The organism is Agromyces salentinus (genome assembly GCF_009749395.1).
Taxonomy (GTDB): domain Bacteria; phylum Actinomycetota; class Actinomycetes; order Actinomycetales; family Microbacteriaceae; genus Agromyces; species Agromyces salentinus.
Genome location: NZ_WBIR01000025.1, coordinates 1 through 49,703, shown reverse-complemented (window position 1 = coordinate 49,703; position 49,703 = coordinate 1). Strand labels below are relative to the sequence as shown.

At 72.1% G+C, this 49,703-nt stretch carries 42 protein-coding genes; 21 read left to right on the top strand and 21 right to left on the bottom strand.

Annotated features, from left to right (window positions below; all coding sequences use genetic code 11):
• The first annotated feature begins 186 nt into the window (after positions 1-186).
• The 5 genes from GQQ95_RS18030 (at position 187) to GQQ95_RS18010 (ending at position 6,869) form a co-directional block, all read left to right on the top strand.
• A complete protein-coding gene (locus GQQ95_RS18030) occupies positions 187-708 on the top strand; it encodes a hypothetical protein (RefSeq protein WP_246205783.1) in 522 nt (173 codons plus the stop codon).
• Between the two features lie 188 nt (positions 709-896).
• Positions 897-2,234: an MFS transporter gene (locus tag GQQ95_RS18025; protein ID WP_157428993.1), complete on the top strand. Its 1,338-nt coding sequence runs from the start codon at positions 897-899 to the stop codon at positions 2,232-2,234.
• Between the two features lie 9 nt (positions 2,235-2,243).
• Positions 2,244-2,939, top strand: a complete 696-nt coding sequence (gene nucS / locus GQQ95_RS18020; RefSeq protein ID WP_157428992.1) for an endonuclease NucS — start codon at positions 2,244-2,246, stop codon at positions 2,937-2,939.
• A gap of 114 nt (positions 2,940-3,053) precedes the next feature.
• Positions 3,054-3,740 carry an HAD hydrolase-like protein gene (locus GQQ95_RS18015; RefSeq protein WP_246205781.1) on the top strand — a complete coding sequence of 229 codons (687 nt, stop codon included), beginning with the start codon at positions 3,054-3,056 and terminating at the stop codon, positions 3,738-3,740.
• Positions 3,741-4,055: 315 nt separating this feature from the next.
• Positions 4,056-6,869, top strand: coding sequence for an immune inhibitor A domain-containing protein (locus GQQ95_RS18010; protein WP_157428991.1), 2,814 nt, complete (start codon positions 4,056-4,058; stop codon positions 6,867-6,869).
• 91 nt (positions 6,870-6,960) lie between these two features.
• Here GQQ95_RS18010 and GQQ95_RS18005 read toward each other — a convergent pair whose 3' ends face one another.
• The 5 genes from GQQ95_RS18005 to GQQ95_RS17985 all read right to left on the bottom strand — a co-directional run bounded on the left by GQQ95_RS18005 (position 6,961) and on the right by GQQ95_RS17985 (position 11,299).
• The gene (locus tag GQQ95_RS18005) at positions 6,961-7,605 is read right to left on the bottom strand and encodes a TetR/AcrR family transcriptional regulator (RefSeq protein ID WP_157428990.1); all 645 of its coding nucleotides are present in this window, start codon (positions 7,603-7,605) and stop codon (positions 6,961-6,963) included.
• 152 nt (positions 7,606-7,757) lie between these two features.
• Positions 7,758-8,120, bottom strand: a complete 363-nt coding sequence (locus GQQ95_RS18000) for a putative quinol monooxygenase (protein ID WP_157428989.1) — start codon at positions 8,118-8,120, stop codon at positions 7,758-7,760.
• A complete protein-coding gene (locus tag GQQ95_RS17995; RefSeq protein WP_157428988.1) occupies positions 8,117-9,007 on the bottom strand; it encodes an ATP-binding cassette domain-containing protein in 891 nt (296 codons plus the stop codon). Before GQQ95_RS17995 ends, GQQ95_RS18000 begins: the two co-directional genes overlap by 4 nt.
• On the bottom strand, positions 9,004-10,002 hold the full coding sequence (locus tag GQQ95_RS17990; protein WP_246205787.1) for an ABC transporter permease: 999 nt from the start codon (positions 10,000-10,002) through the stop codon (positions 9,004-9,006). Before GQQ95_RS17990 ends, GQQ95_RS17995 begins: the two co-directional genes overlap by 4 nt.
• A 196-nt stretch (positions 10,003-10,198) precedes the next feature.
• Positions 10,199-11,299, bottom strand: a complete 1,101-nt coding sequence (locus GQQ95_RS17985; RefSeq protein ID WP_157428986.1) for a substrate-binding domain-containing protein — start codon at positions 11,297-11,299, stop codon at positions 10,199-10,201.
• A gap of 219 nt (positions 11,300-11,518) precedes the next feature.
• Here GQQ95_RS17985 and GQQ95_RS17980 point away from each other — a divergent pair, with 219 nt between their 5' ends.
• The 4 genes from GQQ95_RS17980 to pepT all read left to right on the top strand — a co-directional run bounded on the left by GQQ95_RS17980 (position 11,519) and on the right by pepT (position 18,460).
• Positions 11,519-12,526, top strand: a complete 1,008-nt coding sequence (locus GQQ95_RS17980; RefSeq protein ID WP_157428996.1) for a LacI family DNA-binding transcriptional regulator — start codon at positions 11,519-11,521, stop codon at positions 12,524-12,526.
• The gene (locus GQQ95_RS17975; protein ID WP_157428985.1) at positions 12,523-13,506 is read left to right on the top strand and encodes a PfkB family carbohydrate kinase; all 984 of its coding nucleotides are present in this window, start codon (positions 12,523-12,525) and stop codon (positions 13,504-13,506) included. Before GQQ95_RS17980 ends, GQQ95_RS17975 begins: the two co-directional genes overlap by 4 nt.
• A gap of 236 nt (positions 13,507-13,742) precedes the next feature.
• Positions 13,743-16,994 (top strand): GH32 C-terminal domain-containing protein, encoded by a 3,252-nt coding sequence (locus tag GQQ95_RS17970; RefSeq protein WP_157428984.1) that lies wholly within the window; start codon positions 13,743-13,745, stop codon positions 16,992-16,994.
• Positions 16,995-17,155: 161 nt separating this feature from the next.
• Positions 17,156-18,460: a peptidase T gene (pepT, locus tag GQQ95_RS17965; protein WP_157428983.1), complete on the top strand. Its 1,305-nt coding sequence runs from the start codon at positions 17,156-17,158 to the stop codon at positions 18,458-18,460.
• 16 nt (positions 18,461-18,476) lie between these two features.
• On the opposite strand, the gene GQQ95_RS17960 is transcribed toward pepT, so the two are convergent.
• Together GQQ95_RS17960 and GQQ95_RS17955 are read right to left on the bottom strand one after the other, a co-directional pair.
• Positions 18,477-18,962, bottom strand: a complete 486-nt coding sequence (locus GQQ95_RS17960) for a glutathione peroxidase (RefSeq protein ID WP_157428982.1) — start codon at positions 18,960-18,962, stop codon at positions 18,477-18,479.
• Positions 18,963-19,132: 170 nt separating this feature from the next.
• On the bottom strand, positions 19,133-22,258 hold the full coding sequence (locus GQQ95_RS17955; protein ID WP_157428981.1) for a helix-turn-helix transcriptional regulator: 3,126 nt from the start codon (positions 22,256-22,258) through the stop codon (positions 19,133-19,135).
• Positions 22,259-22,529: 271 nt separating this feature from the next.
• Between GQQ95_RS17955 and GQQ95_RS17950 the strand changes: the two genes are divergently transcribed.
• On the top strand, positions 22,530-22,997 hold the full coding sequence (locus tag GQQ95_RS17950; RefSeq protein ID WP_157428980.1) for a LysM peptidoglycan-binding domain-containing protein: 468 nt from the start codon (positions 22,530-22,532) through the stop codon (positions 22,995-22,997).
• Between the two features lie 203 nt (positions 22,998-23,200).
• On the opposite strand, the gene GQQ95_RS17945 is transcribed toward GQQ95_RS17950, so the two are convergent.
• Positions 23,201-23,908, bottom strand: a complete 708-nt coding sequence (locus GQQ95_RS17945; RefSeq protein WP_157428979.1) for a pyridoxamine 5'-phosphate oxidase family protein — start codon at positions 23,906-23,908, stop codon at positions 23,201-23,203.
• An 84-nt stretch (positions 23,909-23,992) separates the two neighbouring features.
• Between GQQ95_RS17945 and GQQ95_RS17940 the strand changes: the two genes are divergently transcribed.
• The 3 genes from GQQ95_RS17940 to GQQ95_RS17930 all read left to right on the top strand — a co-directional run bounded on the left by GQQ95_RS17940 (position 23,993) and on the right by GQQ95_RS17930 (position 26,571).
• Complete coding sequence (locus tag GQQ95_RS17940) at positions 23,993-25,615, top strand: aminotransferase-like domain-containing protein (protein ID WP_157428978.1); 1,623 nt, start codon at positions 23,993-23,995, stop codon at positions 25,613-25,615.
• 125 nt (positions 25,616-25,740) lie between these two features.
• Positions 25,741-26,133 carry a hypothetical protein gene (locus tag GQQ95_RS17935; protein WP_157428977.1) on the top strand — a complete coding sequence of 131 codons (393 nt, stop codon included), beginning with the start codon at positions 25,741-25,743 and terminating at the stop codon, positions 26,131-26,133.
• Between the two features lie 33 nt (positions 26,134-26,166).
• Positions 26,167-26,571: a hypothetical protein gene (locus tag GQQ95_RS17930; protein WP_157428976.1), complete on the top strand. Its 405-nt coding sequence runs from the start codon at positions 26,167-26,169 to the stop codon at positions 26,569-26,571.
• Here GQQ95_RS17930 and efeB read toward each other — a convergent pair.
• From efeB to efeU, 3 genes are read right to left on the bottom strand one after another with little or no spacing between them, the layout of a single operon-like run.
• Positions 26,568-27,878: an iron uptake transporter deferrochelatase/peroxidase subunit gene (gene efeB, locus GQQ95_RS17925; RefSeq protein WP_157428975.1), complete on the bottom strand. Its 1,311-nt coding sequence runs from the start codon at positions 27,876-27,878 to the stop codon at positions 26,568-26,570. The genes GQQ95_RS17930 and efeB overlap by 4 nt on opposite strands.
• Positions 27,878-29,083: an iron uptake system protein EfeO gene (gene efeO / locus GQQ95_RS17920; protein WP_157428974.1), complete on the bottom strand. Its 1,206-nt coding sequence runs from the start codon at positions 29,081-29,083 to the stop codon at positions 27,878-27,880. The genes efeB and efeO overlap by 1 nt, the downstream gene beginning before the upstream one ends.
• Before the next feature lie 52 nt (positions 29,084-29,135).
• Complete coding sequence (efeU, locus tag GQQ95_RS17915) at positions 29,136-30,077, bottom strand: iron uptake transporter permease EfeU (RefSeq protein ID WP_157428973.1); 942 nt, start codon at positions 30,075-30,077, stop codon at positions 29,136-29,138.
• 178 nt (positions 30,078-30,255) lie between these two features.
• On the opposite strand from efeU, the gene GQQ95_RS17910 reads away from it, so the two are divergent.
• Both GQQ95_RS17910 and GQQ95_RS17905 read left to right on the top strand, forming a co-directional pair.
• On the top strand, positions 30,256-32,409 hold the full coding sequence (locus GQQ95_RS17910) for a S9 family peptidase (RefSeq protein ID WP_157428972.1): 2,154 nt from the start codon (positions 30,256-30,258) through the stop codon (positions 32,407-32,409).
• A 261-nt stretch (positions 32,410-32,670) separates the two neighbouring features.
• Positions 32,671-33,990, top strand: coding sequence for an FAD-binding oxidoreductase (locus GQQ95_RS17905; RefSeq protein WP_157428995.1), 1,320 nt, complete (start codon positions 32,671-32,673; stop codon positions 33,988-33,990).
• Positions 33,991-34,000: 10 nt separating this feature from the next.
• On the opposite strand, the gene GQQ95_RS17900 is transcribed toward GQQ95_RS17905, so the two are convergent.
• Entirely contained in the window at positions 34,001-34,627 is a 627-nt protein-coding gene (locus tag GQQ95_RS17900; protein WP_157428971.1) for a dihydrofolate reductase family protein, read from the bottom strand.
• Positions 34,628-34,719: 92 nt separating this feature from the next.
• The gene (locus tag GQQ95_RS17895) at positions 34,720-35,370 is read right to left on the bottom strand and encodes a hypothetical protein (RefSeq protein ID WP_157428970.1); all 651 of its coding nucleotides are present in this window, start codon (positions 35,368-35,370) and stop codon (positions 34,720-34,722) included.
• Between the two features lie 326 nt (positions 35,371-35,696).
• On the opposite strand from GQQ95_RS17895, the gene GQQ95_RS17890 reads away from it, so the two are divergent.
• Positions 35,697-36,323 carry a GIY-YIG nuclease family protein gene (locus GQQ95_RS17890; protein ID WP_170297119.1) on the top strand — a complete coding sequence of 209 codons (627 nt, stop codon included), beginning with the start codon at positions 35,697-35,699 and terminating at the stop codon, positions 36,321-36,323.
• 16 nt (positions 36,324-36,339) lie between these two features.
• Here GQQ95_RS17890 and GQQ95_RS17885 read toward each other — a convergent pair whose 3' ends face one another.
• Complete coding sequence (locus GQQ95_RS17885) at positions 36,340-37,269, bottom strand: EamA family transporter (RefSeq protein ID WP_246205780.1); 930 nt, start codon at positions 37,267-37,269, stop codon at positions 36,340-36,342.
• A 73-nt stretch (positions 37,270-37,342) separates the two neighbouring features.
• Here GQQ95_RS17885 and GQQ95_RS17880 point away from each other — a divergent pair, with 73 nt between their 5' ends.
• Complete coding sequence (locus tag GQQ95_RS17880) at positions 37,343-37,738, top strand: hypothetical protein (RefSeq protein WP_157428969.1); 396 nt, start codon at positions 37,343-37,345, stop codon at positions 37,736-37,738.
• Positions 37,739-37,750: 12 nt separating this feature from the next.
• Here GQQ95_RS17880 and GQQ95_RS17875 read toward each other — a convergent pair whose 3' ends face one another.
• Positions 37,751-38,617 (bottom strand): AraC family transcriptional regulator, encoded by an 867-nt coding sequence (locus tag GQQ95_RS17875; RefSeq protein ID WP_157428968.1) that lies wholly within the window; start codon positions 38,615-38,617, stop codon positions 37,751-37,753.
• A 106-nt stretch (positions 38,618-38,723) separates the two neighbouring features.
• Positions 38,724-40,319, bottom strand: coding sequence for an FAD-dependent monooxygenase (locus GQQ95_RS17870; RefSeq protein ID WP_157428967.1), 1,596 nt, complete (start codon positions 40,317-40,319; stop codon positions 38,724-38,726).
• 196 nt (positions 40,320-40,515) lie between these two features.
• Here GQQ95_RS17870 and GQQ95_RS17865 point away from each other — a divergent pair, with 196 nt between their 5' ends.
• On the top strand, positions 40,516-41,715 hold the full coding sequence (locus GQQ95_RS17865) for an AI-2E family transporter (RefSeq protein ID WP_157428966.1): 1,200 nt from the start codon (positions 40,516-40,518) through the stop codon (positions 41,713-41,715).
• 31 nt (positions 41,716-41,746) lie between these two features.
• Here GQQ95_RS17865 and GQQ95_RS17860 read toward each other — a convergent pair whose 3' ends face one another.
• On the bottom strand, positions 41,747-42,499 hold the full coding sequence (locus tag GQQ95_RS17860) for a GAP family protein (protein WP_246205778.1): 753 nt from the start codon (positions 42,497-42,499) through the stop codon (positions 41,747-41,749).
• Between the two features lie 122 nt (positions 42,500-42,621).
• Here GQQ95_RS17860 and GQQ95_RS17855 point away from each other — a divergent pair, with 122 nt between their 5' ends.
• Positions 42,622-43,587: a cation diffusion facilitator family transporter gene (locus GQQ95_RS17855; protein WP_157428964.1), complete on the top strand. Its 966-nt coding sequence runs from the start codon at positions 42,622-42,624 to the stop codon at positions 43,585-43,587.
• 544 nt (positions 43,588-44,131) lie between these two features.
• Here GQQ95_RS17855 and GQQ95_RS17850 read toward each other — a convergent pair.
• The 3 genes from GQQ95_RS17850 to GQQ95_RS17840 form a co-directional block, all read right to left on the bottom strand.
• The gene (locus GQQ95_RS17850; protein ID WP_157428963.1) at positions 44,132-44,950 is read right to left on the bottom strand and encodes a DNA/RNA non-specific endonuclease; all 819 of its coding nucleotides are present in this window, start codon (positions 44,948-44,950) and stop codon (positions 44,132-44,134) included.
• A gap of 101 nt (positions 44,951-45,051) precedes the next feature.
• A complete protein-coding gene (locus GQQ95_RS17845; RefSeq protein ID WP_157428962.1) occupies positions 45,052-46,158 on the bottom strand; it encodes a phospholipase D-like domain-containing protein in 1,107 nt (368 codons plus the stop codon).
• 144 nt (positions 46,159-46,302) lie between these two features.
• A complete protein-coding gene (locus GQQ95_RS17840) occupies positions 46,303-46,908 on the bottom strand; it encodes a DnaJ family domain-containing protein (protein WP_157428961.1) in 606 nt (201 codons plus the stop codon).
• A 225-nt stretch (positions 46,909-47,133) separates the two neighbouring features.
• On the opposite strand from GQQ95_RS17840, the gene GQQ95_RS17835 reads away from it, so the two are divergent.
• Together GQQ95_RS17835 and GQQ95_RS19720 are read left to right on the top strand one after the other, a co-directional pair.
• A complete protein-coding gene (locus GQQ95_RS17835) occupies positions 47,134-48,549 on the top strand; it encodes a pyridoxal phosphate-dependent decarboxylase family protein (RefSeq protein WP_157428960.1) in 1,416 nt (471 codons plus the stop codon).
• Between the two features lie 273 nt (positions 48,550-48,822).
• A complete protein-coding gene (locus GQQ95_RS19720) occupies positions 48,823-49,290 on the top strand; it encodes a DUF805 domain-containing protein (protein ID WP_157428959.1) in 468 nt (155 codons plus the stop codon).
• Positions 49,291-49,632: 342 nt separating this feature from the next.
• Here the strand turns inward: GQQ95_RS19720 and GQQ95_RS19840 are convergent, their stop codons facing one another.
• Positions 49,633-49,698, bottom strand: a complete 66-nt coding sequence (locus GQQ95_RS19840) for a BBE domain-containing protein (RefSeq protein WP_425482589.1) — start codon at positions 49,696-49,698, stop codon at positions 49,633-49,635.
• Between the last annotated feature and the right edge of the window lie 5 nt (positions 49,699-49,703).

The following is a 49,703-nucleotide window of genomic DNA, read 5'->3' as shown; positions in this document are numbered from 1 at the left end:
GTCAGCCGGGCATTAGCGTGAGACAAGAGAGACCTCCGTGCGTTCGAGCTGAAGAACTAGACAGCTCCAACTCGACCCCGGAGGTCTCTCCTACGTCAACAACGATCCGGGTCAGTACACCTAGCGCAGGGCCCGCGACCGGGCAAGCCCTCGCACGCGCGGCACCCTCGCCGCGAGAATGCCGGAATGGATGCCGACGACCCGATCGATGACCGCGATCGCCCGGATCGGGCCCGCGCCGACCCCGCCGAGCCCGCCCACCGTGACCGCCCGGCGATCCAGCACACCCGTCCGCCCGGCGTCGACGACGTCACCGTCGAGGCGCTCGGCAAGCTCTCCGAGGCGCTCGAGACGATCGAGGACGCTCGCGGATCGCTGTACCGATTCCACCGACTGACCGGCAAGGCGGACCTGGCCATCGGCGAGGCCGCGGAGCTCTTCCGCCGCGCGGGACACGACGACGTGGCCGACCGCCTCGACCGGGAGGTCATCGGTCGCAACGTGCTCGATGGCCGCTGGACGTTCCAGGTCGTCGAGGAGTACGACGACGGGTACTACGCCGAGGTGCGCGAGGCCGAGCGCGCGGTCAGGGACGAGCTGGTCGGCGGACGTCGGCATCTCTTCGAGGCCGAGATGAAGGAGGACCGCCGGACGCACGGCCGGCGCCATCACGAGGCGCAGCCGCCCCGGGCATCCGACGGCGCCTGACGCCGCGTACCCGCGTCTCGCCGGCCGCGCTCGTGTTGCGGCGACCGAGGGCGCCGGATAGGGTTTTCGAGGGCCGGTCGAATCGATTCGACCCGGTCGATCCGCAGGTCGGATCACGCTCCGCCCACGGCGCGCGCCCACCGTCACCAGTCGGACCGCCGCCCACCCCGACGATGAAGCCGAGAACCATGACCGCACCCATCACGCTCCGCCCTGGCCTCACGGCCTGGCGCAACGCCGTCTTCGCGATCTTCTTCCTGTCGGGGCTCAGCCTCGCGAGCTGGGTCGCCCGCCTTCCCGAGGTGCGCGACGAGACCGGCCTGAGCACGCAGGGCGTCGGGCTCGTCATCCTCTCCGGGTCCATCGCCTCCGTCCTCGGCCTCATCGCGGCACCGCCGCTGATGGCCCGCTTCGGCGCTCGCGCGGGCATGGCCGGCGCGCTCATCGCCGTCTCGATCGGGCTCGTGCTCATCGGCGTCGGCGGCTCCCTCCTGCCGTCGATCCCCCTCATCGCGATCGGTCTCGCCTTCGCCGGATTCGGCAACGGCGCCGTCGACGTCATGATGAACGTCGAGGGGGCCGAGGCCGAACGCGAGATCGGGCGAACGCTCATGCCCCTCATGCACGCCTTCTTCTCGTTCGGCACGGTCGCGGGCGCCGGCGTCGCCGCCGCGGCGGCCGCGCTGGACATCGCCGTGGTCCTGCACCTCGGCGTCGTGGCGGCGGCCATCGCGATCGGCGCCGTCATCGCGGTCCGGTTCGTGCCCAAGCGCGCCGAGCTCGGCGACCCGGCGAGCGCCGACGGTCGAGCGGATGCCGCATCCGCCCGTCCGTGGGCGGAGCGTTTCCGCGACGGCCTCCGGGTCTGGGGCGACGTGCGACTGCTGCTCATCGGCGTCATCATGCTCGGCATGTCGTTCGCCGAGGGATCCGCGAACGACTGGCTCACGCTCGCGGCCGTCGACGGCCACGGCTTCGACCCGGCCGTCGGCGCGGCGATCTTCACGGTCTTCGCCGTGTCGATGACGACCGCCCGGGTGCTCGGCGGGCCCCTCGTCGACCGGTTCGGCCGCGTGCTCACCCTCCGGGTCCTCGCCGCGACCGGCGTGGTCGGCCTGAGCCTGTTCATCTTCGGCTCCGAGGTGTGGATGATCGTCCTCGGCACGGTGCTCTGGGGCATCGGCGCGTCGATGGGCTTCCCGGTCGGCATGTCCGCCGCCGCCGACGTCCCCGACCGAACCCAGGCCGCCGCGAGGGTGAGCGCCGTGGCGATCATCGGGTACTGCGCGTTCCTCGTCGGCCCGCCGTTCATCGGCTTCCTCGGCGAGCAGTTCGGGCTGCTGAACGCACTGCTCGTCATCCTCCTGCTCATGATCATGGCCGGCCTCGCGGCTCCCGCCGCCCGCGAGCGCTCCCGCATGCCGGGGGCGACGGGCGGCGAGTCGTCCGGCGCACCGGGGGCTCCCGGCACCGGCTCCCCCGACGCCGCCCCCTCGGGGTCGGCCGCCCCGGCCGCCGACGCATAAACTCATCGGGTGCGTCTCGTCATCGCCCGCTGCTCCGTCGACTACGCGGGTCGGCTCTCGGCCCATCTCCCGCTCGCCCAGCGCCTGCTCATGGTGAAGGGCGACGGTTCCCTGCTCGTGCACTCCGACGGCGGCAGCTACAAGCCGCTCAACTGGATGAGCCCGCCCTGCGTGCTCGAGACCCTCTCGCCCGACGAGGACCAGGCGGCCGCCGGTGTCGTCGAGCTCTGGCGGGTCACCCACAAGAAGACGGCCGACCAGCTCATCGTCTCCATCCACGAGGTGCTGCACGACTCGACCCACGAGCTCGGGCTCGACCCCGGCCTGCAGAAGGACGGCGTCGAGGCGCACCTGCAGAAGCTGCTCGCCGAGCAGATCGAGATCCTCGGCGACGGCCACCGGCTCGTGCGCCGCGAGTACATGACCGCGATCGGCCCGGTCGACATCCTGGCGACGGATGCCGCGGGCGCATCGGTCGCCGTCGAACTGAAGCGCCGCGGCGACATCGACGGCGTCGAACAGCTCACGCGCTACCTCGAGCTCATGAACCGCGATCCGCGCCTCGCCCCCGTCACCGGGGTGTTCGCCGCGCAGGAGATCAAGCCGCAGGCGCGCACCCTCGCCGAGGATCGCGGCATCCGCTGCGTCGTGCTCGACTACGACGCCATGCGCGGCCTCGACGACAGCGACTCGCGGCTGTTCTGAGCACCGTCCCGGGGCGTTACTCCCGAGCGACGCAGCCGCCTCGCGGCCGGCGCGTGCCCGGTCCGTGAACGAAACCTGAGTGGCGCTCGCATTTTCGCGCCATAAGATGTCACGGTGATCTCCCCCAGCCACACCGAAACCCTTGCACCCACGAGGACGTGGGCCGCCGTACTCTTCGACCTCGACGGCACGATCGTCGACTCCGCAGCCGACATCACCGACTCGCTCGCGCACATGTTCGCCGAGCTCGGCCTCGAGGTGCCGACCCACGAGCAGCTGCTCGCCTACGTGGGTCCGCCCCTGCTCGACAGCCTCCGCATGCTCGCCGGGTTCGACGACGCCGGCGCCGAGCACGCCCTCTCGGTCTACCGCGCCGACTACGCCGTGCGCCTCACCCAGTCCCCCGTCTTCCCCGGCATGGCCGGAGTGCTCGAGCGCGTCCACGCCGCCGGCATCCCGCTCGCCCTTGCCACCTCGAAGCCCGAGTCGATGGCCACCACCGTCCTCGACCACGCCGGGCTCTCGCAGTACTTCACCGTCATCGCGGGCGCCAGCGAAGACGAGGTCCGCAGCACCAAGGCGGATGTCGTCGCCGAGGCGCTGCGCCGGCTGCAGGCCAAGGGCGTCGACACGACGCACGCGGTCATGGTCGGCGACCGCGGGTACGACACCCTCGGCGCGGCGGCGCACGACGTTCCGACGATCCTCGTGGAGTGGGGCTACGGCTCGCCCGCCGAGGCCGACGGCGCGATCGCGGTGGTCCACTCGACCGACCAGCTCCGCACGCTGCTGATCGGCTGAACCCGAGCACCCGCTCGAGCGCCGCTCGAACCCCGCGCCTTCACCTGCCGTGACGCCGCGCGCGTCGCGGCATCCGCACGCCTTCGAACGCGGCGCGCTTCTCGAGAACGCGCCCGCAGCGAGCGATGTGCATCCGGAGTCGATCCAACGCGCACGATCGACGCCACAGGGCTTTCAACGCAAATAATGTGCGAATACATAGGAACAGGGTTTACCCCCACTTCGGGGCACGGCTAGATTCCCCTGTACGTCCGTCCACCCGACGGGCGACGTCGCGACCCCGGCACCTCCCGCGGTCGCATCGAGGGGAGAAGAATGTCTGGAATCTCCAAGCGCGCCAGGCGGCGCGCGATGGCGGTCGTTCCGGTCGTCGCTCTCGTGGCCGCCACACTGGCGGCAACGGGCGCGGTCGGCGCGGCCACAGCGTCACCGAAGTACGAACCACCGGTGATCAGCGACTCCGAGTACTACATGAACTACGTCGAGCCTCGGGCCGAGGCGGCGTTCGGTACGGACCTGCAGGTCACCGAAGGCGCGGTCGACGCGCAGCAGCAGCAGGCGGCCCTCATCAAGGCGGATGCGCTCGAGCGGAAGTTCACGGCGGGCAACCCGATCGCCGCCGAGGGTCTCGCGAAGCTCGAATCGAAGTCGATTCAGTCCGGCAAGAGCCCGAAGTGGCTCAAGCACCTGTACAAGTCGGCCAAGGAGACCCAGACCGCCAAGCTGCTGACGATCCTCGTCGAGTTCAACACCAGCGCGAACGACGACTTCTCCGACGTCCAGGTCCCGACGGCGTACGGTGCGGCCGACTGCAAGCCCGGCGACGTCCAGAACGGCCCCCTGCACAACAACCTCCCCGACCCGGCGACGCTCACGCGACCCGACAACAACTCGATGTGGGTGCCCGACTTCTCGCCGAAGCACTACAACGACATGCTCTTCTCCAAGAAGGGCATCACGGAGCGCGTCCGCAAGGACCTCACCGGCCCCGACGGCAAGCCGGGCATCGACATCTCCGGCTACACCATGAAGGCCATGTACGAGGAGATGTCGCAGAACGCCTACACGGTCACCGGAACGGCGACCCCGTGGGTCACGGTGCCGCACTCCGAGGCCTACTACGGCGCGAGCGTCTGCCACCCGAACGATGACGGCGTCTACGAGGCCGGCGCCGTCCAGGACATGCAGGGCCACCCCGACAACCCGCTCGGTCCCGGCCAGCTGCCGGTCGATGCGGTCCAGGCCCTCGCCGACGCGCAGCCCGACTTCCCGTGGGCCGACTATGACATCGAGGACCAGGGCGACCGTGACGGCGACGGCAACTTCCTCGAGCCCGACGGCGTCATCGACCACGTCGTGCTCGTGCACGCCGGAGCCGACAAGTCCGGCGGCGGCGGCGACGAGGGCACGTACGCCCTCTGGGCGCACTCCTCGGCCGTCGCAGGCGGCGCGGACATCCCCGGCACCGACCTCAAGCTGTCGAACTACATCGTGCAGCCCGAGGACTCGGGCGTCGGCGTGTTCGCCCACGAGTACGGCCACGACCTCGGCCTGCCCGACCTCTACGACACCTCGGGCGTCGGCGACTCGGACGTCGACTTCTGGGACCTCATGTCCTCGGGCTCGCACGCCGGGCCGATCTTCCAGTCGATGCCGACGCACATGGGCCTCTGGGACAAGTGGGTGCTCGGCTGGGCCGACCCCGTCGAGTTCAACCCCGGTGACAAGGCGAAGTCGGTCCTGCTCGGACAGAACTCCCGTCCGCTGAAGGGCACCAAGGACGGCGTCAAGATCAACCTCCCCGACAAGGTCACGGTCCTGACCGAGCCGCACAGCGGCGCGAACGCCTGGTACACGGGCGCCGACCAGGACTGGGGCGACATCCGTCTCTCCCGCACGGTCGACGTGCCGGCAGGTGCTGCCGACGCGAAGTTCTGGATGTGGAACGACTACGTGATCGAGGAGGACTGGGACTTCGGCTTCGTCGAGGTCTCGACCGACGGCGGAACCACGTGGACCGACCAGAAGGTCTTCACCGAGGGCGGCGCTGAAGTCACGACTCCCGACGGCTACCCCGACCCGAACGGCAACCTCGCCACCTTCGGCGGCAAGAAGTACGGGCTCACGGGCACGTCCGACGGCTGGCGCCACGACTACATCGACGTCTCGGACTACGCGGGCCAGACCATCGGCGTGCGTCTCCGGCTCGCGACCGATGCGGCTTACCAGGACCGCGGCTGGTTCGCCGACGACTTCTCGCTGGTCGCCGACGGAACCACCACCTGGAGCGATGACGTCGAGTCCGGCGACAACGGCTGGACCACCGAGGTGGCCTCGTGGGCGAGCACGTCCGGTCCCGGATGGCGCATCGACTCGGGAACGTCGACGCAGGCGCAGTACTACCTGGTCGAGTGGCGCAACTTCGACGGCTTCGACGAGGGCCTGAAGTACGCGTACGACACCGTCTACCAGGACGAGGAGGGCGCGTGGAAGGTCGACAAGATCAAGTACAACGCTCCCGGCGCCCTGGTCTGGTACCGCGACACCACCTACGGTGACACGAACCACGTGCAGTCGAACCTGACGGCCCTGCCGAGCGGTGGCGCGAAGGGCGGCCTGCTCATCGTGGACAGCCACTTCGACCCGCTGCGACGCACCGGGGCAGCCGCCACGGTCGACCCGACGACGCTGAAGAACATGCCCTCGCGGGCGCAGTCCTCCAACGCGGCGTTCGGCGTGGTGAAGACGTACCCCTTCACGGAGTGCATCACCGACGCGGCCTACACGGAGTACTGCACCGACGTGCCGGCGCTGCCCGCGGTGAAGTCCTTCACCGACAAGCAGGGTTGGGTCCCCGGACTCGAACTGCGCAACGGCAGCCTGTTCTGGCGCTACGCCAACGGTTCGGTCGTCGTGCCCTCGGTGGCCGGCGCGCCGTACACGACGCGCGTCGTGAACCCCGACGGCACTCCCGCCACGGACGCCTACGGAACGGACCTCGGGTTCACGGTGCTCGGCACCGGCAACCCGGCCGACTCCGGAGTCGCCTACGGCACCGGCATGGACGTGCAGCTGCCGCTTCTCGGCAACCGCGCGGCACTCGTGAAGATCACTCCTCCCCAGGGCTGATCCGAGCGGATGCCACGACGAGGCGTCGGCCCTTCGGGGTCGGCGCCTCGTCGCGTGTCCGGGGGGCGGGTGTCCGCGCCGGGCGCGCTCGCTAGTTCGCCGCGGCCGCCGCGCCGAAGCCGTCGAGCAGCCGGTCGAGTCCCGATGCGAACGGGTCGCTCGATGCGTCGGCGGCGAGCAGCCGTGCGGCCTCGGTGAGCGGATGCTGCGTGGCCTCGGTCCAGAGCGCCGACGGCGCGTCGGCGGCATCCGTGTCCACCCCGGAGTCCGAGGCATCGAGCGTGATCGCCCCGAGCACGTAGGCGCGCACGGCGGCGGTCGCCCGCGCCGCGTCGGCGAGCGGCATCCCCTCGCTCGTGAAACCTGCCAATAGGGTTTCGCCGAAGGACATGGCCTGTCGCCCGTCGAGCGGCCCGCTCGCGACCAGCACGATCGCGCCGGGGTGCTCGGCGAAGCGCGACCGCAGGTCGGCCGCGAGGCGCTGCACGCGCGCACGCCACGGCAGCGAGGGGTCGCCCGCGGCGGCGAGGTCGACGCCGGAGAACACCTGCTCGACCATCGCGCGCTGCAGCGCGTTCTTGGAGGTGAAGTACGTGTACATCGCCGTGGGGGTGAGCCCGAGCCGCGCGGCCACGCCGCGGATCGACACCGCGTCGCCGCCCTTCTCCTCGAAGATCTCGAATGCGGCGTCGACGATGTCGGCCTGGCTGATGCTGCGCCTGGGTCCGGGCTTCATGCGGTGGGGCTCCTCGGGGTCCCGACTACGCTACCCGTCCGTCATCACGACAGCCGCCCGCGGGCGTCGCCGACGACGCACCGGCGCCGTCGCCGACGACGCACCGGCGCCGCCAGCGGCGCGTCGGCGTCGGCAGCGGTGCGTCGACGCCGTCAGCCCCGCGCGAGGAAGGTGAGGACGGATCCGTCCTCCACGATGAGCGGACCGAGCGCGCCGTTGAAGACGGCGCCGTACGGTGCCGCGAGGTGCGCGGTGAAGGCCTCGCGGTCGCGATACGCCTCGACCACGACGAACCGCGTGCCGACCGGCGCGGGGCCCGCGGCCACGTCGACCCCGGCCGGCGGGGCGACGACGCGATGCGGCTGGAACTCGAGGCAGCCCGGCTCCCGGCGCACCTCGTCGGCGAGCGCGAGGAGGAGGCGCTCGACCTCCTCCTCGCGACCCGTCAGCGCGGTGAACTCGGCCATGAGCCACACGACCGCGCCGGAGGCATCCGCCTCCCGAGGTCCGGTCATCCGGTCGCCGCACCCGTCATGATCGCGACCGCATCGGTCATCGAGTGCGTCTGGGGCGTGATGGTCGCCGCCCGCTTGCCGAGGCGCTGCACGTGGATGCGGTCGGCGACGTCGAAGACGTGCGGCATGTTGTGCGAGATGAGGATCACGGGGATCCCGCGCTCGCGGAGCTGCCGGATGAGTTCGAGCACCTGGTTGGACTCGCGCACGCCGAGGGCGGCCGTGGGCTCGTCGAGCACGACGACCCGCGAGCCGAAGGCCGCCGCGCGTGCCACCGCGACCGCCTGCCGCTGGCCGCCCGAGAGGTTCTCGACCGGAACGGTGACGTCCTGCAGGGTCGAGATCCCGAGCGCGCGGAGCTCGTCGCGAGCCCGCTGGCGCATGCCCTTCTGGTCGACGACGCGGAACACCGATCCGAGGATGCCCTTCTTGCGCAGCTCGCGGCCGAGGAAGAGGTTCGCGGCGACATCCAGCGCGGGCGAGATCGCGAGGTTCTGGTAGACGGTCTCGATGCCGGCGTCGCGGGCGTCCTGCGGCCGCTTGAAGTTCACCCGCTTGCCCTCGAGCCAGATCTCGCCCTCGTCGGGGACCTCGGCGCCGGTGAGGCACTTGATGAGCGTCGACTTGCCGGCGCCGTTGTCGCCGATGACGGCGAGCACCTCGCCCGGGTAGAGCTCGAGGCTCGCGCCGTCGAGGCCGACGACGCGGCCGAAGGTCTTCACGAGGCGGCGGGCCCGAAGGATCGGCTCGCGCTCGGCGACCGCGGTGGGTGCCGCCGATGCCGCGGCGTCGGGCGCCTGCTCGCCCGAGAAGGCGCCGATGGCGGATGCCTCGGGGGCTTCGCCTGCCCCGGCGGGGCGCTGCGCGCCCTGGTCGTCGATGGTCATTTCCGCACCTTCCTGATCCACTGGTCGACGGAGACCGCGACCACGATGAGCACGCCGACCGCGAAGGTCTGCCAGAGCACGTCGAGCCCGGCGAGCGAGAGGCCGTTCCGGAACACGCCGACGATGAGGGCGCCGAGCAGGGTGCCCCACACGGTGCCGCGTCCGCCGAAGAGGCTCGTGCCGCCGATCACCACGGCGGTGATCGAGTCCAGGTTGAGGTCGGCGCCGGCGTTCGGCGACGCCGCGTTCGTACGCCCGATCTGGATCCACGCGCCGATGGCGAGGATCGCGCCGGCGGCGAGGTAGACGCTCATCAGGACTCGGTTGACCCGGATGCCGGCGAGGCGCGCGGCCTCGGGGTCGTCGCCGACCGCGTACACGTGGCGGCCCCAGGCCGTCTTCTGCAGGATGAGCGCGAGCACGACGTAGAGCACGAGCATCATGAGGACGCCGACCGTGATGTTGACTCCGCCCAGGGCGATGACCGAGCCGGTCCACGTGAGAAGGGCGGGCATCTCGCCGCCCCGCACGGTGGCGCCGCTCGAGTAGAGCAGGGTCAGCGCGATGAAGATGTTCAGCGTGCCGAGCGTGACGATGAAGGGTGGCAGCTTCAGCCTCGTCACGAGGACGCCGTTCAGGGCGCCGGCGCCGAGTCCGACGAGGAGGCCGAGCAGCAGGCCGATGACGGCGGGGATGCCGAGGTGCACCGTGGTCTGCGCGGTGACCATCGAGCTCAGCACCATGACGGCGCCGACCGAGAGGTCGATGCCGGCGGTGAGGATGATGAGCGTCTGCGCGATGGCGAGCGTGCCGACCACGGCGACCTGCTGCGTGATGAGCGAGAGGTTCGCCGGGTTGAGGAACCGCTCGTTCAGCAGGCCGAACACGATGATCGAGAGCGCGAGCACGATGGCCGGGCTGATCGCCGGGTACCGGTGCAGCGTGTTCCGGATGCGGCTCAGCGGCGTGGTGCGGTCGAGGAACTCCTCGGCCAGGTCGAGCGCCGACGTCGGCGGCTCGCCCTCTGGGGTTCGATTCGCCGACGGGGTCGGCGAGGCGGTCGTGTGACTCACGTGGTGCTCCGATTTCGTTGGTGCGGGCGTTCGTGCGGTTCGATTCCCGGTGAGCGGATGTCCCTGGCGGGGCATCCGCTCACCGCGGCCTCATGGCGCGTCGGACGTGCGGCGCTGGTCAGCCCCAGCAGATGTCGGCGCCCTCGGCGGTGTCGATCGACTCGACGCCGTCCTGGGGGTCGTCGGTGACGAGGGCGACGCCGGTGTTGAAGAAGTCGAGGCCCTCGGAGACCTCGGGCGAGGTGCCGGTCTCCACGAGGTCGAAGATCGCCTGCACGCCGAGCTCGGCCATCTTGACCGGGTACTGCTGGCTCGTGGCGCCGATCATGCCCTGCTGCACGGCGTCGATGCCGGCGCAGCCGCCGTCGACCGAGACCACGATGAGCCCGTCCTCCTTGCCCGCGGCCTTGAACGCCTCGTAGGCGCCGTAGGCGGCGGGTTCGTTGATCGTGTAGACGACGTTGATGTCGGGGTTCTTCGAGAGCAGGGTCTCGGCCGCGGTGCGCCCGCCGTCCTCGGCGCCCTGGGATGCCTCGTTGCCGACGATCTCGTAGTCGCCGCCGCTGTAACTGCCGGTCGGCTCCTCGTCGCCGTTGGCGCCGTCATCGGCGAGGTCGATGCCCATGCCGTCGAGGAAGCCCTGGTCGCGCGCCACGTCGACGGAGACGATCTTGTCGTCGAAGAGGTCGATCATCGCGATCGTCGCCTTCTCGCCGCCGAGCTTGGCGGCCGTCCACGTGCCGATGTGCTGGCCCGCCTCGAAGTTGTCCGTGGCGAAGGTGATGTCCACGGCTTCCGGGTCGGCTGGCGGCGTGTCGAGGGCGATGACGTAGAGGCCCGCGTCGCGGGCCTTCACGAGCGCGTCCTCGACTCCGGGGCCGTTCGGCGTGATGAGGATGCCGGCGTCGCCCTTCGAGATCGCGTTCTCGACGGCCTGGATCTGGGTATCCTCGTCGCCGTCCTCCTTGCCGGCCGCGAGCGTGAGCTCGACGCCGAGGTCCTCGGCCGCGGCCTTCGCCCCGTCCTGCATGGCGACGAAGAACGGATTCGTCGTGGTCTTGACGATGAGCGAGACGCCGATCGTGTCGTCACCGCTCGCTCCGCCGGCGGCGTCGCCGCCCGACGAGGCGCATCCGGTGAACGCGAGTGCCGCGGCGGCCGTGAGCGAGCCGGCTGCGATGAGGCGGCGCCGGACGGCGCCGGGTGCTGCGTGATTCATCGGTGAATCTCCTCTGGTGTGTGGGAAACGTTGCCCCATTGACAACGATGTCAGCGTTAGGTCTAGCCCATGCCCGTGTGTATAGTCAAGCCGACACCGCACATTGGAGATCAAATCGTGACACCGTTGTCAGACGCGGAACCGACGCCGGTCGAGACCGCCGCCGGGCGCACCGACGAGTCCCTCCCGGTCGATGCCCGCTCCCGGGCCCGGCCGACGATGCGACATGTCGCCACCTTGGCGGGAGTCGGCGTGAAGACCGTCTCCCGGGTCATCAACGGCGAGCCCAACGTGTCGGCCGCGACCATCGAACGGGTGATGAGGGCGGCACGATCGCTCGACTACGAACCCGACCTGCACGCCGGCAACCTCCGGCGGGCCGACGGCCGCACCCGCACCCTCGGGCTGCTCGTGGGCAGCGTCGACAACCCGTTCGCGGGCGCCGTGCACCGGGCGGTCGAGGACGCCGCGCTCGCCCGCGGCGTCGCCGTCTTCGCCTCGAGCCTCGACGACGACCCCGAACGCGAGCAGGCGGCCGTCTCGGCGTTCCTTCGCCGCCGGGTCGACGGACTCATCCTCACCACCGCCTCCGAGGACCAGGCCTACCTCGCCCCCGAGCTGCGACGCGGCACGCCGGTGGTCTTCGTCGACCGGCAGCCCGCGGGCGTCACCTCCGACTCCGTCGTGAGCGACAACACGGCGGGCGCCGCGCTCGCGACGCGCCACCTCATCTCGCACGGGCACCGTCGCCTCGCGTACCTGGGCGACCGGCACGACATCCGCACCGCGCAGGAGCGTCGGCGCGGCTTCCTCGACGAGCTCGGTCGCGCGGGCATCGCGACGGGTGATGCGCCCGTCGTCGAGGGCCTCCACGACGAGGAGACCGCCAGGCTCGCGACGCTGGCGCTCTTCGACGCCGATGAGCCGCCCACCGCGATCTTCAGCGCCCAGAACCTCGTCACCATCGGGGTGATCCGCGCGCTGCGCGAGCTGGACCGCCACCTCGACGTCGCTCTCGTGGGCTTCGACGACGTTCCCCTCGGCGACCTGCTCGTCCCGGGCGTGACCGTCGTCGCGCAGGACCCGCACGCCATCGGCCGCCTTGCAGCGGAGCGCGTCTTCGCCCGCCTCGACGGCGACGAGTCCCCGGCGGAGCGCATCATCGTGCCCACCCGACTCGTCGAGCGCGGGAGCGGCGAACTGCCGCCCCGGGTGAGCGCCCGATGACGCGCGACACGGCGGCCGACACCACGCGCGACGCGGCAGCCGGCTCCGGAGTCGACGCGCGAAGGCCGCGCGTCGTGGTCATCGGCGACGCCCTCATCGACGAACTGCGCGGGCCGTCGGGTGCCCGCGAGTTCGTCGGCGGCGCCGCGCTCAACGTCGCGGTCGGGCTCGCACTCCTCGGCGAGGACGTGACCCTGCTCGCGATGCTCGGCGACGACGAGCCGGGCGATCGCATCCGCCGGTACCTCGCCGACCACCGGGTGCGACTGGTCGCGAGCCCGTCGCCCTTCGGCACGTCGCGGGCGGTCTCCGACCGCAGCGACGGCGGTGAGCCGAGGTACGAGTTCAACGATGCCGCGAAGGCCAGGCGCATCTCGTTCGGCGACGACGCCCGCGCGGCGCTGGACGCAGCCGACCTGGTCGTCGTGAGCTGCTTCCCCTTCGACGACGTCGACCAGGCGGCCGAGCTGCGCGCAGCCGTCGAGCGGCCCCACGACCGGCTGGTCATCGACGCGAATCCGCGCGCCGGCATGATGCACGACCGCGCCCGGTTCCTGGCCGGGTTCGAGCGGCTCGCGAGCGAGGCACTGCTCGTCAAGGTCGGCGACGAGGACGCGGAGCTCCTCCTCGAGGCCCCGCTCGACGCGTTCGTCGCGCGGCTCCGATCGGGCGACGACCCCGGAGCATCCGGGCCCGCCGTCCTGGCCACCGAGGGCCGGGAGGGCGCCCGCGTGCACCACGGCCACCTCGTGGTGCGCACGGGCATCGTCGACCTGCCGGGGCCGGTGATCGACACGATGGGTGCCGGCGACGCGACGCTCTCGGCCGTCGTGCACCGCATCGCCGTCGACGGGATGCCGCGGTCGGATGCCGCGTGGTCGGCCGCGCTCGGTGAAGCCATGGAGATCGCCGCGGCGACCGTCCGCCGGGAGGGTGCCCTGCTCCGCCGGCCGTCGGCGGGGCCCGCCTTCGCCAGCTGACCGCGGCGCGGCCAGCCCTCGTCAGCTGGCCGGCGATTGACGGATGACTGGCCGGCGACTGACCGGTGACTGGCCGGCGTCTGGCCGGCGTCCGGCCGCCATCCGACCGGGCGGCCGACCTTCTCCCGCCGAGGGGGCTTGCAATGTCCGACGGACACTGCGTAATGTCGCGCTCGTCTACCTGACAACGATGTCATGGCTCGCTTCAGAGCCAAGTGATGAAAGGCGATCGATCGATGACGACGATATCAACGCGGGGGCTGGCGGCGGCGATCGCCGCCATCGCCGCACTCAGCGCCTCCCTCCTCGGAGGCCCGGCCACGGCGGCATCCGCCGATGACCCCGCACCCGACCCGGCCACCGAGCAGTACCGTCCGGCGGTGCACTTCTCCCCCGAGCGCAACTGGATGAACGATCCCAACGGGCTCGTCTACGAGGACGGCACGTGGCACCTGTTCTTCCAGCACAACCCCTCCGGCACCCGTTGGGGCAACATGAGCTGGGGTCACGCCACGAGCGACGACCTCGCGCACTGGGAGGAGCAGCCGCTCGCCATCCCCCAGACGTTCGACGCCGACGGCGTCGCGATCGAGGACATCTTCTCGGGCTCGATCGTGGTCGACGAGGAGAACACGAGCGGGTTCGGCACGGCCGAGAACCCGCCCATGATCGCGATCTACACGAGCGCGTACACGGCGGCGCATCCCACGCTCGCCGGCCGCCAGGCGCAGTCGCTCGCGTACAGCACCGATCACGGGCAGACCTGGACCAAGTACGAGGGCAACCCCGTCTACGACCGGGGGTCGGCCAACTTCCGCGACCCCAAGGTGTTTCGGTACACGAACCCCGAGACGGGCGAGTCCTACTGGGTCATGGCGGCCGTCGAGGCGCTGCAGTACCAGGTGGTGCTCTCGCGCAGCGACGACCTGAAGACCTGGACCCACCTCAGCGACTTCGGGCCGGCCAACGCGACCGGCGGCATCTGGGAGTGCCCGGACCTCTTCCCGCTCGCGGTCGACGGCGACCCGGCGAACACGAAGTGGGTGCTCGTCGTGAACCTCAACCCGGGCAGCGTCGCCGGCGGTTCGGGCGGCCAGTACTTCGTGGGCGACTTCGACGGCACCACCTTCACGTCCGAGAGCACGGTCACGGATGACGCGCTGCCCGCCGGCGAGGTCTTCGCCGGGTTCGACGACGGCACCTACGACGGGTGGACCGTCGCGAACGAACCCGGCAACTGGAAGAACGGGCCCTTCGCGGATGCCCCGGCCGCGGGCACCCTGCCCGGCCAGAACATCGTCAGCGGCTACGTCGGCGCCGGGCTCGTCAACGGGTTCAACGACTTCGACTGGCCCGTCGGCACGGTCGAGTCCCCGGCCTTCACGATCGCGGATCCGTACGTGAACCTGCTCGTCGGCGGCGGAAATCACCCGCACGTCGACGGCACGCGACTCGACAACGACGCGCCCGCCGGGCGCCTGCTCTTCGACGGCTTCGAGTTCCCCGACGGCACCACCCTGGCCGACACCGGCTGGCAGGCCACCGGCGACTTCGCGACCGACCCGACTCGCAGCCCCTCCACGCAGGGCGGCGACTACTACCTCGGGCAGAAGCGGATCAACACCTTCGAATCCGGGCCGAAGGGCGACGACAACCTCGGCGACCTCACGTCGCCGGCCTTCGCCATCCAGCCCGGCGAGGATCACCTGTCCTTCCTCCTCGGCGGCGGCAAGCGACTCGACGGCACGCTCGAGGCCCGACTCCTCGTCGACGGCGAGGTCGTGCGCACCGCCACGGGCGCCGACGGCGGCGCCCTCAACTGGAAGGCCTGGGATGTCTCGGAGTTCGCCGGCCGCGACGCGCAGTTCCAGCTGCACGACGACACGAACGGCGGCTGGGGTCATCTCACCCTGGACCACCTCGTGCTCGGCGCCGAGGCGGCGCTGCCGCGATCCGAGGAGACCTCCGTCAACCTCGTCGTCGACGGCGAGGTCGTGCGCACGGCGACCGGACGCAACAGCGAGAGCCTCGACTGGGTGAGCTGGGACGTCGCGGAGTTCGCCGGCCGCGAGGCATCCGTTCGCATCGTGGACAACAACCGGTTCGGCTGGGGTCACGTGCTCGTCGACCAGGTGATGTTCTCGGATGCCGCGGCCGCACCGCGCATCGAGGGCTACGACTGGCTCGACTGGGGCAAGGACTACTACGCGACCGTCTCGTTCTCGAACGCGCCCGACGACCGGCGGGTCATGCTCGGCTGGATGAACAACTGGGACTACGCGAACGACATCCCCACGGGATCGTGGCGCAGCGCCATGGCGCTGCCGCGCGAGGTCGCCCTCGCGTCGACCGACCGCGGTCCGCGTCTCGTGCAGCGGGTCGTCCCCGAGTTCGAGGGCCTCGAGCGAACGCATGACGCGGTGACCCTCGGCGCGCGCGACATCGAGGAGGGCGCGGCGACGCTCGACGAGATCGCGGGCGACGTGCTGAAGGTCGACGCCGTGTTCGAGCCGGGCGACGCCGACTCGTTCGGCTTCAGCGTGCTCGGCGACGGCGAGGCGTCGACCCGTATCGGCTACGACGCCGACGACGGCCGACTCTTCGTCGACCGCCGCGACTCGGGCAACACGGACTTCCACCCCGCGTTCGCCTCGCTCGACGACGCACCCGTCGCGCTCGAGGACGGCCGGCTCTCCGTCACGGTGTACGTCGACCGGTCCTCGGTCGAGGTCTTCTCGGCCGACGGCCGCACGACGATCACCGACCAGGTGTTCCCGAACGCGGGCGCCGACGACCTCGGGCTGTGGGCCGAGGGCGGCACGGCCGAGCTCGTCTCCCTCACGGTGACGCCGCTGGCCACGGCCATGTTCCCCACCGAGCCGGAGGTGCCGACCGACGACGGCGCCACCGCCGCACCGGGCGCCGGGGTGCTCTCCTCGAACAACGGGTGGGACACCGGCCTGCACGACGGCGACTTCGACGTCACGATGAACCTCTGGTGGGGCGAGAACGCGAGCCTGTTCAAGCTCTACCGGGACGGTGAACTCGTGCACACCGCGTCGCTGCAACCGCACACGCCGCAGGCCCAGCGCGTGGTCGTGCCGGTGGAGGGGCTCGGGAACGGCGACTACACCTTCGTCGGGGAGCTCCTGAACTCGAAGGGCACGACCGCGACGAAGCCGCTCACGGTCAAGGTGCGGGACGCGAACCCCGCGAAGGCCGTGCTGAGCCACGACAACCGCGACCGCGACGGCCGCTACACCGTCACGGCGAACCTCTGGTGGGGCCAGAACGCGACCTCGTACGCCTTCCTCGAGGACGGCGTCGTGATCGAGGAGGGCGAGCTGGCGGCATCCACCCCGAGCGCGCAGCGCGCGACGCTCGCGGTCGCCGGCAAGCCGAAGGGCGCCTACGAGTACACGGTCGAGTTCCGCAACGCGGCCGGCGTCACGGCGAGCGCGCCGATCACGGTGACGGTCGCGAAGTGACACGCGAGCCGCGCGTCGACCGCCCCTGACGCGCGACCCGCCGGCGACGCACCTCGCCCACCGGATGCCCCGGGCCACACGGTCCGGGGCATCCGGCGTCCCGGCGTGACGTGCGTCCGCGCGACCTCCGCCGCCGACTCCCGCTGTGGCAGGCTGGAACGATGGCCGTCCCCTCCCGCGCTCCGTACACCTCCCCCCTCGCCGAATCGCTCGCCGACGAGCTACTCACCCGCTTCGACCGCTACGTGCGGGTCGGCACGCAGTCCGACCGCGACAGCGGCACCCAGCCGAGTTCGGCCCGCCAGCTCGACCTCTCGCGGGTGCTCGTCGACGACCTGCGCGCACTCGGCCTCGACGACGCCGCGCTCGACGAGCACGGCTACGTCTACGCCACGGTGCCCGCCACGATCGACCCGTCCGAGGGGCCCGTGCCCGTCATCGGCCTCATCGCGCACATCGACACGAGCCCCGATGCGCCGGGCGACGACGTCGAGCCGATCCTGCACCGCGATTACGACGGCGGCGTCATCGAACTCCCGCTCGGCGGCACGGTCCTCGACCCCGAGCACATGCCCGACCTGGCCGAGCACGTCGGCCACGACCTCATCACGAGCTCCGGCGACACGCTGCTCGGCGCCGACGACAAGTCGGGCGTCGCCGCGATCCTGACGGCGGTCGGGCACCTGCTCGCCCACCCCGAGCTGCCCAGGCCGACCCTGCGGGTCGCGTTCACGCCCGACGAGGAGATCGGACGCGGCGCGCACCGGTTCGACGTCGAGGCCTTCGGCGCGCTCTGCGCATACACCGTCGACGGATCCGAGATCGGCGAGCTGCAGGACGAGACGTTCTCGGGCGCCGAGGGCATCGTCACGATCGAGGGCCACGAGGTGCACCCCGGCTTCGCGACCGGAAAGCTCGTGAACGCCGCCCGGCTCGCCGCCGAGGTCGTCGCCGCGCTGCCGGCCGACCTCACGCCCGAGCGCACGTCCGACCGCGAGGGCTTCATCCACGTGTACGAGGTGCAGGGCGGCGCGGCGCACGCCGTCGTGCGCACGATCCTCCGCGACTTCGACGACGAGCTCCTCGCCGCACATGGCGAGGTGCTCCGGCGCACGGTCGACGAGGTCATGGCCCGCGAGCCTCGCGCGCGCGCCACCGTCGTGATCACCCCGCAGTACCCCAACATGCGCAGCTACGTCGACGAGTTCCCGCAGGTGACGGATGCCGCGGAGCGGGCGATCCGCGCGGAGGGCCTCGAGCCGCTCCGCTCCGCCGTGCGGGGTGGCACCGACGGGTCGCAGCTGAGCGCCATGGGACTGCCGACGCCGAACCTCTTCACGGGCGGGCACGAGTTCCACTCGGTGCGCGAGTGGGCGTCGCTCCAGGAGATGGCCGCGGCGGCGGCCACGGTCGTGCGACTGGCCGAGGTCTGGACGACGCCGGAGTTCCGGGGCGCCACGCGCTGAGTCGGCGGCTCGAGCGTCAGGCGGGCAGCGACGCCTCGATCGCGGCGATGACCTCCGGCGCGTCGGGCTCGGTGTTCGGCCGGAACCGGTGCACCGTGCGGTCGGCGCCGACGAGGAACTTCTCGAAGTTCCAGGTGACCCGGCCGGCCTTGCCGGAGGCATCCGGCGTCTGCTTCAGCTCGGTGTAGAGCGGGTGCGCGTTGCGGCCGTTCACGCGCACGCGGTCGACGATCGGGAACGAGACGCCCCAGGTCGTCGAGCAGTACTCCTTGATCGCGTCGTTCGAGGACAGCTCCTGGAGGAACTGGTTGCTCGGGAACCCGATGACGGTGAACCCGCGATCGCCGTACTGTTTCTGCAGCGCCTCGAGCTTCTCGTACTGGGGCGCGAGCCCGCACCGCGACGCGACGTTGACGATCATCACCGCCTGCCCGGCGTAGTCGGCGAGCGATGCCGTGGCACCGTCCATGGTCTCGAAGGGGATCTCGTCGATCGTGGTCATGCTGCCTCCCGGGCGGGCGTGGGGAACGGGCGCTACGTCGAGGTTCACGCTACGCCTGCGGCCACCGTGGACGGGCGCGTCCGCAGCGAGTTCACAGCACCATCGCGGGTCGGACGCCGCGCGCCGTCCGCTCCCGTGCCGGAGCCGGCACGGCGACCGGGCCGCAGCCGTCAGCGCAGTGCGCCGGCCCGGTACACCGCCTCCGTGCGCGTGGCCGCACCGAGCTTGCGCAGGATCGCGGAGACGTGCACGCTCGCCGTCTTGCCGCTGATGTAGAGGCGCTCGCCGATCTGGCGGTTGCTGAGCCCCTCGGCGATGAGCTCGAGCACCTGCCGCTCGCGCGCGGTGAGCTCGTCGACGGCCGCGGCGACCTCGACCGCCTCCGCGGTGGGCGAATCCGCGATGCCGGTCGGTGCATCGGCCTCGCGAGCACTCGCGGCGATGCGGACGGCGTTGCCGCCGCCGACGCCGTCGATCGGGACGCCCGCGGCGGACGCGACCTGCAGGACGCGCTCGACCACCGCCGTCACGCCGCCGGCGACGGCGTGCCCGTGCGCCTCGTTCAGCGTCACCCGGGCGGCCGCGCGGTCGCCGACGGCGAGCTCGGCCTCGCCCTTTCGGAGCCTCGCGTAGGAACCCACGTACCGCGGGGCGTTGGGCAGTTCCGCGAGCCCGACGGCCTCGGCCCAGGCCGCGACATCCGTGCCGGGCACCCCCTCGGAGGCGGGGGTCGCCGTGGCCTCGCCGGCCGTGGCGAGCTCGGCGTCGAAGAACGCCCGCCAGAGGGGCCCGGTCGGCCAGAACGAGAGCCGGTCGAGCAGGTCGAGCATGCCGGGGAGCGCCGCCTCCACGTCGCCGCGGAGTTCATCGCCCGCGGTGACGGCCGGTCCGCGCACGGCGGCGACGACCCGCGCGCCCACCCAGAGGAAGGGAAGCGCGTAGCCGGGAGGGAGGGCTCGGTCGTCGTCGAGCATCTGGCGTACCTCGTGCCACGCCCCCGGCAGGTCGCCGAGTGCGAGCGCGAGCTCTGCACCGACCCGGCCGACCCCGAGCTTGGTCTGCATCTCGGCGGCCATGACCCGCGCGACGCCAGGGCGCACCGCCCGGTAGAGCTCCGCAGCCCGCTGGACGTCGCCGCGCCAGAGCATCGCCCAGATGCGCGCCCGGTTCAGGTAGACCGTGAACGGCAGCGGGGGGTCGAGGGCGAGCGCGCGCTCGGTCAGCGCCTCGGCCCGCTGCCACTCGCCGAGGGCGAGGAGCGGGTCGACCGCGTTCGAGGCGAGGATCACGCCCGAGCTGCGCTCGACACCGCGCAGTCGGGCCTCGCCGAGTCCCTGCTCGGCGAGGCGCACGGCCTCGTCGAAGTTGCCCACGAGGTACTGCATGTCGGACGCGTTGACCAGGTACCGCAGTTGCGACGCGGGGTCGTCGGCCGCGAGCTCCCCGGCACGCGCGAGCAGGGCCAGGCCGGCTTCGACATCGCCGTTGTTCGCCACGCTGATGCCCTGGATGTTGGTCGCCGTCGAGGCGAACCGGGTGCTGCCGAGCCGTTCGGCCGCGGCGAGCGCCTCTCGGGCGACCGCGGTCGCCTCGTCGAGCCTGGACTCGATCATGAGGCGCCCGGCGAGGGCGATGAGCACGGTGGCCCGCAGCTCCTCCGACCCATCGTCGCCGAGCGCTGCGAGCGCCTGCTCGAGGAAGGGGATGGACCCCTCGCGCCCGACGTTCGCGAGGTAGATGCCCGTGTCCCGCAGGAGCCGGGGGTACTGCGGGTCGTCAGGGGGGCACTCGTCGAGGGCGGCCCTGATGAGCGCGAGTCCGCGTTCGCCCTCTCCGGCGTTGCGGAGGTGGGACGCGGTGCGGCCCATGAGCTCGAGCTTGCTCATGCCGGCGGTCGCCTCGGCGTCGGGCACGACCTGCCAGAGCCCGATCGCCCGCTCGCCCAGCTGGGCGGCGGACGCGTAGGCCGCGGCGGCCCGGGCCTCGGCCATCGCCCTGATCGTCGCGGGGAACGCCCGCGCGGCGTCGTTCGCCCCGAGCCAGTGATAGGAGATCTCGGCGGCAAGGCGCCTCGACCCGCCCGCGGCGGCCTCGTACGCGACGGCGTACCGTGCGTGGAACCTGGCCCGCTCACCAGGCAGCAGGTCGGCCTGGATCGCCTCGCGCACGAGCGCGTGCCGGAAGGCGTAGTCGTCGCCCTCGACGGTGAGCACGCCGCCGAGCACCGCCTCGCGCGCCGCCTCGTCGATGTCGAACCCGGCACCCTCGTGCACCGCCTGGAGCATCGTGTGGGAGACCCGGACGCCGCCGATGGAGAGCAGGCGGAGCAGCCGTTGGGTGGGCTCGCTCAGGCGTTCGTACCTGGCGAGCAGGAGGTCGCGGAGCGTCTCGGGCACCTCCGAGTCGTCACTGCAGCCGTCGATGCCGATGAGCTCCTCGATCAGGAAGGGCACGCCGTCACTGCGCCGCACGACCGCGTCGACGCCGTGCTGGGCGTCGGCCGCCTCCGGCCGGAGCGAGGCGATCATGGCCATCGCGTCAGCGTGGCTCAGCCTGCCGAGCTCATGGCGCTCGACCCAGCGGTCTCGATCGGCCTCGGCGAGGAACGCCCGGACCGGATGGCCGCGAGTCACGTCTTCGCTGCGATAGGTGAGCACGGTGAGCACGCGGCTGGAACCGAGCGCGCGCATGAGGAACCGCAGCAGCGCCAGGCTCGCCGCGTCGATCCAGTGCAGGTCTTCGATCACGAAGACGATGGGCCGTTCGCGCGAGAGCGTCTCGAGCAGCACGGCGATGGCCTCGTGCAACTGGCTGCTCGCCGCGTCGCCGCGCGGGGGCGTGCCGTTGGCGTGGGCTCGGCCCGAGCCGCCGTCGACCTCGGATGCCGCGAGCTCTGGCAGCAGCGCGAGCAGCGCCGCCTGCCCGGGGCCAACCGCCTCGAGCACGCGCTCGGCGCCCTCCTCGGCCACGAGCGCGCGGAGCGCCGCCTTGACGGGTGCGTACGGGGCGGCGACCGTGCCGAGGTCGACGCACTGGCCGACCAGCACCCGCGCCTCACCGCCGATGCGCCGCGCGAACTCGCGCACGAGACGGGTCTTGCCGATGCCGGCCTCGCCCCCGATGATCACGGAGAAGGGCGCGCCGGAGCGCACCTCGTCGAGTCTGGTGATGAGTCCGGCGAGGTCGGCGTCCCGGCCGATCATGGCCGGCGCAGACGTGGTCACAGGTTCATGCTCCCACGTGCCTGCGACATCCGTGACGGCCACGGGACGCCCGCCGAGCGCCGTGTACTGCATGCTGCCTCCGAGGGTGCGTCGAACCGGTCACCGCCGACGGCGAGGCCGGTCGGATGCCCCGAGCCTGCGCCCTGAGGCGGGCACCGGCCATCGGGCGATCGCCGTATTCCGGCCCTCCGGGCAGCAGACCCTTGCGCGGGATGGCGGTTTCCGTGAGGCTGAGTCGAACGGCGGCCTGACGACGGACCGCCGTTCGGCACGTCGACTGGAGGCACGGGTGGGGTCAGGCAGGACAACCGGGCGGCGGCGGCATCCGGCGCTGGATGCGACCGTGATCGCGGTCGCCGGCGGCATCGTCGTGATCGGCACCGGGCTCGCCCTCAGCGGCTGCGTGCCCGCCCCGGCACCGGCGCCCGCCACGGTCACGGTCGCGGTGACCGAGACGTTCACGCCGACGCCCACCCCGACGCCCACGCCCACCCCGGTCGCCGAGCCTCCGGCACCCGAGCCCGAGCCCGAGGCCCCGGCACCGGTGCCGAACGACCCTGCGCCCGTCATCGAGCCCGGGCCGGCCGTCGACCTCGGCGCACGCGACGGCGCCAACGGGACTCCGGTGCTCGACGGGGCCGGGATGCCGATCAACTACGTCGTCGTCTCGGGCGACAGCTTTTTCGACATCGCGCAGCGATTCGACCTGCCCCAGCAGCAGCTGCTGCGCATGAACCCGCAGATCCACGACTTCGGCGAGGCGGTCTACATCGGCGACGAGATCAACCTCGACTGGACGAAGACGGGCTGAGCCGGGCTGGCCCGCGCCGAGCCGCGCGCGGCCGCGCGGTCACCGCAGGAGGGTGGGCACCCGGCGGTAGCCGTCGCTGCGCACGTCGGCGAACGTCGTGACGACCGCGGCGATCGCGGCGACCGCGAGCACGGCCAGGAACACGATGGCGAACATGGCGCACCTCCTCTCCGGGTGTTTGCCGGCGGCACGGGCCGCCGGGCTCATGGCAGTCTGGGCGGCCGATCGGTCGCCGTCCTCAGTGCCGCCACCGAGTCGGGAAGCGGCGCACCCTGAGGTGTGAGTGCCGACGCCTGGGGCTCTCCCCAGGCCCGGCCGAGCGGGACGACCCCCGCCCAGACCGCGTGGTCCTCCCCGTCGTCGGGCTCCTCCGAGGCGCCCGCCGCGCGAGCCTTCATCACGACGTCGTCCAGGCGGAGGCGCAGCACGCGGGTCGCGGCGATCTCCTTGCGTGTCATCGGGCGCACCTCGGCGGGGCGCCCGGGCATGAGCCGTTCCGAGAGCGCGAGCAGCGCGGCATCCGCCTCGGCCGGGTCGACCTCTTCGAGCACGCCGTAGACGACGGCGCTGCGGTAGTTCATCGAGCTGTCGAAGAGCGAACGGGCGAAGACGAGCCCGTCGAGGGCGGTCACGGCGAACGCGACCGTGGCGCCGGCGGCGGCGGCGCGCAGCGCGAACCCGCCCCCGGTCGATCCGTGCACGAGCACGTGGTCGCCGACGCGGGCGTAGCCCATCGGCACGACGATCGGCGCGCCGTCGACGACCGCCGCGAGGTGCCCGACCAGTTCGCCGTCGAGCAGCGCGTCGAGCGCATCGCGATCGACGACCTCTCGCTCGGACAGGCGGCGGATGCGGCGGGCGGGGGCCGAAGCGGCGGAGGTCGGCACGGCGGGTGCCTGGGAGATCGTCATGTGGCGAGTCTCGACCAGTACTGGACTCGCGGGTAGTCCAGTACGTGCAACACTGGGCAGACCAGTTCATCGAATGGGGTTTCCATGGACGGACCGCTGCTGGTCATCGACCGCCTCGACGAGCGACCCGTCGTCGCGCAGATCGTCGACGCCATGCGCGACGCGATCCTCGCGGGAACGCTGCAGCCCGGCGACCGGGTGGCCTCCACGCGCGTGCTCGCCGCGGAGCTCGGCACGGCGCGCAGCTCGGTCGTCAGCGCGTACGAGCAGCTCGCCGGCGAGGGCTACGTCGAACTGCGCCAGGGCGCGCCGACGCTCGTCGCCCAGCTCGGGAGCAGCAGCGCCCGAACCGACGGGCGATCGGATGCCGCGGCCGGGCGCCGGTCCGCGACATCCGCCGTCGGGGGCGAGTCGGTCGATGTCCCCTCCGCCCGACCGGACCACCGCACCGCAACCCCCGATCCCGCACGCGCTGCGCGCTCCGCAGCGGCCGTGGCGTCCGGATCAGCTGGCGCCGCGACGACGACCTCGGCCCCGGCGGCCCCGCGGATCGACCTGCTGCCCGGCCGGCCGTCGACCACCCGGATCGACGAGCGCGCGTGGCGATCGGCCTGGCGGCGGGCGGCGGCGGCCGAGATCCCCAGCGACGACCCCCCGCGCTTCGGTGAGCCGGCGCTGCGGGCCGCGATCGCCGACCACGTGCGGCACGCGCGCGGATTCTCGTGCGAGGCGGAGGACGTCATGGTCACGGCCGGGACGAGCGAGGCGACCGGGCTCATCGGCACGGCGCTCGGCGACGTGCTCGGCACCCCGCCGCTCGTCGCCGTCGAGGATCCCGGCTACCCCAACGCCCGCCGCATGCTCGCCCGCGCGGGCGCCGAGCTCGTGCCGGTCGAGGTCGGCGCGGACGGCCTCCGCGTCGACCTGCTGCGACGGATGCCGCGGCCCGCCGACGCGATCCTCGTCACGCCGAGCCACCAGTATCCGCTCGGCGGCCGGCTGCCGGTGGCGGCCAGGCTCGAACTGCTCGAGCACGCGCGCCGCACGGGCGCCCTCGTCATCGAGGACGACTACGACAGCGAGTTCCGCCACGTCGGCCCGCCGATGCCCACCCTCGCCTCTCTCGACGGCCCCTCGGTCGGAACGGATGCCGCGGGCCGGCCGCCCGCCGCCCGGGCCGGTACGACGCGCGAGAACCGCCGCGTCGTGCTCGTCGGCAGCTTCTCGAAGATCCTGACGCCGTGGCTGCGCCTGGGCTACGCGGTGCTGCCGCGCGACGAGGCGCTCCGGACGGCACTCGCGCGCGTACGGCTCGAGAGCCCCTCGCCGGTGGCCGGGATCGTGCAGCTCGCCGTGGCGCACCTCCTCACCACGGGTGCGCTCCGACGTCACATCGCGGCCACGCGGCGCGACTACGCGCACCGCCGGCAGCTCGTGCTCGATGCGCTCGGCGACCTGCCCGGCACGCAACTGGTCGGCCTCGACGGCGGGCTCCATGCGGTGCTGCGGCTGCCCGGCCACGACCGGGTCGATGCGGTGATCGCCCGGTTGGATGCCGCGGGCATCGCGGTCGCGAGCCTCTCCGACTACTCGGCGATCATGGGCGACGGGCGGCCCGGCATCGTGCTCGGCTATGCGGGGGCAGGCGACCGGCAGCTCGCCGATGCGCTCGGCCGGATCAGGGCCGAGGTGCTCGCCTCCGCCTGACCGCCCGCCCGGTGCGCCCGACGGGTCTCGGATCGCGAGGCAGAGTCGGGACCGACCGGGGCGGGCGTGAGGCGGGTGAAGCGGACGGGCACCTCAGACGCCTCGCCAGCCGATAGCCTCGCCCAATGGATCCCGCAACGGTCACGCTCGAACCATGGAGCCCGTGGCCGCTCATCTTCCCCCTGCTCGTCATGGCCGGAGGGGCGGTGCTCACGTTCCTCGGCCAGCTGCGCTCGCGGCTCTGGATGCGGGACATCGGCACGGTCCTGCTCGTGGGCGGCGGACTCACGACCGTGCTCCTGTTCGCGTTCCTCTCGGGCACGTGGGATCAGACGCAGCGCGCCGACGCGCTCGTGGAACTCGGCTACACGGACCCGACCTTCGGAGGCGGTACCGGCATCGTCGGCGGCCAGCCGGGCGACATCGAGTTCAACGCCGTACTCGACGGCGAGCCGGTCTCGGGAACGCTGCAATGGCAGGGCGGGGACCAGTGGAAGGTCGTCGAGAGCGGCAGCTAGGCCTCGACACGATCGCCCGGCTAGCCTGACCACGTGGACGACGTCGTGATCGAGCTGGCGCCGTGGAACCCCTGGCCGCTCGTGTTCCCGGCGATCGTGCTCGTGGCGGCGGTCGCGGCATCCGTCATCGGAACCCGGCGCCGATCGAAGCCGCTGCGCGAGAGCGGCTACGTGGGAGTCGTCATCGCGCTGCTCGCCGCCGGCATGATGGCCTGGTCGATGTCGGGCATCTGGGACTCGAAGCAGCGCGACGTGGCGTTCGCCGAACTCGGGTTCGACTGGGCGACCTTCAACGCCTCGATGAGCCTCTCGGGCGGCGACGTGCCGCCGATCGCGTTCCAGGGCGAGCGCGACGGCGAGTCTGTCTCCGGTGTCCTCGAGCACCAGGGCGACGACCGCTGGCTCGTCGTCGTCGCGGAGGACCCCGAGGAGGACTAGGCGAAGAGCGCCTGACCCACGTGCTCGCCCGGCCGGATGCCGCCCGGGACCGCGAAGATCGCCGACCCGACGTGCTTGAGGTACTCGTTGAGCCCGTCGGCCGCGAGGCTGCGCTGCACGGTGATGAACTGCTCGGGCGAGCGCTGGAACGAAAGGAAGAACAGGCCGGCGTCGAGGCGCCCGAGTTCGTCGTTGCCGTCGACGAAGTTGTAGCCCCGGCGCAGCATCCGTGCGCCGCCGTTGCCCGTCGGATGCGCGAGCCGCACATGCGAGGCCGGGTCGATGAGCGGCGTGCCAGTCGGGCCCTCGGCCTCGAAGTCGGGCTCCGTGAACTCGGTGCCGCCCGACAGCGGTGCACCGGATCCCTTCGAGCGGCCGACGAGCATCTCCTGCTCCCCCAGCTGCACGCGGTCCCAGTTCTCGATGATCATGCGGATGCGGCGAGCCACGAGGTACGAGCCGCCGGCGAGCCAGGCGGGCTCGTCGGAGGCCGCGACCCACACGTGCTCGGCGACATCCTTCGTCTCCTCGGCCTTGACGTTGGCCGTGCCGTCCTTGAAGCCGAAGAGGTTTCGCGGCGTCTGCTGACTGGTCGAGGTCGACGAGGTACGGCCGAAGCCGAGCTGCGACCAGCGCAGGCTCGCGCGGCCGAACGCGATTCGGCTGAGGTTGCGGATCGCATGCACCGCGACCTGCGGGTCGTCGGCGCAGGCCTGGATGCAGAGGTCGCCGCCACCGCGCTCGGGCTGCAGTGCGTCGCCCTGGAAGCGGGGCAACGCCGTGAGCTCCGCCGGACGACGGGCGGCGATGCCGAAGCGGTCGATGCCGCCGGCCTCGAACAGGGTCGGGCCGAAGCCGAAGGTGATCGTGAGCCCGCTCGCGGGCAGGCCGAGGGCCTCGCCCGTGTCCGCCGGCGGTGCGTAGTCGGAGCCGCCGACCGCGCCGTCCTCGGACACCTCGAGCCCCTGCGCGAGTCGCGCCGCGGCATCCGTCCAGTCCTGGAGCAGGCCGACGAGGCCGTCGCGATCGAGCGTGGTCGAGACGTCGAACGTGGCGAAGTGCAGGCGATCCTGCGCCGGCGTCACGATTCCCGCCTGGTGCGCGCCGTGGAACGGGTAGGCGGCTGCCGCAGCACCGGTCCCGGCGTCCGCCCCAGTCGCCGCGACCGCGACGCCGGCGCCCGCCGCAGCACCCACCGCCGCGCCCGCGGCGCCCGCGCCGAACAGGCCGAGCAGCTGCCGGCGACTCACCCTGTTCGGCGAGGCGTCGTGCGGCCCGGGCTGCCCGGGTGCGGCGGGTTCGGTCATCAGACGCCGAGGATCGTGCTCGTCAGCTGCGAGAGGGGCTCGGCGAGGGCGTTGACCTGGTCGCTCAGCGCCTTCTTGTCGGCGTCGGTGAGCTCGGCGTAGTCCACGAAGCCCTCGTCGAGCGACCCGTAGGCGGCGAGCGCCTCGTTCAGCGACGTGAACTGCGCGTCGATCTCGGCCGCGAGCTCGGTGCCCTCGTCGCCCTTGGACTCGGCCAGCGCGCGCACCGCGCCGAACGCGACGTACGCGCCCTGCACGTTGGCCTGGAAGTCGAAGAGGTCGGTGCCCGACCACCAGTCCTCCTCACCGGTGATCTTGCCGGCGGCGACCTCGTCGAGCAGCGCGATGGCGCCGTTCGAGATGTCGGAGAGGCTGACCGAGAAGTCGTCGGCGGTGACGAGCTCGTGCAGCTGGGTGACGTCCTCGACGAGGCCGTCGGCGTAGGCCCGACGCTCCTCGGGGGTCGACGGCGCCCAGTCGAGGAACGCGTCCTGGCCGTCGGAGTTCAGGTCGCCCTGCGCCGGCGGCCAGAGGTCCTTCTCGATGCGGTGGAAGCCGGTCCAGTCGATGCCGTCGGCCACGGCGTCGACCTCGCGGAAGTCGATCTTGGGGTCGAGGTCGCCGAACGCCTCGGCGGTGGGCTCGATGCGCTCGTAGGGCACCCGGGTCGTCGCGAAGAGCTCGCGGGCGGCGGCGTCGTCCCCGACCGCGTAGGCGGCGGCGAGCTGCTCGACGAGCGGCAGCAGCTCGGAGGCCTGCGAGCGCACGTAGGCGAGGTACTCGGTCACGGCTTGGTCGCTCAGCCGCTGCTCGTCGGCCGAGACCTCCGAGGCCTCTCCGGTGACGGTGAACGCCGCGAGCCCGACGGGCGCGCCCACCTGCTGGAACTTGCACGCCGTGTAGTAGTCGCCCGGCTCGAGCTGGGCGACGAAGTCGACCTTCTGGCCGGGCGTGACGTTCTCCTTCTCGCCCACGATGCGCAGCTGGTCGTCGGCGAGGATCTCGAACTCGTTGACGTCGGTGCCGGTGTTCTCGAGGGCGAACGTCACGGCGCCCGCATTCGCGGTGTCGACGGCCACGGCGCATCCGTCATCGGTGATGGCGACCGAGATGGCGTCGGCCAGGTCGGCCTTCGCGACGCAGCCCGAGAGGGCGAGTGCGAAGACGGTCGCGGCGGCCGATGCCGCGAGGACACGTCGGTTCATTGGTGCTCCTGATCAGGGTGGGGACGAGGGGTGATGCGGATGCCGCGACCGGTCAGGTCGCGTCGACTGCGGCGGGTTCGGTGCGGGCCGTTCCGGGCCCCGGGGCGACGGGCACGGCGGCGGCCGGCGCCCCGGCCGCGGGTGCGGGTGCGACGGCGGCCGCGGGTGGGACGGCGGCCGCGCGCGCCAGGCTGCGCCTCCGGAGCATCAGCAGGTAGAGCGGCACGGTGATCGCGACGTACGCGACCCACGCGAACACCTGCGCCCAGGTGGGCTCGGGCGTGAAGTTGAAGATGCCGGCGAGCACGGTGCCGTACCAGCTGCCCGGCGGCACGATCGCGACGAGGCTGTAGGCCGAGGTGCCCCAGCCCGGGATCACCGAGGCCTCCTGCAGGTCGCCGACGCCGTACGCGAGCACCCCCGCCGCGACGAAGATCAGGAACAGGCCCGTCCACGTGAAGAAGCGGCCGAGGTTGAAGCGCACGAGTCCGCGCGAGATGCCCCACGAGATGACGACCGCCGTGAGGATGCCGAGCACGGCGCCGAGCGTCGCGAACAGCGGGTCGCTGCCGCCCGCCGCGTTCGCCCAGACGAAGAGCGCCGTCTCGATGCCCTCGCGGCCGACCGCGACGGCCCCGAGCACGACGAGGGCGAACCACGAGCGGTCGATCGCGGCGTCCACGCTGCTGCGGAGCTCCTTCGACAGGGCCGCACCGTGGGTGCCCATCCAGAACGTCATCCAGGTGACCATCGCGACCGCGATGATCGAGAGCACGCCGCCGAGGATCTCCTGCGCCTGGAAGGTCATCGCGTACGGTCCCCAGGTGAGCAGGGCGCCGATGCCCAGCGCCACGGCGATCGCGAGGCCGATGCCGATCCACAGGCGGCCGAGCAGGTCGCGGCGACCCAGCTTCGCGAGGTACGCCACCAGGATGCCGACGACCAGGCCCGCCTCGAGGCCTTCGCGAAGCCCGATCAGGTAGGTGGCGAGCACGGATGTCTCCAAAGAAAAGCGGGTGGGATGAGCTAAGGCTAGCCTTACTCCGCGCGAACGCAAGTTCGGAATCCTGACCGTGGTCGTGCCGCTGGCCACGCGCGGGCATGCCACGCGCGGGTGCGCCGACCACCGGCATCCGCTGGGCACGCCCTCGGGATGCGCGTAGCGTGGAGCCGTGCTGACTCCTCCGAACACACCGAAGCGGCCCACCGAACGCACGCACCACGGCGACACCGTCATCGACGACTACGAGTGGCTCCGCGCGAAGGACGACCCAGAGGTCATCGCCCACCTCCATGAGGAGAACGCGTACACGAACGCGCGCACCGAGCACCTCGCCCTCCTCCAGGAGCAGCTCTTCGAGGAGATCAAGGCCCGCACGAAGGAGACCGACCTCTCGGTGCCCACGCGCGAGGGCGACTGGTGGTACTACTCGCGCACCGTCGAGGGCCAGGAGTACGCGGTGCACTGCCGCGCCCCCATCGCCGGGCCCGACGACTGGGAGCCCCCCGTGCTCGAGGCCGACGGCGACGTGGATGCCGCGGGCTCGGCGCTCCCGGGCGAGCAGGTGCTGCTCGACGACAACGTCGAGGCCGAGGGGCACGAGTTCTACTCCCTCGGCAGCTTCGACGTGACCTCCGACGGCACGACGCTCCTCTACGGCACCGACGTCGAGGGCGACGAGCGCTACACGCTGCGCTTCCGGGCGCTCGACGGCTCCGGCCGCGTCATCGACGACGTCATCGAGGGCACGAGCGGCGGCGCGATCTTCGACCCCTCGGGCCGGTACGTCTTCTACGCGACGGTCGACGAGTCCTGGCGCCCCGACACCGTCTGGCGGCACGAGGTCGGCACCGCGGCATCCGCCGACGTGAAGGTCCTCCACGAACCCGACGAGCGCTTCTGGCTCGGCGTCGACCTGACCCGCAGCCGCCGCTACATCCTCATCGAGGCCGGCTCGAACGTCACGAGCGAGACCCGCCTGCTCGACGGCGACGACCCGACCGGCGAGCCGCGCATCGTCTGGCCGCGCAAGGACGGCGTCGAGTACGACGTCGAGCACGTCGTCGCGGGCGGCAAGGATCGCCTCCTCATCGTCCACAACGACGGGGCCGTGAACTTCGAGCTCGTGAGCGTCGCGGCATCCGACCCCCAGGGGCCGCGACGGATGCTGCTGCCGCACAGCGAGCAGGTGCGCATCGAGGGCGTCGACGCGTTCCGCGACTTCGTCGCCCTCGAGTACCGCCGCGAGGGCCTGTCGAGGGTCGCGATCGCGAAGCTCCCGCCGGCCGGCATCCCCGCGGATGCCACGCCCGACGACACCCTCCACGAGCTCGCGTTCGACGAGGAGCTCTTCACCGTGGGCGTGCGCGGCAACCCGTCCTGGGAGCAGCCGATGCTGCGGCTCGGCGTCACGAGCTTCGTGACGCCGTCGACGGTATTCGACCTGGTGGTCGCCACCGGCGAGCGCCGCCTGCGCAAGCGCCAGGCCGTGCTCGGCGACTACGACGCGACGAGGTACGCGCAGCGGCGCGAGTGGGCGACGGCGAAGGACGGCACCCGCATCCCGATCTCGCTCGTCTACCGGCACGACCTCGTCGACCTCGGCGAGCCCGCGCCCACCCTGCTCTACGGGTACGGCTCCTACGAGGCGTCCATGGATCCCGGCTTCGGCATCCCCCGCCTGTCGCTCCTCGACCGCGGCATGGTCTTCGCGATCGCGCACGTGCGCGGCGGCGGCGAGATGGGACGGCTCTGGTACGAGCACGGCAAGAAGCTCGAGAAGCGCAACACCTTCACCGACTTCGTGGCCGCCGCGCGGCACCTCGTCGACCGCGAGATCACCGCTCCCGACCGGCTCGTCGCACAGGGCGGCAGCGCCGGCGGCCTGCTCGTCGGGGCCGTGGCGAACCTCGCGCCGAAGTACTTCTCGGGGATCCTCGCCGAGGTGCCGTTCGTCGACCCGCTCACCTCGATCCTCGACCCGTCGCTGCCCCTCACCGTCATCGAGTGGGACGAGTGGGGCAACCCGCTCGAGGACGAGGAGGTCTACCACTACATGAAGTCGTACTCGCCGCTCGAGAACGTGCACGAGACGCACTACCCGCCGATCCTCGCCGTGACCTCGCTGAACGACACCCGCGTGCTCTACGTCGAGCCGGCGAAGTGGGTCGCGCGCCTCCGCGAGGTCGGCGCCGACCCGCTGCTGAAGATCGAGATGGCGGCCGGGCACGGCGGTGTCTCCGGGCGCTACTCGGCCTGGCGCGAGCGCGCGTTCGCCTACGCGTGGGTCATCGACCGGGCGGGGGCGCACCCGAGCGGCGAGTAGTCGCGCGGCGCCGCCGCCGCACCCGAGAACTGCCGCGGTCGCGGCGGCGGTCGGGAGCATCGACCGCCGCTCAGGCGATCGGCGCGTGCTCAGGACGTCTCGTCCGCGTTCGTCCTGAGCCGCGTGCGATCTCCTGAAACGGGGCCGGATGTCCCACCATCCGCTGGTTGGAGGTGCCGTTCCCCGGTGCATGCGAATGCACGGATTCAGCGCTGAGCGAGCACGCTGCCGGATGTCGCGGGGCGCTGCCAGACTGCGGGAATGTCACGTCTCTCGGACCTCAGCGAGCGAATCCCGGGCCGGGTCCATGGTCCCGGCTCACCTGAATACGACTCCGGCCGCACCGTCTTCGCGGGCGTCGGCGAGCCCGAGGCGGTCGTCCGGCCGCGCACGGTCGACGAGGTCGCGGCGGCCGTCGCCCTCGCCGCGGCATCCGGCATCCCGATCGCGGTGCGCAGCGGCGGGCACGGGCTGCTCCCCGTCGACGACGGACTCGTCATCGACCTCGTGGAGTTCGGCTCCGTCGAGGTCGGTGCCGACGGTCGCGTCTCGGTCGGCGGCGGGGCCCGCTGGGGGGTCGTGGCGGCGGCGCTCGCCCCGCACGGCCTCGGCCTCAGCTCGGGCGACACCCGCGACGTCGGCGTCGGCGGCCTCGCCCTCGGCGGCGGCATCGGATGGCTCGTCCGCCAGCAGGGCCTCGCGATCGATCGGCTCCGCGAGGTCGAGCTCGTCACCGCGTCGGGCGAGGTGCTGACGGTCGACGCCGAGCGGCACCCCGAGGTCTTCTGGGCGCTCCGCGGCGGCAACGGCAACTTCGGCGTCGTGACGCGGTTCGTGTTCGAGGCCGCTCCGGCCGGCGGGCTCGTCGGCGGCAGCGTGCAGTTCGATGCCTCGGATGTCCCGTCCGTGCTCCGCGCCTGGCGCGACGTCATGCGCAGCGGACCCGACGAGCTGAACTCGACGCTGATGCTCATGCCGGCGTTCGCCCCCGGCATGCCGGCCGGTCCGCACCTCGGCGTCGCGCTGCAGGGTGACCTCGAGCACCTCCACGAGCTGCTCCAGCCGCTGCTCTCACTGCCGTCGGTCACCGAGACCTCGCTCGCCCCCGTCGCATACGGCGACCTGCTCGAGGACGCCCCTCCCGGGCGGCCCCCGCTCGCATTCGTCGGCGGCAACGGCTTCGTGCCCGACCTGTCCGACGAGGCGCTCGACGCGATCGGCGGGGCCTACGCGCGCGACATCCCGACCATGGTCATGCTCCGCGCGCTCGGAGGCGAGTTCGGCCGAGTCTCGCCCGACGCGACCGCGATCGCCTTCCGAGACGCCGAGGCGTTCCTCATCGTGAACGGCCTGTTGCCGGCGGATGCCGCGCCCGAACAGTTCGCAGCCGCGAGGACCGGCAGCGACGCCGCCCTCGCCTTAACCGACGGGGTCTACGGCAACTTCTCGGTCGATCGCGGCGAGCAGGTCATCGCGGCGATGTACCCGCCGGCGACCCTCGAACGCCTCCGACGCGTCAAGGCGCAGCTCGACCCCGGCAACGTGTTCCGGCAGAACCACAACATCACGCCGGCCGGATGACGCGCCGCCCTCAGCGCACGACGTCGTAGACGATGTGCGTGGCGACGGCGTTCTCGAACACCTGCACGGGCCTCAACCGGATGCCGGCGTCGCCGCCGATCGCGACGCCGTCGAACAGCCGCTCGCCCGCGCCCAGCGTGATCGGCGCGATGCTGAGGATCAGGCGGTCGAGCAGCCCCGCCGAGAGGAACTGCCGGATCGTGCTCGCGCCGCCCGCGACGGAGATCCGACCGCCGCCCGCCGCGGCGCGTGCCCGCTCGAGCGCCTCCTCGATGCCGCCCGTGACGAAGTGGAACGTCGTGCCGCCGAGCATCTCCACCGGTTCGCGCTCGTGATGCGTGAGCACGAACACCGGCACGTGATAGGGCGGGTCGTCGCCCCACCAGCCCTTCCACGCATCGTCCGGCCATTCGCCGCGGACCGGCCCGAACATGTTGCGTCCCTGGATCACGGCCGCGCCGCCGAGGATCTCCCCCGTGACCTCGGCGCTCGCGGGCTCGGCATCGCTGAACAGCCACTCGTGCAGCTCCTCGCCCCGTTCGCCGAGCGGATGGTCCAGGGACTGGTCCGGGCCCGCGACGAACCCGTCGAGCGAGATGGTGATGGTCGCGACCACGAGGCCGTCCTCGATGCTCATACGGGCGAGGCTACCCACGCCCGGCCGGGCGGTGAAGACCAGTCCTCGCCGGGACCGGGCGACCAGTCGGGCGGGCCTGGCGGGCTCGACCGCTACCAGCCGCCGAAGGCGTCGTCGAGGGCGTCGCGCTCCTCGCGCCGCTGGCGCACGCCGTCGAGGTCGCGCAGCAGGTCGGACGCGACATCCGCCATGCGATCCTCGCGCTCGGCGAGGTAGGTCTCGTCGACCTCGATGTCGGGCCACTCGCGCGCCAGCCGCTGCTCGATCGCGTCGGAGAGCTCGGCCCAGGCGTCCTGCCTGGCCCGTTCGGCGAACCTGGCGAGGTACTCGGAGTCGTTGCGGAGCTCCCCCAGACGCGCCGCGACGGCCTCGTTGATGCGTTCGCGCAGCCGCAGGTTCCACGAGTCGGCGCGGTGGTAGTCGTGCTGGTGCGCCGAGCGCCCCTCGCGCTTGGCGGCCGTCTCGCGCTCGGTCTCGGCCCACTCGGCGACCTGGTCGAGCTCGTGGATCAGCTCGCGCAGGACCTCACGCGCCTCGGCCGAGGCCCGGTCCCGATCGAACGGCTCGTCGCCGCGCAGCGCCCGCACGATGATGCGGTTCTTCAGCGCCATGCGGCCGGCAGCCTCCGCCACGAGCAGGCCCTCGTTGTAGGTCTCGTCGAAGGTCAGCGGCTCGGCTTCGGGCAGCGCGGCGCGGTCGAACGGGGTGAACCGTCGACGCTTGCGCTTGCTCCACCACGGCATGCCGCCCGCCTCGCTTCCGAACGCCTGCGAACCTCGCCCCGGTGGCGGCGATGCCTCCAGGACGGTCGAAGACCGAGCCTATCGCGGGCGCGGGCGGTTCACCCGATGGCGGCGAGCACGGCATCCCGGTAGACGAGGTACCCGTCGGGCGTCGGGTGGAGGAAGGTCTCGGGGTTCGCGGGATCGGACCCGAGGTAGGCCGGCGGCACTCCGCCGACGCGGTGCGCCCCGAACTCGACGGGCGCCCATTCGACGTCGGCGCCGGTCGCGGCCGCGCCGAGGGCGGTGGCGGCGCGCGTGTGGGCGGTCGGACGTACCCTGCAGGCATGAACCGAGCGGATGCCGCAGCGCCCACGTGCCGGCTCGCCGACGCCTCCGGCGTTCCGTGCGGGCGGCCCCTCGTCGGGGCATCCGCTCCGGGTTCGGCAGCCGCCCTCGTCGCGGCATCCGCGGCCGTCGACCTCGGCCTCTGCTCGCGGCACCTGCTCGAGGCCTACGAGCTCGTGGCCGGAGAGGTCGGGGTCACCGACCTCGCGCCGTCCCCGTGCCGGGCCTGCGGATGCCGCGTGGGCGTCCGGTACCCGTCGGGCTGGGTCTGCGCCGACTGCGAGTGGCGCGCGGGCGAGGCCCCCGACGCCGAACTGACGCCCGTGCGGGTCGAGGTCGTCTACTACGTGCGGTACCGCGAGCAGGTGAAGATCGGCACGTCGGCGAATCCCAGGCAGCGCCTCGCGGTGATCCCCCACGACGAGGTGCTCGCGTTCGAGCCGGGCGGGCGCCGGGTCGAGCAGCGCCGGCACGCGCAGTTCGCCGAGCACCGCTTCGCGGGCACGGAGTGGTTCGCGCGGCATCCGGCGCTCGACGAGCACGTCGCGGCGCTCGCGCTCGGCGTCGACGACCCGTGGGCCGAGTACGACCGCTGGGTGAGCCGGCGTGACGCCGCCCGCGGATGACCGGGCATGCGCGCGCTCAGGCCATGCCCTCGGCGGTCTGCTCGAGGTCGGACTTCGGCCGATCCCGCTGCGTCGCGATGGCCGTGCCCGCGGCGCCGCACACGATCGCGATGGCCACGAGCTCGACGACCGTGAACGTCTCCGACAGCACGAGCCACCCGAACAGCGCCGCGATGACCGGCCCGAAGCTCGTGATGATCGAGTAGAGGCGCGGGCTGATCCGCCGGAGGATGAACGTGTCGAGGCTGTACGGCAGCGCCGACGAGAGCAGGCCCACGCCGAGCAGCAGCGCGACCACGCCCCAGTCGATGACCGTCGGGTCGAAGGTCAGGATGGCGAACGGCACGAGGAGCGCGAGACTCACGATGCTGGCGACCGTGACGCCCTCGAGGCCCGGCAGCCCGATCGCGACGCGGCGCGTGAGGAGGATGTACATCGCCCACGTCGCCGCGGAGGTCAGCGCCAACGCGACGCCCCACGGGTCGATGGCCGCGGCATCCGACGTACCGGGGGCGATGAGCAGCACCACGCCCAGGCCGCCCGCGACCGCGCAGACGGCATCGAGCCAGCGCCGGGAGGTCACGAGCGCGATGGCGAGCGGGCCGAGGAACTCGATGGTCGCCGCCGTGCCGAGGCCGATGAGGTGCACCGCCTCGTAGAACGCGACGTTCATGACCGCGAGCACGACGCCGAGCGCGAGTGCCGGCCACAGGCGCGACCAGGTGAGCTCGGACCGCTTGGGTCGGTAGAACGGCAGCACGACCACGAGCATCACGAGCTGGCGGACGGCGACGACCACGAAGGATCCGACGACGGGGATCACGAGCCCGGCGAGCGAGGACCCGAAGTTGATGGAGACCTCGGTGCCGAGCTGGGTCGCGGCGCCCGTGAACCGGCGGCGGCGGAGCGCGGCATCCGGCATCGCGGCGGTGGTCTCGTGGGTCACCGTACGACGATACGGGCAATCGAACCGAGCGGATGCCGCGCTCCGTGTCGGTCGTGCGGCATAGGCTCAGCGCGTGGCCGACCTCGACGACGTGCGACGCATCGCCGCGGCGCTCCCCGGCAGCGAGGAGCGCGCGACGACGGGCGGCGCTGCGTGGTTCGTTCGGGGCAAGTTGTATGCGTGGGAGTGCCACCCGTGGCCGAGCATCCCCGACGACATGCGCGAGATCATCGCGAACGAGCTCGTCGTCGGGGCGAAGGTGGCCGACCGCGTCGACGGGCTCGCCCTCGTCGAGATGGCGCCCCGGGTGTTCCTGCGCACGACGACGAGGTGGAGCGAGCCGAAGGTCGCCTTCCGCATGGCCGCCATCGACGACGACCACCTCGTCGAACTCGTGACCGAGGCGTGGCGCGTGCAGGCGCCGCGGTACCTCCGCCGCGAGTTCGACGAGCGCGAGGCGCCCCGCTGACCGGCGCCGCGACTATGCCCGCTCGACCGGAAGCCAGAGTTCGCAGGTCGCCGTGCTGAAGTCCTCCGCCCGGTCGAGGATCGCCACGATCGAGGGGCCCGCACGAAGCCGCCACGGGTTCGACGGGAACCATTCGGTCGCGGTCGCGGCCCACGTGGACTGCAGCGCCGCCGGGTAGGGGCCCGCGATGCGGAACACCGCCCAGCTCCCCGGCTCGACCTCGATCGCGTCGAGGTCCTCGGGCACGGGCGTCGTGTCGGTGACGGCGACGCCGTGCAGGTAGGTCAGCTCGCTGCCCTCGGCGAAGTCGGGATCGACGTCGGCGCTGACCTGAAGGAGCCCGGCCGGCTCGGTGTCGCCGAGCGACTTGAGCCGCGCGTGCTCGGTCGCGGGAAGCGCGGCGATGTGCGCCTGGATGTGCGGATTGGCGCCCTGGTGGATGAGCGGCACTCGGGCCGCGTGGCCGATGAGGCGGAAGGCGGGTCGGTCGGCAATGCGGGTGTCCATGGGGGTGTTCCCTTCTACGGTCAGGCGGAACCTGAGCTGCGGTTGCGTGCGAAGGGGGCCGCCGTTCCGGCGGACGTCGCCCGGACCGGCGCCGTGCACCGACCTGAACGCTCGACCGAAGGCCTCGGTCGAGCCGTATCCGTACCGCACCGCGATGCCCAGCAGGTCGCCGTCTCCAACGACCTCGGCCGCGGCCACCGACATGCGGCGGCGCCGCACGTACTCCGACAACGGCATGCCGGCGAGCGACGAGAACATCCGGCGCAGGTGGTACTCCGTGGTGCCGAGCCGGCTCGCCAGGCCGGCGACGTCGAGCTCCTCGGTGAGGTGCTCCTCGATGACGTCGACGAGGCGATTGAGTTCTGCGATCACGGTTCTCCCCTTCCGACGTCAAGCCTGCCGATCGGCACTCGCCCGCACCCGACTTTCGCGGTCCGATGCGATCACCCGCGCGGCACGCGAGCGAACGGGCGTCGGGTCAGCTGCCCGCGAGCCTCGCCCGCGCCTCGGCGAGCGCCGCGCCCGTCCCCGGCGAGTGCACCTCGGCGACCACGAACCCGTCGCGGCGCACGAGGTAGACGCGGTCGCGGCGGAGGCGCCCGTGCGGGTCCGCGTCGAACACGTGCGCCTCGACGTCGAGTTCGCCGGCGATGCGGCGAACGGCGCGCTCGGGCACGCCGTAGCCGTGCAACTGCCACCCCATCGAGCGCAGGGCGTCGAAGTTGCCGCCCGTCCAGGGCAGGCGCCGGCCGAGCACGCCGTCGTCGTCACGCCCATGCCCACGTCCCCGACTCCGCCGTCGCGGGGCATCCCGGTGCGGCGGACCCTCGACCGGCGGCATCCGATACCGGATGCGGGTCTGCGACACGAACCCGAACGCCTTCGGCGCCCCGATCATGCGCGAGAGCAGCCCGGCCGCGATCGGGCCCATCACCGGGATCACGCGCGAGCGCACGAACCGTGCGCGAGGCGTGTCGCTCGTCACGAGCGCGAAGAGTCGATCGGTCGTCGCGACGAGCGTCTCCCCGACCGGTCGGCGCTCGGCCTCGTACCGCCCGAGCCGCGATTCGGGCATGCCGCCGACGAGCACGTCGGCGAACGCGCAGGCGAGGTTGTGCGCGTCCTGGAGGCCGGTGTTCATGCCCTGCCCGCCGACGGGCGAGTGGATGTGGGCGGCATCGCCGACGAGGAAGCACGGCCCCGAACGGAACGAGGCCGCGAGTCGGTGATGCAAGCGGTAGGTCGTGAACCACGACGAGGACTCGTACTCGACGCCGAACTCCCGGCGGAACACCGTGCGCGAGTCGTCTTCGGAGGCCTCGCCGTCGGGTCCGAGGTCGTCGTCGCGCACGACGCCGATGAGCCGGGTGCGGTCGCCGCCCATGCCGAACCCGAGCATGATGTGCCGCTCGGTGACGCGCACGTTGATCGACTCGGGCGCGAGGCCGCGCGTGTGCAGCGCATCGGCGAGGGTGAAGGTGAACGCGTTGGTCTCGCCCTCGAACGGGATGCCCAGTGCGCGCCGCACGGCCGAGTGCGCGCCGTCGGCGCCGACGCAGTAGCGAGCCCGAACGGTGACCTCGCCGGCCTGCGACATCAGCACGGCGGTGACGGATGCCGCGGGCTCGCCCTCCCCCACCTCGAGGCGTGCAAGCCGATGCCCCCAGAGGACCTCCCGGCCGAGCTCGCCGAGCGCGTCGGCGAGCAGCCGCTCGTTGGCGCTCTGCTCGAACACCGTGATCTCGTTGAAGGGCGTCACGTCGCGGCCGGCCGCCCGCAGATCGACCCGGCCGAACTCGCGGTGGCCGGCGCCCGGGATCAGGGTGGTCGCGGGGGCCCGGTGCGCGAGCACACGCTCGACGAGGCCCAGCTGGTCGTAGAGCTCCATCGACCGGGCCTGCACGACGAGCGCGCGGGACTCGGCGGTCGGACCGTCCTTGCCGTCGACGACGATCGCGTCCACGCCGAGCCGCGCCAGGCACACCGCCAGCATGAGCCCGCTCGGGCCGGCGCCGACCACGAGCACGTCGGTGCGGAGCTCGGGAAGCGCATCGGAGCGGGCAGTCGTCGCCATGCGTCAACCCTTCCACCGCGCGACATCCGGCGCCAGCCTCCGTCGGGCCGTCCGCCAACTCGGCGACGGCGCGGCGGGCCGCGGACCGCGCACGCGCCGACGGCGATGATCACCCGGATCGCCTGATGACCCGGGCGGCATCCGCTCGCTAGGGTGGCACCAGCGTCGGCCTCCGGCCGGGCGGATCGGAGCCGTCATGTGGTGGACCAGGAAGCACTCGAAGCCGACCGAGCCCGCTGACGCGGGCGACGACGGCGACGACGGCTCCGTGCCGACCGAGACGGTGAGCGAGCATCGCAACGCCTTCATCCTCCTCGGACTCGGCGGTGCGGCCATCGCGACCTTCGGGCTCGCCGCGATCGCCGGCATCTTCGGACCCGTGTTCTTCGCGCTCGTACTCACCATCTGCGTGCATCCGCTGCGAGTGCTGCTCGAGCGGCGCGGCGTCCCGCGCGGCATCGCGACCGGGTCCGTGATCCTGGCGGTGACGATCCTGCTCGTCGGCTTCGGCTACCTGGTGCTCGTGGCGTTCTCGCAGTTCGCCGAACTGCTGCCGACCTTCAGCGCCGAGATCAGCGCGTTCGGGCAGGAGGTCGCGAAGTGGCTGGCCACGATCGGCATCAACGCCGACGAGCTCCACAACTTCTTCGCGAACTTCGACCCCTCCTCCCTCATCGGCGTGCTGGGCGGGGTCGTCGGCGGGCTGACGGGAACGATTACGTTCCTCGTGATCATCTTCACGATGCTGCTGCTCATGGCCATGGACGCCGGGTTCATCCCGACCCTGTTCCGCCAGCTCTACCCGACGCGCCCGCTCGTGGTCACCTCGCTCATCGGCTACGGCTCCAACGTGCGTCGCTACATGGTCGTGACGACGGTGCTCGGCGTCGCCCAGGGCGTCGTGAACTGGATCGCACTGCTGATCCTCCAGGTGCCGGGCGCCTTCATCTGGGGCCTGCTCGCGTTCGTCTGCTCGTTCATCCCGAACATCGGCTACTTCATCGCCATCATCCCGCCGATCGTGTTCGGCGGGCTCGTCGGCGGGTGGCCGACGGTGATCGCGGTCATCGTCGTCTACGGCGTGATCAATGCGGTGATCCAGTCGGTGATCCAGCCGCGCGTGGTCGGCCGGGCGGTCTCGCTGAGCCAGACGATCACGTTCTTCTCGGTCCTGTTCTGGGCCGTGGTGATCGGCCCGATCGGCGCGATCCTCGCCATCCCGCTCAGCCTGCTCGTACGCCTGATGCTCGTCGACACGAACCCCCGCATGGCCTGGATCCGGCCCATGCTCGGCGAGCTCGACGAGGCGAAGGAGGTCATGGCCGAGGTCGACGCCGAGTACAAGGCCGCCCGCAAGACGAGGAAGGCCGAGAAGGTCAGGTCGAACTCGGCCTAGGCGGCCGGTCGACTCGATCGAGTGGTCTGGCTCAGAGCAGCGCGTCGAACAGCCCGAGCTCGACCGCGGCCGCGCGGGCGAGGAGGAACCCGAGGATGCCCACGATCCACGCCGTGGTCTCGGCGGCGTTGCGCTCCAGCCAGCCGCTGATTCGGGCGAGGCCCGACTCGATCGCACGGCTCGCCACCGATCGGATGACCAGCAGCACGAGCGCCGGCAGCACCATCACGACGCAGTAGCCGGCGAGCACCAGCACGCGCGCCGTCACGTCGAGGTCGGATGTCGAGAGCAGGCCGATGCCGATGAGGTAGGGCAGCATCGACGCGACCTCGACCCCGGCGGCGGCGACCGCGAGGCCCATCAGCGGAAGGACGCTCGAACGCTCCTCGGCGGCATCCGTCACCGCTCGTTCGCGCCACCTCGCGAACCGCCCGGGTCCCTCGCGCTTGCGCTTGCCACCCAGGAAGAAGGATGCGACGAGCAGCGCAGCACCGACGACGAGCTGCGCCCAGAGGAAGGGCGGGGTCGACGCGAGCTCCATGAGCTGGGGCAGCGCGACGGCCGCGACGGCGAGGAGCACGAGCCCGACGACGAGGTAGAACCCAGCCACGGTGGCGAGGTAGAGCACGATGCGGCTCCGCCGCAGCCGGCCGGGCACGAGCATGAGCCAGATCGGGATCAGGAGGGTGCCGAAGCTCGTCGAGTCGATGAGCGCGAGCACGGCGAGCGCACCGAGGAGCGCCGGGCCGGTGAGCGCGGCGCCGCTGATCAGGTCGAGGTCCACCGTTCGAGGATGCCGCATCGGCACGGCCGGCGGATCCCCCGTGCGGTGAAGTTCGCGGCCCGCCCGACGAACCTCGGCGCCCGACCTTCCGCCCGCGGAGGCCCGGTGCCAGACTCGGACGGATGGAGGACAGGACATCGGCCGCGGATCCACCGGGCGACTCGCTCGTCACCGTGATCGTCGCGCTCGTCGTGAACGCGCTCATCGCGGCGGCGAAATCGGTCGCGGCGGCCCTGACGGGTTCGGCATCCATGGTCGCCGAGGCGGCGCACTCCTGGGCCGACACCGGCAACGAGGTGCTGCTCGTCATCGCGGAACGCCGGTCGGCGAGGCCGGCCGACGCGCGGCATCCGCTGGGCTACGGCAAGGACGCGTACGTCTGGTCGATGTTCGCCGCGTTCGGCCTGTTCATGGTCGGTGCGGCGGTGTCGATCCAGCACGGCATCACCGAGCTCATCGATCCCGAGCCCGCGGCCGACTACGGCATCGCCTACGCGGTGCTGGGCCTCGCATTCGTGCTCGAGGGCATCTCGTTCATCCGCGCCTATCGGCAGGCGCGGTCCGACGCGCGGAGGCGACGCGTCGGCACCCTGCACCACGTCTCGCAGAGCTCGGACCCGACGCTGCGCGCGGTGTTCGCCGAGGATGCGGCGGCCCTCATCGGCCTCGTGATCGCGTTCGCCGGCATCCTGCTGCACCAGGTCACGGGCTCCCCCGTCTTCGACGCCGTCGGCTCGATCCTGGTCGGCGTGCTGCTCGGCGTGGTGGCGGTGCTGCTCATCGGCCGCAACCGCGCGTTCCTCATCGGCGAGGCGGTGCCGTCCAACGTGCGCTCCGACCTGATCGGCGAGCTGCTCGCCCTGCCGTCGGTCGACCGCGTGTCCTTCCTGCACATGGAGTTCATCGGCCCGGGCCGGGTGCTGCTCATCGCGGCCGTCGACCTCGCCGGCGATCGCAGCGAAGCGGATGCTGCGCGCGAGCTCCGCAGCCTCGAGGCCGTGCTCGAGGCCGACGCCCGCGTCGAGCTCGCTTCGCTCACCCTCGCGGCGCCGGGCGGGCCGTCACTCCTGCCGCAGGCGCCCGGCTGAGGGTCCCGGCTGAGGCGCCCGGCCGCACCGTCTCGGACCCTCGACCCTCGACCCACGACCCTCGACCCACGACCCTCGACCCACGACCCACGACCCTCGACCCACGACCCTCGACCCTCGACCCTCGACCCACGACCCTCGACCCACGAGCCTCGAGCCTCGATCCACGAGCCTCGATCCACGAGCCTCGACCGCTTCCGCCAAGTACCATCCGATAGTCCGCCGAGTACCGTCCGATATTCCGTCTGTCAGTTCCCCCTCATCGATGAGGGGGAACTGGCATACCGATGCACGACACCCCTCCCGATCAGCCAAGCGCCGTCATGCCCGGGGCTGCGCAGCGAAGCGACGGACCTGGCCCGGGACCTTCTCGTCGAGCGCGGCACCGCAACACGAAAGCTTCGGAGACGTCAGCGGCGCCATGGGACCGGGGCCGAGGACTCCGTCCCAACGCGCCGTCTCAAGGCGCGTCTCAAGGCGCCGTCTCAAGGCGCCGTCTCGATGCGCCGTCTCGATGCCCTGCGGACCGCGTGCCGGGTGCGCGTCAGAGCACGACGTCGGATGCCACGCCGAGCCGGCGCCAGCCGGCCGCCGCGAGCGTCTGCGGCAGGACATCGGCCTCGATGAGGTCGGGCATCGACAGTCCGGTGATCGCGGCGATGTCGGCGATCGGCACTTGGAACGTGCGGAACGGACCGAGCGGCGGCACCTCGCCGGGCGCGGGAGCGACGACCTCGCTCGTGTCGACGAGCGGCGACTGGTCGAGCACGAACCCGGCGGCGGCGAGCTCGCCCGTGCCATCGGCCGCCGCCTCGCGGTTCCACGCCGCGATCTTCCAGAAGCGCAATGGCACCCGGATGCCCCGGTACGGCGGGTCGTCGGCCCCGAGCACGGGCGCGGTGAACACGTTGAGCCGCAGCCGGTTGAGCCCGGCGTGCTCGAGCACGTGGTCCTCGAGACCGAGCCAGAGCTCTTCGGACTGGTTGAACCCGCCCGCCTGCGGGGCCGCGTTCGTGAAGTGGAAGGTGTCGCTGTTCGCGCGCGCGGCGACCTCGGGTGCGCCCCACACCGGATCGCGTCTTCGCACGAGATGCCCGCGGTCGAGGTCGTTGCCCGCGTAGACCGCGGGCCCGGTCTGCCAGTCCTCGGGGATGCGCTCGTCGAAGCGCCAGTCATCGCCGCGCGGCACGTCGACGAGGGTCGCCCCGTCGATGTTCGCTCCGGTGACGCGCGCGAGCCGTCGCACGGAGTCGAGCACGACGGTGAAGTGCACGTAGTCGAGGCTGACCGAGGTCGCGGCATCCGCCCCACTCACTCGCGGCAGCGCCGCACCGATGCCGAGGAAGCGTTCGTCGAAGCCCATGCGCCCACTCGACCACACGCCGCCGACATCGGCGCCGCGACACCCGCATGCTCGCGCACGGCCGCGCTCGCGCACGAGCCGACACCGTCCCGCGCACGGGCTCAGGCCGGGATCGGCTCCGCGAGGTCCGCGATGATGCGGTCGATCTCGGTGAGCGCGTAGGCCGCGAGGCTGCGCTGCGCGACATCCGCCGGCGTGCCCTCCGGCTCCTCGAGGTCGCCGATGACGACGATGTTCTCGTCGTTCAGGGTGTTGGCGGGCGCCGTGTAGTTGAAGCTCCCGACGATGAGGACCCGCTCGTCGAGCACCATGAGCTTGTGGTGCAGCTTGCGCACGCCCGTGCCGAGGCGCGTCGTGTAGAGCTCGACCGCCCCGCCCGCGAGGCCCTTCGTCGCGGCCCACTTCGCGGCGCCCTGACCGCGGTCGAGCACGCCTCGCAGCCGCGGCACGAGCGGACGCAGGCGGATCATGGTGTCGTCGATGCCCGAGGACTGGGCGAAGGTGAACATCGCGAAGTCGATCGACCTCGTCGCCTTGAGCATCTGCTTCATGATCTCCATCTCGGGGCCGTGCCTGGGCGCGAAGAGCGGCTTGACGCGCACGAGGGGCAGCCCGAACTCCCTCGGCTTGGACTCGACGCGCTCGTGCTGGTCGCCGAAGGTGCCCGAGCGCATCCGCTCGAACTCGGCGAGGTACTCGGTCGCGGCGCGCTGCCCCCGCAGCACGACGACGTGGTTGAGGTTCTGCCCCTTGCCCACCCCGGATGTCGCGTTGGTGCCCGTGTCCGTGCGCGTGAAGTTCGTCGAGCCGGTCAGCACTGCCGCCGTGGGTTCGCCCGAGTCCCGCACGATGAACTTCTGGTGGAAGATCTTCGGGTTCAGGTCGCTGACCACGTCGACGCGCGACTTCAGCAGGGCCGAGAGGAGGAACCGGTTCTCGTCATGGGCACCGGCCGTCGTCCACGGATCGGCGATCGCGGCATCCTCGGTCAGGTAGTCGCCCTCGAGGATCAGGCGCACCCGCACGCCGCGCCTCGTGGCATCCACGATCGCCTCCGCGATCGGGCGGGAGTCGATCTCCTGCACGGCGATGGCGAGCGAGCGCTTCGCGGCGCCGATGAACTCGCGGATGGCGAGGTCGAGGTCGTCGGGTCCGCCGACCGAGGTCGGCCCCAGGTGCAATTCGACTCCGCCGATGACGACCGACATGGCGCACGTCCCTTCCCGAGTGATGACCTCGGTGCACGGTCTACGCCCGTGAGGCGGATGCCGCGTCAGGGCCTGCACCGGGCGTGGCACCTCCGAACGGCCACGCCCCGGACGCGCTCGGCGTTCCGGTCCGCGAGCCGGCCCTCAGGCTCGGCGCCGCCACCACCGCGCTCGTGAGGCCCGCCGCTTTTCCTGCTCGCGCTCGAGGCGCGCGCGCTCCTCGGCCGCCTCGCGCTGTCGGGCCTCGCGTCGCTCCCGCCAGGCGCGGACCTCGCCGTCGGCATCCCGAGTGGGCGTCACGACCGGCGGCCCGCCGAGCAACTGGCGGCGCGCCTCGATGACGCGCCGGTTGAAGTCCTCGACCGCCTCGCGCACCTCGGACTCGCGGTGCATCCCGTCCAGGCGCTCCTCGAACCCGGCGTTCTCGACGCGCAGGGTGAGGGCGGGCGGGCCCAGTCCGGTCAGCTGCTCCCGCTCGATCTTGCGACGGATCCACCAGTCGGGATCGTGCTGCCCCGTCAGCCCCTCGAGCGGCCTGCCCGCACCGGGGAGGTCGTCGAACTCGCCCCGACGGATCGCCTGCTGGATCGCGTTCTCGACGAACGCCGCCCGCTCGGCCTGCGTCGACGGGCGAGCCGGTTCGGGTGCCGAGTCGGCGACCTCCGGCTCCTCGCCGCGGGCGATCGCCTCCTCGCGGGCGAGACGATCGAGCCGGTACTGCTGCGCGGCGCGCTGGGGATCCTCGCCCATCCTCGACCTCCCTCGCGGCGTCGGACATCCGTCTTCCACGATACGACGCGAATCGACCGCTTCGTCCACCGCGGCTGCGTGAGGCGCAAGGAACTGGACTCTTTGCGCCGTCGCGCGCGTGATACATGCGCCTGAATCCGTTCTCGCGCGCGATATTGCGCATACGGTCGCCTCTGTGCGACGCTGCTGTAGCTCGCGGCATCCGCGCGATCCGAAGGGAACTCCATGAACTCCGACCGTCGCACCGGCACGGCCACGGCAGCGTCCGACCCGACGCGCATGCACGCGAACACCGCGGAGGCCGAGGCCATCGTCGACCTCGTGCTCGACTACTCCCGCCGGCGCATGCTCTCCGAGGAGACGCCGCTCGACAAGCCGGTGTCCCCCGCCGAGCTCAACCGCCTCGCCGGCCGCACCATCGATGAGGAGGGCATCGGCGCGCGGCGCGCCCTCGCGATCTTCGAGCACGTGCTCGCGCCCGCCTGCATCACGACCGACCACCCCCAGTACCTCTCGTTCATCCCGATCGCGCCGACGAACGCGGCGAGCGCGTTCGACCTCGTCGTCTCGGCGTCGGCGATCTACGGCGGCTCCTGGCTCGAGGGCTCTGGCGCCGTGCACGCCGAGAACGAGGTGCTGCGCTGGCTCGCGAAGGAGTTCGGCCTGCCCGCCGGCGCGGGCGGCGTCTTCGTGCAGGGCGGAACCCTCGGCAACCTGTCGGCGCTCGTCGCCGCCCGCGAGAGCGCCCGCGCGCGGCTCGCGGCCGCCGACCCCGCGGCATCCGCCCCTCGCTGGAAGATCGTGTGCAGCCTCGAGGCGCACTCCTCGATCGCGTCGATGGCTCGCGTGATGGACGTCGAGATCGTGGCCGTGACCCCCGGCGACGACGGGCAGCTGCGCGGCGACGCCGTGCGGGCCGCACTCGACGAGCACGGGGCATCCGTCTTCGCGGTCGTCGCCACCGGCGGCTCGACGAACTTCGGCATCGTCGACGACGTCGCCTCCATCGCGGCCCTCAAGGACGAGTACGACTTCTGGTTGCACGTCGACGGCGCGTACGGACTCGCCGCGATGCTCTCGCCGCTCGCCCGCCCCCGGTTCGCGGGCGTCGAGCGCGCCGACTCGGTCATCGTCGACCCCCACAAGTGGCTCTTCGCGCCGTTCGACGCGTGCGCGCTCATCTACCGCGACCCCGAGGCCGGGCGCCGGGCGCACACCCAGCACGCCGAGTACCTGGACACCCTCACCGAGACGCCCGAGTGGAGCCCGTCCGACTACGCCGTGCACCTGACCCGCCGCCCGCGCGGGCTGCCGATGTGGTTCTCGCTGGCCACCTACGGCGGCGCGGCCTACCGGGAGGCGATCAGCTCGTCGCTGCAGCTCGCGCAGGACATCGCCGACGAGATCCGGCGTCGCGACGGCTTCACGCTCGTGCGCGAACCGCAGCTCTCGGTCGTCGTGTTCGAGCGCGACGGCTGGACCCGCGAGCAGTACGCCGCCTGGTCGGCGAAGCTGCTCGACGACCAGCACGCCTTCGTCACGCCGAGCTCGCACCGCGGGCGCCCGAACACGCGTTTCGCGATCGTGAACCCGCTGACCACGTTCGACCAGCTCGTCGGGATCCTCGACACGATGCAGTGACGGATGCCGCGGCAGCCGCCCCGGCCGACGGCACGTCCGAGCCGGGCGAGCGCCCCGGCCGCGGGCAGGTCCGAGCCGGGCGAGCGCCCCGGCCGCGGGCAGGTCCGAGCCGGGCGAGCGCCCCGGCCGAGGGCGGGCCGATGCCGCGACGCGACGCCCGCGGGCCGGCGGGGACCGCTCCCCCTTCCGCGGCGCCGCGCGGTGCGCCATGATGATGCGGCGGCCGGCGTCCCGGCTCGCGCATCGCCCGCATCGCATCCCTCAGGAGAACCCGTGACCTACGCCCCCGCCCAGCCCTCCACCTCCGCCGAGCCGCCGCTGTCCCAGCCGCTCTACGGCGCCACCCTCGGCCAGGCGATCAAGCGCTTCTTCACCAAGTACGCCACGTTCTCGGGCCGCGCGAGCCGCAGCGAGTACTGGTGGTGGACGCTCGCGAACGTCATCATCACGACGGTGCTCTACGGCGTGCTCATGGTGCTCGCGTTCTCGGGCGCGACGGTCGACTCGGTCTCCGGAACCTCGCAGCCCGGCCCGCTCTTCGGCCTCGGCATCGCGATCTACGTCGGCTGGTACCTCGCCGTCCTCGTTCCGAGCCTCGCGATCGTCTGGCGTCGCCTGCACGACACGAACCGGTCGGGCGGCTTCTTCTTCCTGTCGTTCATCCCGTTCGTCGGCAGCATCATCCTGATCGTCTTCCTGGTGCTCGACACCGACCCGGCCGGCGCGCGCTTCGACCGCTGACCCGCCGCCCGCGCCCTCGCCCGCCGCGCTCGCACTCGCACCCGCGCACCGAAAACAGGCAATTGCTCCGACAACAGGCCGGATCCGCCTGTATACGGGGAGAACGAGCAGATATCGCCTGTTCTCGCGCGGCCAGTGCGGGCCGCGTCGCGGCGGCCGGTCGCACCGGGCCACCGGCCGAGTCGCGGCATCCGCTCGACCGACCCTGAGCGGATGCCGCGCCGCGGCGCCGACCCCCGGTTCGCGGTGTGCCGGAAGACGGGGGGGGGGGGGCCCCCCCCCCCCGGGCGGGGGGGGCCCCCCCCCCCCCCCCCCCGGGGCGGGCCCCCCCCGCCGCGGCGCCTACGCGATGTTCGCGTTGTCCCTGAAGACGTTGTCGGGGTCGACCCGGCGCTTGATCTCGCGCAGGCGCT

Excerpts from the sequence above, each read along its gene's own strand:
- GQQ95_RS18030 (WP_246205783.1), top strand. The coding sequence starts at position 187 with ATGGATGCCGACGACCCGATCGATGACCGCGATCGCCCGGATCGGGCC.
- GQQ95_RS18025 (WP_157428993.1), top strand. The coding sequence starts at position 897 with ATGACCGCACCCATCACGCTCCGCCCTGGCCTCACGGCCTGGCGCAAC.
- GQQ95_RS18010 (WP_157428991.1), top strand. The coding sequence starts at position 4,056 with ATGTCTGGAATCTCCAAGCGCGCCAGGCGGCGCGCGATGGCGGTCGTT.
- GQQ95_RS18005 (WP_157428990.1), bottom strand. The coding sequence starts at position 7,605 with ATGAAGCCCGGACCCAGGCGCAGCATCAGCCAGGCCGACATCGTCGAC.
- GQQ95_RS18000 (WP_157428989.1), bottom strand. The coding sequence starts at position 8,120 with ATGACCGGACCTCGGGAGGCGGATGCCTCCGGCGCGGTCGTGTGGCTC.
- GQQ95_RS17995 (WP_157428988.1), bottom strand. The coding sequence starts at position 9,007 with ATGACCATCGACGACCAGGGCGCGCAGCGCCCCGCCGGGGCAGGCGAA.
- GQQ95_RS17985 (WP_157428986.1), bottom strand. The coding sequence starts at position 11,299 with ATGAATCACGCAGCACCCGGCGCCGTCCGGCGCCGCCTCATCGCAGCC.
- GQQ95_RS17980 (WP_157428996.1), top strand. The coding sequence starts at position 11,519 with ATGCGACATGTCGCCACCTTGGCGGGAGTCGGCGTGAAGACCGTCTCC.
- GQQ95_RS17975 (WP_157428985.1), top strand. The coding sequence starts at position 12,523 with ATGACGCGCGACACGGCGGCCGACACCACGCGCGACGCGGCAGCCGGC.
- GQQ95_RS17970 (WP_157428984.1), top strand. The coding sequence starts at position 13,743 with ATGACGACGATATCAACGCGGGGGCTGGCGGCGGCGATCGCCGCCATC.
- pepT (WP_157428983.1), top strand. The coding sequence starts at position 17,156 with ATGGCCGTCCCCTCCCGCGCTCCGTACACCTCCCCCCTCGCCGAATCG.
- GQQ95_RS17960 (WP_157428982.1), bottom strand. The coding sequence starts at position 18,962 with ATGACCACGATCGACGAGATCCCCTTCGAGACCATGGACGGTGCCACG.
- GQQ95_RS17955 (WP_157428981.1), bottom strand. The coding sequence starts at position 22,258 with ATGCAGTACACGGCGCTCGGCGGGCGTCCCGTGGCCGTCACGGATGTC.
- GQQ95_RS17945 (WP_157428979.1), bottom strand. The coding sequence starts at position 23,908 with ATGACGATCTCCCAGGCACCCGCCGTGCCGACCTCCGCCGCTTCGGCC.
- GQQ95_RS17940 (WP_157428978.1), top strand. The coding sequence starts at position 23,993 with ATGGACGGACCGCTGCTGGTCATCGACCGCCTCGACGAGCGACCCGTC.
- GQQ95_RS17935 (WP_157428977.1), top strand. The coding sequence starts at position 25,741 with ATGGATCCCGCAACGGTCACGCTCGAACCATGGAGCCCGTGGCCGCTC.
- efeB (WP_157428975.1), bottom strand. The coding sequence starts at position 27,878 with ATGACCGAACCCGCCGCACCCGGGCAGCCCGGGCCGCACGACGCCTCG.
- efeO (WP_157428974.1), bottom strand. The coding sequence starts at position 29,083 with ATGAACCGACGTGTCCTCGCGGCATCGGCCGCCGCGACCGTCTTCGCA.
- GQQ95_RS17905 (WP_157428995.1), top strand. The coding sequence starts at position 32,671 with ATGTCACGTCTCTCGGACCTCAGCGAGCGAATCCCGGGCCGGGTCCAT.
- GQQ95_RS17900 (WP_157428971.1), bottom strand. The coding sequence starts at position 34,627 with ATGAGCATCGAGGACGGCCTCGTGGTCGCGACCATCACCATCTCGCTC.
- GQQ95_RS17895 (WP_157428970.1), bottom strand. The coding sequence starts at position 35,370 with ATGCCGTGGTGGAGCAAGCGCAAGCGTCGACGGTTCACCCCGTTCGAC.
- GQQ95_RS17890 (WP_170297119.1), top strand. The coding sequence starts at position 35,697 with ATGAACCGAGCGGATGCCGCAGCGCCCACGTGCCGGCTCGCCGACGCC.
- GQQ95_RS17870 (WP_157428967.1), bottom strand. The coding sequence starts at position 40,319 with ATGGCGACGACTGCCCGCTCCGATGCGCTTCCCGAGCTCCGCACCGAC.
- GQQ95_RS17865 (WP_157428966.1), top strand. The coding sequence starts at position 40,516 with ATGTGGTGGACCAGGAAGCACTCGAAGCCGACCGAGCCCGCTGACGCG.
- GQQ95_RS17855 (WP_157428964.1), top strand. The coding sequence starts at position 42,622 with ATGGAGGACAGGACATCGGCCGCGGATCCACCGGGCGACTCGCTCGTC.
- GQQ95_RS17850 (WP_157428963.1), bottom strand. The coding sequence starts at position 44,950 with ATGGGCTTCGACGAACGCTTCCTCGGCATCGGTGCGGCGCTGCCGCGA.
- GQQ95_RS17845 (WP_157428962.1), bottom strand. The coding sequence starts at position 46,158 with ATGTCGGTCGTCATCGGCGGAGTCGAATTGCACCTGGGGCCGACCTCG.
- GQQ95_RS17840 (WP_157428961.1), bottom strand. The coding sequence starts at position 46,908 with ATGGGCGAGGATCCCCAGCGCGCCGCGCAGCAGTACCGGCTCGATCGT.
- GQQ95_RS17835 (WP_157428960.1), top strand. The coding sequence starts at position 47,134 with ATGAACTCCGACCGTCGCACCGGCACGGCCACGGCAGCGTCCGACCCG.